Source organism: Lentzea kristufekii (assembly GCF_033949925.1).
In the GTDB taxonomy this organism is placed as follows: Bacteria; Actinomycetota; Actinomycetes; order Mycobacteriales; family Pseudonocardiaceae; genus Lentzea; species Lentzea kristufekii.
Genome location: NZ_JAXAVV010000002.1, coordinates 227,047 through 281,521 on the forward strand (window position 1 = coordinate 227,047; position 54,475 = coordinate 281,521).

Annotated in this window: 64 protein-coding genes and 1 pseudogene (2 of these 65 running past the window's edge); 26 read left to right on the forward strand and 39 right to left on the reverse strand. The window is 70.7% G+C overall.

What is annotated here, in order from left to right; all coding sequences use genetic code 11:
• Positions 1-638 carry the 3' portion of a putative glycoside hydrolase family 15 protein gene (locus SK571_RS04545; protein WP_319982755.1) on the forward strand. It extends 490 nt beyond the left edge of the window, so the window shows 638 of its 1,128 coding nt (coding positions 491-1,128); its start codon lies off the left edge, out of view; the stop codon is at positions 636-638.
• Here the strand turns inward: SK571_RS04545 and SK571_RS04550 are convergent.
• Genes SK571_RS04550 through SK571_RS04595 form a run of 10 tightly spaced genes read right to left on the reverse strand, consistent with a single transcriptional unit; the run spans position 619 to position 10,365 of the window.
• Positions 619-1,716, reverse strand: a complete 1,098-nt coding sequence (locus tag SK571_RS04550) for a glycosyltransferase family 4 protein (RefSeq protein ID WP_319982756.1) — start codon at positions 1,714-1,716, stop codon at positions 619-621. The two genes, SK571_RS04545 and SK571_RS04550, sit on opposite strands and share 20 nt — an antisense overlap.
• Complete coding sequence (locus tag SK571_RS04555) at positions 1,713-2,780, reverse strand: glycosyltransferase (RefSeq protein ID WP_319982757.1); 1,068 nt, start codon at positions 2,778-2,780, stop codon at positions 1,713-1,715. Before SK571_RS04555 ends, SK571_RS04550 begins: the two co-directional genes overlap by 4 nt.
• The gene (locus tag SK571_RS04560; protein ID WP_319982758.1) at positions 2,777-4,177 is read right to left on the reverse strand and encodes an oligosaccharide flippase family protein; all 1,401 of its coding nucleotides are present in this window, start codon (positions 4,175-4,177) and stop codon (positions 2,777-2,779) included. The genes SK571_RS04555 and SK571_RS04560 overlap by 4 nt, the downstream gene beginning before the upstream one ends.
• A complete protein-coding gene (locus SK571_RS04565; RefSeq protein WP_319982759.1) occupies positions 4,174-5,424 on the reverse strand; it encodes a glycosyltransferase 87 family protein in 1,251 nt (416 codons plus the stop codon). The genes SK571_RS04560 and SK571_RS04565 overlap by 4 nt, the downstream gene beginning before the upstream one ends.
• Complete coding sequence (locus tag SK571_RS04570) at positions 5,421-5,570, reverse strand: hypothetical protein (RefSeq protein ID WP_319982760.1); 150 nt, start codon at positions 5,568-5,570, stop codon at positions 5,421-5,423. Before SK571_RS04570 ends, SK571_RS04565 begins: the two co-directional genes overlap by 4 nt.
• Positions 5,567-6,421, reverse strand: a complete 855-nt coding sequence (locus tag SK571_RS04575; RefSeq protein ID WP_319982761.1) for a hypothetical protein — start codon at positions 6,419-6,421, stop codon at positions 5,567-5,569. Before SK571_RS04575 ends, SK571_RS04570 begins: the two co-directional genes overlap by 4 nt.
• A complete protein-coding gene (locus SK571_RS04580) occupies positions 6,418-7,452 on the reverse strand; it encodes a glycosyltransferase (RefSeq protein WP_319982762.1) in 1,035 nt (344 codons plus the stop codon). The genes SK571_RS04575 and SK571_RS04580 overlap by 4 nt, the downstream gene beginning before the upstream one ends.
• Positions 7,434-8,606: an O-antigen ligase family protein gene (locus tag SK571_RS04585; RefSeq protein WP_319982763.1), complete on the reverse strand. Its 1,173-nt coding sequence runs from the start codon at positions 8,604-8,606 to the stop codon at positions 7,434-7,436. The genes SK571_RS04580 and SK571_RS04585 overlap by 19 nt, the downstream gene beginning before the upstream one ends.
• Positions 8,597-9,541, reverse strand: coding sequence for a polysaccharide deacetylase family protein (locus tag SK571_RS04590; protein ID WP_319982764.1), 945 nt, complete (start codon positions 9,539-9,541; stop codon positions 8,597-8,599). The genes SK571_RS04585 and SK571_RS04590 overlap by 10 nt, the downstream gene beginning before the upstream one ends.
• The gene (locus SK571_RS04595) at positions 9,538-10,365 is read right to left on the reverse strand and encodes a hypothetical protein (protein WP_319982765.1); all 828 of its coding nucleotides are present in this window, start codon (positions 10,363-10,365) and stop codon (positions 9,538-9,540) included. The genes SK571_RS04590 and SK571_RS04595 overlap by 4 nt, the downstream gene beginning before the upstream one ends.
• A gap of 106 nt (positions 10,366-10,471) precedes the next feature.
• Here SK571_RS04595 and wecB point away from each other — a divergent pair, with 106 nt between their 5' ends.
• From wecB to SK571_RS04620, 5 genes are all read left to right on the forward strand, one after another.
• Entirely contained in the window at positions 10,472-11,587 is a 1,116-nt protein-coding gene (gene wecB, locus SK571_RS04600) for a non-hydrolyzing UDP-N-acetylglucosamine 2-epimerase (protein ID WP_319982766.1), read from the forward strand.
• 102 nt (positions 11,588-11,689) lie between these two features.
• Positions 11,690-11,851 carry a hypothetical protein gene (locus tag SK571_RS04605; protein WP_319982767.1) on the forward strand — a complete coding sequence of 54 codons (162 nt, stop codon included), beginning with the start codon at positions 11,690-11,692 and terminating at the stop codon, positions 11,849-11,851.
• 58 nt (positions 11,852-11,909) lie between these two features.
• A complete protein-coding gene (locus SK571_RS04610) occupies positions 11,910-12,845 on the forward strand; it encodes a MauE/DoxX family redox-associated membrane protein (protein WP_319982768.1) in 936 nt (311 codons plus the stop codon).
• Entirely contained in the window at positions 12,842-14,623 is a 1,782-nt protein-coding gene (locus SK571_RS04615; protein WP_319982769.1) for an ABC transporter ATP-binding protein, read from the forward strand. Before SK571_RS04610 ends, SK571_RS04615 begins: the two co-directional genes overlap by 4 nt.
• A complete protein-coding gene (locus SK571_RS04620; RefSeq protein WP_319982770.1) occupies positions 14,623-14,955 on the forward strand; it encodes a S26 family signal peptidase in 333 nt (110 codons plus the stop codon). The genes SK571_RS04615 and SK571_RS04620 overlap by 1 nt, the downstream gene beginning before the upstream one ends.
• Here SK571_RS04620 and SK571_RS04625 read toward each other — a convergent pair.
• Together SK571_RS04625 and map are read right to left on the reverse strand one after the other, a co-directional pair.
• Positions 14,901-15,188: a helix-turn-helix domain-containing protein gene (locus SK571_RS04625; protein ID WP_319982771.1), complete on the reverse strand. Its 288-nt coding sequence runs from the start codon at positions 15,186-15,188 to the stop codon at positions 14,901-14,903. The genes SK571_RS04620 and SK571_RS04625 overlap by 55 nt on opposite strands.
• 92 nt (positions 15,189-15,280) lie before the next feature.
• The gene (map, locus tag SK571_RS04630) at positions 15,281-16,099 is read right to left on the reverse strand and encodes a type I methionyl aminopeptidase (protein ID WP_319982772.1); all 819 of its coding nucleotides are present in this window, start codon (positions 16,097-16,099) and stop codon (positions 15,281-15,283) included.
• Between the two features lie 216 nt (positions 16,100-16,315).
• Here map and SK571_RS04635 point away from each other — a divergent pair, with 216 nt between their 5' ends.
• From SK571_RS04635 to SK571_RS04655, 5 genes are all read left to right on the forward strand, one after another.
• Complete coding sequence (locus SK571_RS04635) at positions 16,316-16,870, forward strand: EF-hand domain-containing protein (protein ID WP_319982773.1); 555 nt, start codon at positions 16,316-16,318, stop codon at positions 16,868-16,870.
• A gap of 73 nt (positions 16,871-16,943) precedes the next feature.
• Positions 16,944-17,588, forward strand: a complete 645-nt coding sequence (locus SK571_RS04640) for a hypothetical protein (protein WP_319982774.1) — start codon at positions 16,944-16,946, stop codon at positions 17,586-17,588.
• Positions 17,589-17,597: 9 nt separating this feature from the next.
• Positions 17,598-18,068 carry a MarR family winged helix-turn-helix transcriptional regulator gene (locus SK571_RS04645; protein WP_319982775.1) on the forward strand — a complete coding sequence of 157 codons (471 nt, stop codon included), beginning with the start codon at positions 17,598-17,600 and terminating at the stop codon, positions 18,066-18,068.
• Between the two features lie 43 nt (positions 18,069-18,111).
• Positions 18,112-18,402: an antibiotic biosynthesis monooxygenase family protein gene (locus SK571_RS04650; RefSeq protein WP_319982776.1), complete on the forward strand. Its 291-nt coding sequence runs from the start codon at positions 18,112-18,114 to the stop codon at positions 18,400-18,402.
• A 34-nt stretch (positions 18,403-18,436) separates the two neighbouring features.
• A complete protein-coding gene (locus tag SK571_RS04655) occupies positions 18,437-19,351 on the forward strand; it encodes an LLM class flavin-dependent oxidoreductase (protein ID WP_406601938.1) in 915 nt (304 codons plus the stop codon).
• Here the strand turns inward: SK571_RS04655 and SK571_RS04660 are convergent.
• Positions 19,342-19,761 (reverse strand): annotated as a pseudogene (locus tag SK571_RS04660) (tannase/feruloyl esterase family alpha/beta hydrolase); the annotation flags it as partial. The gene SK571_RS04655 and the pseudogene SK571_RS04660 sit on opposite strands and share 10 nt — an antisense overlap.
• A 79-nt stretch (positions 19,762-19,840) precedes the next feature.
• On the opposite strand from SK571_RS04660, the gene SK571_RS04665 reads away from it, so the two are divergent.
• Positions 19,841-20,314, forward strand: a complete 474-nt coding sequence (locus SK571_RS04665) for a cupin domain-containing protein (protein WP_319982777.1) — start codon at positions 19,841-19,843, stop codon at positions 20,312-20,314.
• 2 nt (positions 20,315-20,316) lie between these two features.
• On the opposite strand, the gene SK571_RS04670 is transcribed toward SK571_RS04665, so the two are convergent.
• The gene (locus SK571_RS04670) at positions 20,317-20,511 is read right to left on the reverse strand and encodes a ferredoxin (protein ID WP_319982778.1); all 195 of its coding nucleotides are present in this window, start codon (positions 20,509-20,511) and stop codon (positions 20,317-20,319) included.
• Positions 20,508-21,722 (reverse strand): cytochrome P450, encoded by a 1,215-nt coding sequence (locus SK571_RS04675; RefSeq protein ID WP_319982779.1) that lies wholly within the window; start codon positions 21,720-21,722, stop codon positions 20,508-20,510. The genes SK571_RS04670 and SK571_RS04675 overlap by 4 nt, the downstream gene beginning before the upstream one ends.
• Positions 21,723-21,796: 74 nt before the next feature.
• On the opposite strand from SK571_RS04675, the gene SK571_RS04680 reads away from it, so the two are divergent.
• On the forward strand, positions 21,797-22,435 hold the full coding sequence (locus SK571_RS04680) for a TetR family transcriptional regulator (protein ID WP_319982780.1): 639 nt from the start codon (positions 21,797-21,799) through the stop codon (positions 22,433-22,435).
• On the opposite strand, the gene SK571_RS04685 is transcribed toward SK571_RS04680, so the two are convergent.
• Genes SK571_RS04685 through SK571_RS04720 form a run of 8 tightly spaced genes read right to left on the reverse strand, consistent with a single transcriptional unit; the run spans position 22,436 to position 29,642 of the window.
• The gene (locus SK571_RS04685; RefSeq protein WP_319982781.1) at positions 22,436-22,750 is read right to left on the reverse strand and encodes a hypothetical protein; all 315 of its coding nucleotides are present in this window, start codon (positions 22,748-22,750) and stop codon (positions 22,436-22,438) included.
• Between the two features lie 47 nt (positions 22,751-22,797).
• Positions 22,798-23,250, reverse strand: a complete 453-nt coding sequence (locus tag SK571_RS04690; RefSeq protein ID WP_319982782.1) for an SRPBCC domain-containing protein — start codon at positions 23,248-23,250, stop codon at positions 22,798-22,800.
• On the reverse strand, positions 23,247-24,026 hold the full coding sequence (locus SK571_RS04695) for an SDR family oxidoreductase (RefSeq protein ID WP_319982783.1): 780 nt from the start codon (positions 24,024-24,026) through the stop codon (positions 23,247-23,249). Before SK571_RS04695 ends, SK571_RS04690 begins: the two co-directional genes overlap by 4 nt.
• Positions 24,026-25,174 carry a sulfotransferase family protein gene (locus SK571_RS04700; protein ID WP_319982784.1) on the reverse strand — a complete coding sequence of 383 codons (1,149 nt, stop codon included), beginning with the start codon at positions 25,172-25,174 and terminating at the stop codon, positions 24,026-24,028. The genes SK571_RS04695 and SK571_RS04700 overlap by 1 nt, the downstream gene beginning before the upstream one ends.
• The gene (locus SK571_RS04705; RefSeq protein ID WP_319982785.1) at positions 25,171-26,226 is read right to left on the reverse strand and encodes a DUF1214 domain-containing protein; all 1,056 of its coding nucleotides are present in this window, start codon (positions 26,224-26,226) and stop codon (positions 25,171-25,173) included. Before SK571_RS04705 ends, SK571_RS04700 begins: the two co-directional genes overlap by 4 nt.
• A 58-nt stretch (positions 26,227-26,284) precedes the next feature.
• Complete coding sequence (cysC, locus tag SK571_RS04710; RefSeq protein ID WP_319982786.1) at positions 26,285-28,093, reverse strand: adenylyl-sulfate kinase; 1,809 nt, start codon at positions 28,091-28,093, stop codon at positions 26,285-26,287.
• The gene (gene cysD / locus SK571_RS04715; RefSeq protein WP_319982787.1) at positions 28,093-28,980 is read right to left on the reverse strand and encodes a sulfate adenylyltransferase subunit CysD; all 888 of its coding nucleotides are present in this window, start codon (positions 28,978-28,980) and stop codon (positions 28,093-28,095) included. The genes cysC and cysD overlap by 1 nt, the downstream gene beginning before the upstream one ends.
• A complete protein-coding gene (locus SK571_RS04720; RefSeq protein ID WP_319982788.1) occupies positions 28,977-29,642 on the reverse strand; it encodes a 3'(2'),5'-bisphosphate nucleotidase CysQ in 666 nt (221 codons plus the stop codon). The genes cysD and SK571_RS04720 overlap by 4 nt, the downstream gene beginning before the upstream one ends.
• Positions 29,643-29,716: 74 nt before the next feature.
• Here SK571_RS04720 and SK571_RS04725 point away from each other — a divergent pair, with 74 nt between their 5' ends.
• Positions 29,717-30,331, forward strand: coding sequence for a TetR/AcrR family transcriptional regulator (locus SK571_RS04725; protein ID WP_319982789.1), 615 nt, complete (start codon positions 29,717-29,719; stop codon positions 30,329-30,331).
• On the opposite strand, the gene SK571_RS04730 is transcribed toward SK571_RS04725, so the two are convergent.
• From SK571_RS04730 to SK571_RS04755, 6 genes are all read right to left on the reverse strand, one after another.
• Positions 30,318-30,851 carry a cysteine dioxygenase family protein gene (locus SK571_RS04730; RefSeq protein WP_319982790.1) on the reverse strand — a complete coding sequence of 178 codons (534 nt, stop codon included), beginning with the start codon at positions 30,849-30,851 and terminating at the stop codon, positions 30,318-30,320. The genes SK571_RS04725 and SK571_RS04730 overlap by 14 nt on opposite strands.
• A gap of 30 nt (positions 30,852-30,881) precedes the next feature.
• Positions 30,882-31,877 carry a YeiH family protein gene (locus tag SK571_RS04735; RefSeq protein ID WP_319982791.1) on the reverse strand — a complete coding sequence of 332 codons (996 nt, stop codon included), beginning with the start codon at positions 31,875-31,877 and terminating at the stop codon, positions 30,882-30,884.
• Between the two features lie 69 nt (positions 31,878-31,946).
• Positions 31,947-32,849 (reverse strand): LysR family transcriptional regulator, encoded by a 903-nt coding sequence (locus SK571_RS04740; RefSeq protein WP_319982792.1) that lies wholly within the window; start codon positions 32,847-32,849, stop codon positions 31,947-31,949.
• 16 nt (positions 32,850-32,865) lie between these two features.
• The gene (locus tag SK571_RS04745; protein WP_319982793.1) at positions 32,866-33,507 is read right to left on the reverse strand and encodes a hypothetical protein; all 642 of its coding nucleotides are present in this window, start codon (positions 33,505-33,507) and stop codon (positions 32,866-32,868) included.
• A 68-nt stretch (positions 33,508-33,575) separates the two neighbouring features.
• Positions 33,576-35,309: a S8 family peptidase gene (locus tag SK571_RS04750; RefSeq protein WP_319982794.1), complete on the reverse strand. Its 1,734-nt coding sequence runs from the start codon at positions 35,307-35,309 to the stop codon at positions 33,576-33,578.
• A gap of 186 nt (positions 35,310-35,495) precedes the next feature.
• On the reverse strand, positions 35,496-36,857 hold the full coding sequence (locus SK571_RS04755) for a cytochrome P450 (protein WP_406601950.1): 1,362 nt from the start codon (positions 36,855-36,857) through the stop codon (positions 35,496-35,498).
• A gap of 49 nt (positions 36,858-36,906) precedes the next feature.
• Here SK571_RS04755 and SK571_RS04760 point away from each other — a divergent pair, with 49 nt between their 5' ends.
• Positions 36,907-38,049 (forward strand): HEAT repeat domain-containing protein, encoded by a 1,143-nt coding sequence (locus SK571_RS04760; RefSeq protein WP_319982796.1) that lies wholly within the window; start codon positions 36,907-36,909, stop codon positions 38,047-38,049.
• Positions 38,050-38,051: 2 nt separating this feature from the next.
• Here SK571_RS04760 and SK571_RS04765 read toward each other — a convergent pair whose 3' ends face one another.
• Complete coding sequence (locus SK571_RS04765; RefSeq protein WP_319982797.1) at positions 38,052-38,792, reverse strand: DeoR/GlpR family DNA-binding transcription regulator; 741 nt, start codon at positions 38,790-38,792, stop codon at positions 38,052-38,054.
• A 49-nt stretch (positions 38,793-38,841) separates the two neighbouring features.
• Between SK571_RS04765 and SK571_RS04770 the strand changes: the two genes are divergently transcribed.
• Positions 38,842-39,204 carry a DUF4406 domain-containing protein gene (locus SK571_RS04770; RefSeq protein ID WP_319982798.1) on the forward strand — a complete coding sequence of 121 codons (363 nt, stop codon included), beginning with the start codon at positions 38,842-38,844 and terminating at the stop codon, positions 39,202-39,204.
• Between the two features lie 15 nt (positions 39,205-39,219).
• Here the strand turns inward: SK571_RS04770 and SK571_RS04775 are convergent, their stop codons facing one another.
• The gene (locus tag SK571_RS04775; RefSeq protein WP_319982799.1) at positions 39,220-39,816 is read right to left on the reverse strand and encodes a phosphoribosylanthranilate isomerase; all 597 of its coding nucleotides are present in this window, start codon (positions 39,814-39,816) and stop codon (positions 39,220-39,222) included.
• A 111-nt stretch (positions 39,817-39,927) separates the two neighbouring features.
• Here SK571_RS04775 and SK571_RS04780 point away from each other — a divergent pair, with 111 nt between their 5' ends.
• Positions 39,928-41,652, forward strand: coding sequence for an L-aspartate oxidase (locus SK571_RS04780; protein WP_319982800.1), 1,725 nt, complete (start codon positions 39,928-39,930; stop codon positions 41,650-41,652).
• Positions 41,653-41,700: 48 nt separating this feature from the next.
• On the opposite strand, the gene SK571_RS04785 is transcribed toward SK571_RS04780, so the two are convergent.
• Complete coding sequence (locus SK571_RS04785) at positions 41,701-42,033, reverse strand: cupin domain-containing protein (RefSeq protein ID WP_319982801.1); 333 nt, start codon at positions 42,031-42,033, stop codon at positions 41,701-41,703.
• Positions 42,030-42,464 (reverse strand): cupin domain-containing protein, encoded by a 435-nt coding sequence (locus tag SK571_RS04790; RefSeq protein ID WP_319982802.1) that lies wholly within the window; start codon positions 42,462-42,464, stop codon positions 42,030-42,032. Before SK571_RS04790 ends, SK571_RS04785 begins: the two co-directional genes overlap by 4 nt.
• 194 nt (positions 42,465-42,658) lie before the next feature.
• Between SK571_RS04790 and SK571_RS04795 the strand changes: the two genes are divergently transcribed.
• Positions 42,659-43,324 carry a hypothetical protein gene (locus tag SK571_RS04795; protein WP_319982803.1) on the forward strand — a complete coding sequence of 222 codons (666 nt, stop codon included), beginning with the start codon at positions 42,659-42,661 and terminating at the stop codon, positions 43,322-43,324.
• 14 nt (positions 43,325-43,338) lie between these two features.
• Here SK571_RS04795 and SK571_RS04800 read toward each other — a convergent pair whose 3' ends face one another.
• Both SK571_RS04800 and SK571_RS04805 read right to left on the reverse strand, forming a co-directional pair.
• Entirely contained in the window at positions 43,339-43,917 is a 579-nt protein-coding gene (locus tag SK571_RS04800) for a DUF4360 domain-containing protein (RefSeq protein ID WP_319982804.1), read from the reverse strand.
• Positions 43,918-43,994: 77 nt separating this feature from the next.
• Entirely contained in the window at positions 43,995-44,819 is an 825-nt protein-coding gene (locus SK571_RS04805) for a class II glutamine amidotransferase (protein WP_319982805.1), read from the reverse strand.
• Positions 44,820-44,915: 96 nt separating this feature from the next.
• Between SK571_RS04805 and SK571_RS04810 the strand changes: the two genes are divergently transcribed.
• On the forward strand, positions 44,916-45,302 hold the full coding sequence (locus SK571_RS04810) for a hypothetical protein (protein ID WP_319982806.1): 387 nt from the start codon (positions 44,916-44,918) through the stop codon (positions 45,300-45,302).
• Positions 45,303-45,326: 24 nt separating this feature from the next.
• Here SK571_RS04810 and SK571_RS04815 read toward each other — a convergent pair whose 3' ends face one another.
• A complete protein-coding gene (locus SK571_RS04815) occupies positions 45,327-45,815 on the reverse strand; it encodes a GlcG/HbpS family heme-binding protein (RefSeq protein ID WP_319982807.1) in 489 nt (162 codons plus the stop codon).
• 111 nt (positions 45,816-45,926) lie between these two features.
• Here SK571_RS04815 and SK571_RS04820 point away from each other — a divergent pair, with 111 nt between their 5' ends.
• Together SK571_RS04820 and SK571_RS04825 are read left to right on the forward strand one after the other, a co-directional pair.
• On the forward strand, positions 45,927-46,889 hold the full coding sequence (locus tag SK571_RS04820) for a sensor histidine kinase (RefSeq protein ID WP_319982808.1): 963 nt from the start codon (positions 45,927-45,929) through the stop codon (positions 46,887-46,889).
• Positions 46,886-47,491, forward strand: coding sequence for a response regulator transcription factor (locus tag SK571_RS04825; protein WP_319982809.1), 606 nt, complete (start codon positions 46,886-46,888; stop codon positions 47,489-47,491). Before SK571_RS04820 ends, SK571_RS04825 begins: the two co-directional genes overlap by 4 nt.
• Here SK571_RS04825 and SK571_RS04830 read toward each other — a convergent pair.
• On the reverse strand, positions 47,488-48,048 hold the full coding sequence (locus SK571_RS04830) for an ester cyclase (protein WP_319982810.1): 561 nt from the start codon (positions 48,046-48,048) through the stop codon (positions 47,488-47,490). The two genes, SK571_RS04825 and SK571_RS04830, sit on opposite strands and share 4 nt — an antisense overlap.
• 9 nt (positions 48,049-48,057) lie before the next feature.
• Positions 48,058-49,074, reverse strand: coding sequence for an MBL fold metallo-hydrolase (locus SK571_RS04835; protein WP_319982811.1), 1,017 nt, complete (start codon positions 49,072-49,074; stop codon positions 48,058-48,060).
• Between the two features lie 80 nt (positions 49,075-49,154).
• Between SK571_RS04835 and SK571_RS04840 the strand changes: the two genes are divergently transcribed.
• Positions 49,155-49,826, forward strand: a complete 672-nt coding sequence (locus SK571_RS04840; RefSeq protein WP_319982812.1) for a TetR/AcrR family transcriptional regulator — start codon at positions 49,155-49,157, stop codon at positions 49,824-49,826.
• On the opposite strand, the gene SK571_RS04845 is transcribed toward SK571_RS04840, so the two are convergent.
• Entirely contained in the window at positions 49,799-50,128 is a 330-nt protein-coding gene (locus SK571_RS04845; protein ID WP_319982813.1) for a hypothetical protein, read from the reverse strand. The genes SK571_RS04840 and SK571_RS04845 overlap by 28 nt on opposite strands.
• 65 nt (positions 50,129-50,193) lie before the next feature.
• Here SK571_RS04845 and SK571_RS04850 point away from each other — a divergent pair, with 65 nt between their 5' ends.
• The 4 genes from SK571_RS04850 to SK571_RS04865 form a co-directional block, all read left to right on the forward strand.
• The gene (locus SK571_RS04850) at positions 50,194-51,024 is read left to right on the forward strand and encodes a phosphatase PAP2 family protein (protein WP_319982814.1); all 831 of its coding nucleotides are present in this window, start codon (positions 50,194-50,196) and stop codon (positions 51,022-51,024) included.
• A gap of 63 nt (positions 51,025-51,087) precedes the next feature.
• Entirely contained in the window at positions 51,088-51,969 is an 882-nt protein-coding gene (gene bla / locus SK571_RS04855) for a class A beta-lactamase (RefSeq protein ID WP_319982815.1), read from the forward strand.
• 157 nt (positions 51,970-52,126) lie between these two features.
• Positions 52,127-53,824 (forward strand): cellulase family glycosylhydrolase, encoded by a 1,698-nt coding sequence (locus tag SK571_RS04860; RefSeq protein WP_319982816.1) that lies wholly within the window; start codon positions 52,127-52,129, stop codon positions 53,822-53,824.
• Between the two features lies 1 nt (position 53,825).
• Positions 53,826-54,475: the 5' portion of an NAD-dependent protein deacetylase gene (locus SK571_RS04865; protein ID WP_319982817.1), read on the forward strand. The gene runs 220 nt beyond the window's last position; the window shows 650 of its 870 coding nt (coding positions 1-650); it begins with the start codon at positions 53,826-53,828; the stop codon falls past the right edge of the window.

Genomic DNA, 54,475 nt, shown 5'->3' on the forward strand with positions numbered 1-54,475 from the left:
CCGCCGACGCCGCGGGGTCCGACCGGCTGCTGCGCGACGGCCTCGACGCCATGCTCGCACTCACCGGTGACGCCCTGGAGAAGGCGGGGCGGATGCTGATCCCCAACGTGTCGGAGTCGCAGCTGACCCCCGGCCGCTGGTCGGCGCACTCCCGGTACGCGGGCGCGATGGAGGAGAACTTCGGCCTGCAGGGCGACGACGGCACCGGCGAGCTGATCACGTTCCAGGGCAACCAGTTCAAGGAGCAGCGCGCGCAGGCCGCGCTCGGCGAGTCCTGGTTGCTGCTGATCACGCACACGAAGTCGGACAAGGAGGAACGCGTCGGGTACGCCTCCGCCGCGCTCCTCGCGAGTCCCCACACGTGCTGGACGAGGGCGCAGCCCGACTACAAGAACCCGTACTGGTCGCTGTACCAGGACGCACGCCTCGGCGAGGCGGTCGAGACGGCCAACCGCCTGCCGAACGGCGTGTGGAACCGCCGCTACTCGGGCGGCTGGGTGGCCGTGAACCCGACGAAGACGTCCGTGCTGCTGACGCCCCCGCCGGGCCTCGTCACGCTGAAGGGCGAACCGGTGCCGGCCCAGCTCGACCTGCCGTCGGCCGACGCGGTGGTGCTGGTCAACGGCCCGAAGCGGTGAGCTTGCGGTAGAGGTCGAGGTGCCTGCGGGCGCAGACCTCCGCGGTGAACCGCTCCCGTGCCCTCGTGGCGAGCCGGTGTCCGGTGCTCGCGGGGTCGGGATCGTCGAACAGCGCGCGCAGTCGCGCGGCCAGCGCCGCCACGTCGCCGGGCTTCGGGCAGTCGTCACCGGAAACGCCCAGCATGTCCGCGACACCGCCGGTGTCCGTGGCGACCACGGGCTTGCCCGCGGCCATGGCCTCCGCGACGACGAGCGGCTGCTGCTCCATTGTGGACGGCAGCACCAGGGCGTCGTGCTCCAGCAGCAGTTCGGGGACGTCGCTGCGGAACCCCAGGAACTCCACCCGGTTCGCGAGGCCGCGGCGGGTGACCCGGCCCTCGGCCTGGAGCCGTTGCGGGCCGTCGCCGACGACGGTGAGCGTCGCGTCCTCCGGCATCGTGGTCTCCAGCGCGTCCAGCAGGTCCAGCAGACCTTTGCGTTCCACCAGGAGCCCGACGAACACCAGCTTGCGCACCGGGCCGGCAGGCGGGTTCGCGGCACCGACCTCGACGCAGTTGTCGATGTGGGTCATGCGGTGCGGGGGCACGTAGAGCCGTTCGCGCAGGAACCGGCCCATCTCCCTGGCCGGGACCACGGTGCGGTGCACGACACGGGCGACGGCGGCGTCGGCGGCCAGCACCGCCCTGGTGTAGGCCGGGGGAGGGGTGGCGCCGCGGACGTTGCGGAACCACGGCTCGGCCACCTCGTCGGGCACGCCGTGGTAGGTGTGCACGATCTTGGTGCCGGTCGTCGCGAGGGCCGCGCTGACCAGCCCGGACCGGCGGTCCTGGGCGTGCACGACGTCCGGGTGCCAGGCCTTGATCGCGGCCCGCGCCTGCCGTGCGGCGGCCATGTCCCCCTTGCGCGTCACCAGGGTCTCTTCGAAGTACGGGTCGATGAGCTCCGCGCCGCGCCGGGGCCGCGGGCCGAACACCCGCACCTCGGCCTCGCCCGACTTGGCCAGCGCGGCGGCCAGGCGCACCGTCACGTCCACCGGGCCACCGCTGTCCTGGGTGAGCAGGTAGGCGATCCGTGTCATCGTCGTCCTTCCTCGGTGACCAGTGCCGCGGTGAGCGTCGCGATCTGGTCGGTCATGCGGTCGCGGTCGAACAGGGTTTCGGCCCGCAGCCGGCCGCGCTTTCCTTCGGCGGCGGCGAGTTCCGGGTCGGCGAGCCGGAGCGCAATCGCTTGCGCCAGTGCTGTCGTGTCGCCTGCGGGGACCACTTCGCCTGCGTCACCGAGGCTTTGCCCGACGCCCTCGACGTCGAACGCGACGACGGAGCGTCCGCAGGCCATGGCTTCCAGCGGCACCAGCGCCATGCCTTCGGCGCGGGAGGGCAGGACCACGACGTCGGCCTCGGCGTAGAAGCGGTCGACCGCGTCGCTGTGGCCGTGCCAGCGGGTGTTCGGGTGTTCGGTGGCGCGAAGTTGCGCCGCCATCGGGCCGTCGCCGACGACCAGGAGTTCGGCGTCCGGGACCTTCGCGAGCACCTTCGGCCAGGCTTCGAGCAGCAGGTCCTGACCCTTCTGGTGAGCCAGCCGTCCGACGCACACCGCCGTGGGGGTGTCGTGCGCCTTGGTCTTCGGGCTCAGACGCCGGGTGTCGACGCCGTTGCAGACGACCTCGGCTCGTGCGGTCACCCCTGCCGTGCGACCGGCTTTCAGCTCGTCGTCGCTGACGCACAGGAGCAGGGGCGTCCAGCGGGAGGCTGCGGCCTCCCAGAACCGGCAGGCGCGGCTGAGCAGTCCGGTGGCGACGCGGAACGACCACAGGTGGGGCTGGAAGATCGTCGGCGTGCGGCCGCGCAGGACGAGCCTGGCCAGACCGGCCTTGGAGCTGTGCAGGTGGACGACATCGGGCTTGATGTCTCTGAGCGTGCTGCGGAGTGCCCGGAGTTCCAGCGCGGTGCGTGGACCTGGGCTCCGGGTGGCGTGCCAGGTGTGCAGCGGGATTCCGGCTTCGCGGGCCTGTGCGGGCAGCCAGCCGGTGGGCGGGCAGGCGATGCTGACGTCCCAGCCGCGCCGTCGCTGGGCCTTGGCCAGGTCCAGCACCACGACGGCGACCCCGGCCTCGACCGGCTGCGTCACGTGGACGATCTTCACGCGCGCTCCTTCAGTCCGATGAGGACGGTGCGGTTCAGGGGCAGGGCGATCGCGCAGTAGGTGGCGAGCAGCAGCAGGCCGGTGGTGATCAATCCGGCGATGGTGGTGCTGTCCGGCAGGACGGTGCTGAGAGCGACACACGCGGCCGCGGCCCCGGCGACGCCGGCGACGGCGCGCAGCGGGACGGGGAACGCGAGGCCGTTGCGGGCGAGGACCAGCCAGGTCAGCGGTACCAGCAGCCACACCACGGTCACCTGGGTGAGGGCGACCGCCGCCGGGCCTTCTCCGGTGGTGAAGACCAGCGCGGTCAGCAGGGCGACGAGGTGGGTGGCTTCGAGGGCGAGGTACTGGCGGGCGTGCCCGGCGGCCCTGATCACCTGATACCAGACGTGCAGCAGGCTCAGGCCGAGTCCGTAGCCGCACAGCAGCACCAGCAGCCCGGCCGCGTCGGCCCACTGCTCGCCGAGGACCACGATCCCGTGCGCGGACAGCGCGACCACGACGTACAGGCCGCCGGTGACCACCAGGGTGGCGACGGTGAACCGCTGCAGGGTGGCGGGCAGCCGGTCGGTCCGTCCACTCCGGACCAGCTCGGCGCAGATCGGGAACAGCACGCCGCCCAGCACGACGGCGATCATGATGTACGGCACCCAGGCGATGCGGAACGCGAGCGAGTACCCGCCCACCGCCTCGGGGCCGAGGACGTGCCCGATCGCCAGGTAGTCGACGTTGATCAGCAGTACGGCGATCAACGCGCCAGGCCCCACGACCACGAGCCACTTCGCGGCCTCCGCCGCGGCTTCGTGGTCCCAGACCGGGCGGATCCGCGCTCCGGCCACGGCGGCGAGCACGGGTTGTGCGACCGCGGTGCAGAGCAGGCCCAGGACCAGCGCCGTGGGCCCGGTTCCGTTCGCCGCCAGCGTGACCGTGACCGCCGCGCCGGCGAGCATGCCACCCGCGTCGGGGAGCATGCGGCGCCGGAAGTCGAGCTCGCGGTGCATCAACGCCATCTGCACCCCGCCCGCCGCGGTGAACGGCAGGGTCAGCGCCGCGAGCCGCAGCATCCCGGCGGCCTCCGGCGCCCCGAGCGCGGTGGCGATCGGGTGCGCGGCGGCGATGACGACCGCCGTCAGCACCACTCCGGTCGCGACGCTCATCGTGAGCACGGTTCCCGCGGTCCTGAGCGGGTCCAGGGCGGTGCGGCTGACGATGTCGTAGACGCCCATCGCCTGGACGACCTGGCCGATGTTGACGACCGACACGACCAGTGCCACCGCGCCGAGGTCGGCCTCGGTGAGGAACAGGGCGAGCGCGAGGGTCACCACGATCTGGCTGCTCTTGCTCACCAGGTTGACCGCGAAGAGCCACAGCGACCCCCGCACCGCCACATCGGTCATGCGGCGCGCCGGACGTGCCGTGCCGCGAACACCGCGAGCACCAGCCAGGCCGCCACGACCGCGACCCCGTCCAGCGTGACGGCGGCCCGCGCTCCGAGAACGCTCTTGATGGCCGTGTCGACGAAGTACAGGTGCGCGAACGGAACCCCGAGCAGCAGGGTGGCCATGCCGGCCCACCGCCAGTGGCTGTCCTTGCGCCGACGCCAGCACACGACGGCCAGCGCCGTCATCGCCGGCACCGCGATCAGCACGTCGCCCGGCTGGTGCACGAGCGCGACCACGATGCCCAGACAGGTCAGCAGGTCCGCCGCCTCCGACCCGTTCGCCGTCCGGTCGAGCCTGCGGGCCAGCAGGGCGGTGACTGCGAGAACCCCGCACAGCGCCAGCAGTTCCGCCGCGGGCGGCAGCCACCCGGTCGTGCGGAAGAACACCGCCGGCAGGTCGACCCGTTGCGCCGTCATGGAGTCGACCGCGCCGTACCCGGTGCTGCTCGCCCACTCCAGGTTCCGCGAGATCACGTCGAGGAACGCACCGACTCCGCCGCCTCTGACGACGAGGAGCGCGGCCACGGGCAGACTGGCCGCCGCCGCGATCACCGTGCCCAGGAGCGCGACCTTCCGGTCACCGCGCACGAACAGCAGCAGCGCCAGCGGAAGCCCGAACTGCGGCTTCAACCAGGCCAGCGCGAGCGCCGCCGACGCCCACGCCGGGCTCTTCGTGCGCAGCAGCAACGCCCCGGCCGCGCCGACCGCGATCAGCGGGTTGACCTGCCCGACGTACATCTGGGCCTTGCCGACCTGGCTCGTCACCAGCAGCGTGCTGATCACGACGGTGCCCGCGACCACGGGCAGCTTCGCGCGTCCCGCGGCCATGACGGCGAGACCGACCAGCAACACCAGGCACGCCAGCGCGAACGCGACCGCGCCCACCCGGTACTCCGGCAGCGCGAACGGCAGGTGCAGCACCAGGTGGTAGGGCTGGTAGAGGTTGAAGTTCTGGCGCACCGGCCAGTGCTCGAACATCACCGCCGGGTCGTACGGGTTGCCGCCGTTCAGGAACTCGCGGATCGGGAAGTAGAGCGCGTCCCGGAAGTCCTGCATGCGTTCTTCCGGCAGGTTGCCCTCGGTGGGGAGCGGCACCTCCCACGCCGGCTTGAGCGCGCGGAACGCGCTGAGGACGCCGGCCAGGGCGACGAGGGCGAGGCCGATCTTCTTGGCGAGACCGGCCCGGCTGGTCGTGGTGATCATTCCGGCACCACCGCCAGCACGACGGAGGTCGCGGCCACCGCGGCGACCGCGGCCAGCGCCGCGAGGGAGGCGAGGCCGGCGATCGTGAGCACGACCGGGAGGTCGACCTGGCGCACGAGGGCGGCCCAGCGGGAGGGGATCGTCACGCCAGCACCACCGCCACCAGCACCGACGAGGCCGGGAGCACCGCGAGGGCCGTCGCGAGGTCGTTGCGGTGCGCGCGGTCGTTCGACGCGACGGCGATCACGGCCGTGCCGTCCGCGGGCTCGGAAGCCTTGTCCGGCAACGCACGCGCGAGTTCCTCCGCGCGTTCCGCCAGTGTCGGGCTCACCGGCAACACCCGCACCGGGCGGGCCGCCGCCACGCACAACGCCGTGAGGCGCTCGGTGAGAGCGGGGTCGTCGTCGTGGGCGACGACGACCGGGTGCCTGATGCCCGCGGCCGACAAGGCCGCACCCACCGCGTTGGCGCGCAGGCGGCGCACCGCCACCACGGCCACACCCGCGATCACCGCGGCCACCAGGGCGAGGCCCGAGGCGAGACGCCAGTCCGGCGTCACCTGCGTGGTCTCGGGGCGCGGGTCGACGAGGCGGAACTTGGCGGCGGGCGCCAGCAGGTCGGCCTCGATCACTGCCCGGGCCACCGCGGTGACGGCCGAGGCGGCGTGGGCGGCCGAGTCGGCGCGGACCGAGATGCGGGCGACGCCGGACGCGGGGACCAGTTCGACGGCGATGGCGTCGGCCAGGCGGTCCGGCGTCGTGCCCGCCGCGCCGGCCGCCGCGTCCAGCACGGACGGGCTGCGGACCAGTTGCACCACCGCCGGCGCGGCCAGCGAGGTGACCTCGCCGAACTGGGCGCTGTCGGGTGCGGACGGGGTGGCGAGCAGGGTCAGCCTGCCCTCGGTCACGCCGTCGCGCAGTGCGACGGCCAGCAGCACGGCCGCACCGACCAGCACGGCGGCCAGCACGCCTTCCACCACAGCTCTGCGAGCTTTCATCGTCCCTCCAGGACGGTACGAAGCAGTTCGTCGTAGGACTTCATCAGGGTGTGCGCGTCGGCCGAGCCGTCGTGGGACGCGGCCACCGAACGCGCGGTGGGGGAGAAGAGCAGGCCGCGCAACGCTTTCGCGGTCTGCCCGGGGCTGCGGCGGGGGACCAGTACGCCACCACCGCCGGACAGCACCTCCCGCACACCGTCCACATCGGACGCGACGACGGGGCGGCCCGCCGCCAGGGATTCGAGCAGCGCGATCGGCATGCCCTCCCAGTCGCTGGTGAGCACGGTGACGTCCGCCGCTTCGAGCAGGTCGCGCACGTCGGTGCGGGTGCCGAGGAACCGGATCCGGCCGGGGGCACGCGCCTCCAGCTCCGCCCTCAGGCTGCCGTCGCCGGCCAGCCACAGTTCGCAGTCGCCGGGGATCTGGGCCCACGCGTCGAGCAGCACGTCGTGCCGCTTCTGCGGTTCCAGCCGGGCCGGGCAGAGAGCGACGGGCACGTCCAGCGGCGTCCCGAGCCGGGCCCGCACGGTCGCCCGGTCCGCCGTCGGCGCGGAGGGGAAGACGGCGTTCGGGATGACGACCACGGAGCCGAGCCCGGCGTCGCGCAGCCGTTTCGACGCGGCTGAGGCAACGGTGACGACGACGGTCGACACCCGGCGCAGGACCTTCACGGCACCGGGCACGTCCGCCTCGGCGACGCCGTGGAACACCGTCACCACAGGCCGTCGCGGCGTGGCGATGCGCGCGACGAGCGACGCGGAGACGTTGTGCGCCACCACGACATCGGGCCGGAACCCGCGCACGGCCGTCCGCACCGCCCAGGCCGCGCGCACCACTCCCAGCGGCGAACGCCGTGCCACTGGTACGTCGAAGACAGGGACACCACCGGCGCGCAGAACATCGACGCGGAACCCGCCGCCGCTCGCCACCGCGGACTCCCAGCCGACGTCGCCGCCCGCCAGGGCCATCCCCGCCACGAGCGCCTCGGCACCACCAGCGCCCATCTCGCTGATCACGTGGAGAACGCGCATCGGGACTCCTTCTGAGAACGCCGCTCGAGCGCGGCCGCGAGGGCGACGAGAGACCACAGGGGCAGGTAGTACTGCTCGGACAGGAAGATCGAGGCGACCAGCACGGCGATCAGCGCCGCCTGCACGGCCACGGCCTCACGCCGGTCCGCCACGCGCCGCAACGCCCGTTCGCTCGCCACGAACCCGACCGCGACGAACGCGATCAGCAGCGCGAACCCCGGAATCCCGAGTTCGGCGGCCACTTCGAGGAACAGGTTGTGCGCCACCGGGGTCTGCTCGTCGATCTCCGCGTTGTGCCCGGCGGACGCGTACTCCTGGCGGAACCCGCCGGGCCCGACGCCGAGCACCGGGTTGTCGGCCAGCATCCGCGAGGCCGCCTGCCAGCGCAGCATCCGGGTGTCGGCGTTGGTGCCCGCGATGTGGCTCTTCTCCTGGAGCGCCCGGGACAGCTCGGCCTGCGCCGTCGAGGCGAACACCAGCGCCGCCACACCGGCGACGGCGGCCGTCACGACCACCGCCCGGACCGGCAGGGCCCGGCGCACGATGAGCCACACCAGCGCACAGGCCAGCGCGATTCCGCCGCCACGCGAGAACGTCGCCGCGGCACCGGCCACCAGCACCGCGCCCAGCAACAACAAGACGACCCGAGACCGGCCCCTGGCCGGCAGCGCGACCAGCAACGGCAGCGCCGCCACGAGGAAGAACGCCAGGTCGTTGGGATCTTCCAGGGGCCCGGTGGCGCGCAACGAACCACCGGCCACGCTGAGCAGCCCGCCCGCCGCCGCCACGACCGCACCGGCGACCGTCGCCGCGAGCAACGCGCGGACCGGCACCTCCCGCGCGGCCACGTCGGCGAGCACCACCGTGATCACCAGGAACGGCACCCACCGCACCAGGTACTCGAGCGTGAACGGCTCGGCCTCGTGCACCGCGGAGGTCGCGAGCAGCACGACCGCCAGCAACGCGACGACCAGGTGCAACGGGTGCGGCGCGGGCAGGCGTCGATTGCTGTACAGGGAGAACAGCCAGACACCGATCAGCAGCGCGGGCACGATCTTGGCCAACTGCCCGTGCACCTGCAGCAGGTAGCCTTCCAGGGGCGCCAGCGCCACCGTCCCGCAGGCGAAGACGCGCAGCAGGACCGTCAGCCACATGCGACCGGATCCCGTTCGCGCAGAGGAGATCCCGCGATCCGCTCGACGTGCGCGCCGGTGCCGACCACGTCGAAGTGCTCGCGCAGCAACGACAGCACCCAGCCCAGCAGCTCGACCTTCTGCGCGCCCGGCACGGCCATGCCGGGGAAGAACTCCATCCCGGGCGCCTCGGCACCCGAGAGCACGTCGGTCGGATGCAGCAGCAACGACGGGGAGACCTTGCGCGCCAGGCACAGGCGCAACGCCGTGCGGAAGTACCCGCGAGCCAGCCGGGGCGAGATCTGGTGCAGCTGCAACAGGTACGCGCCGTGGATCGGCACCCGCAGCAGCGGCATCGTCGTCACCGGGAGCTCGACCAGTCCGTTGTCCCGCCAGCGGTACGCGGTGTTGGGAGCGCGGACCTTGCCGAACCCGCCGAACAGGTCCTCGCCGCCGTCCGTCGATCCCGCCGAGCGGTTGTGGTACGCGCGGGCCAGCGGTCCGATCCACGTCGGCAGCACGCTCGCGTCGTAGCGATAACCGCGCCGCTGCAACACGTCGAGCAACGCGGACGTGACGCTGTAGCCGGGTCCGCGGAACCCGACGGGCCGTGGCGCCCCGGCGGCCATGATCGCCTCCTCCGCGCGCATGACCTCCTTCTCGACCTCCTCGTCGGAGAAGCGGTGCAGCCACGGCTGGTGCCAGAACGAGTGGTTCGCGATCTCGTGCCCGGCCGCGGTGATCGACGCGACCGCCTCGGCGCCGTCGTCGCGTTCCGCGTCCGCGCCGACCACGAAGACCGTGGTGGTCAACCGCTGTTCACCGAAGACGTCCAGCAGGCGCGGCACCGCGGACGGCAGGAAGCTCGGCCTGCTCTCCCACCGGGGATCGCCGTGCGTGCGCAGGTACGCCCACAGGTTGTCGAGGTCCAGCGACACACTGGCGACGGGCTTCACCGCTCACCTCTGGCCGTGACCAGCTCCCGGGCGGGCTTCGCGACGGACCCGAGCACCAGCACGCCGGACACCACCAGCAGCACGCCCAGCACGACCCACCACTCACGCCCGGCCGCGATCTGGTCGCCCATCACCGCGAGCCCGGCCGCCGAGCCGATCACCACCGTGGTCGCGTCCATCGACGCCACCGCGGACGTGGCCGAACCACGCTGCAACGCCGTCGCGAGGCACGCCTGCCCGACGAACGCGGCGACCACCATCACCCAGGTCAGCGGGTGCAGCACCAGGTCGAGCACCGGCTTGCCGGCGACGTTGCGCGCCGCCACCGCGACCACCGCGAACGCGATGCCGGCGAGCACCGGCGTCGCGGCCTTGAACACCCGTGCCAGCGGCAGCACCGTGACCGTCAGCAGCCCCAGCACCACCAGGGCGGGCACCAGCGGGAGCTCACGGGCGGTGGACGGCGCCGCCGCACCCGTCAGCAACAGCAGTCCGCACGCCATCACCACCAGCACCGCGATCTCGACGCGCCGGATCCGCCAGCCGAGCAGCAGCACGCCGATCACGGTGGCGAGGCCGACCGCGCACGACGAACCGGCCTGCACCAGGTAGAGGGGCAGGTCCTCGCGAGCCAGGAACGCGAACAGGAATCCGCCGACCTGCCCGGTGAACCCCAGCAGGTACAACCGGTCCGCGGCGAGGCGGGCGAGCAATCCCACCCCGGTGCCGGGACGTTCCTCGGCCCTCCGCGCGGCGACGGTCTGCGCGACTATCCCCAGGCCGTAGAGCACAGTGGACACCGCAAGTGCCAGATGACCGGACATGAGCGCGGACACTACGACACGCTTGTGCGGCAACACTTTCGAGCGATATCGGAGGCAACTCTTTCGAGTGAACGTGAGCGGGATGTGCCCGGTTTCGTCAAGATCGATGCAGTACCTTGCCGCGGTGCGGGAAACGAACATCGTCACGATCGTCTGCGGCACCAGGCCGGAACTGATCAAACTCGCGCCGCTGGTCGACCACTTCGGCAGCGCGTGCACCATGATCTACACCGGTCAGCACTACGACCGCTCGATGTACTCGCTCATCCGCCGCGAGGTGCCGGAACCGGGCGCGTTCCACGAACTGCGGCTGGGCGGCCTGCGCCGGGGCGACCAGCTCGGTCGTGCCGTCTCGGCGGTGGACGAGGTGCTGGCCGCGCACCGGCCGGGCGCCGTGATCGTGCAGGGCGACACGACCTCCGCGCTCGCGGGAGCGTTGGCCGCCAACGCCTGCGACGTGCCGCTGGTGCACGTGGAGGCGGGCCTGCGCAGCTACGACCGCGCGATGCCGGAAGAGCACAACCGCGTGCTCATCGACCACCTCTCCGACCTCTGCTGCGCGCCGACGTCGTTGAACCGCCGCAATCTTCTCGGCGAGGGCGTCGCGGAGAGCCGCATCGCCGTCACCGGCAACACCGTCGTGGAAGCGCTGGCGCACGCGTTGCCCTCCGCGGACGAGCAGGACGTGGTCCTGGGCGACCTGGGCCTGAAGCCCGACCGCTACGTCCTGGCCACCATCCACCGCCCCGAGAACGTGGACGACGCGGCCAACCTGGAGATCGTCCTGCGCGAGCTCGGCGGACTGCCCCTGCCCGTCGTGCTGCCGCTGCACCCGCGGACCGCCGCACGCATCACCGAGTTCGGCCTGGAAGCGCTGCTGCACGGCCTCCAGGTGATCGAGCCGCAGCCGTACCGGTCGTTCCTGGCCCTGGCGCACGGGTCCGCGGTGGTCGTGTCGGACTCGGGCGGCATCCAGGAGGAGGTGAGCGTGCTGAAGCGGCCCGTCGTGGTCGTGCGGCGCAGCACCGAACGGCCGGAGATCGAGGGCACGTTCGGCACGCTCGTCCCGCCCGGTCCGCTGGTGGGCGGCGCGGTGCTGGCGTGGCTGGACGACGTGGAGGGGCATCGGGCCGCGCTGCGGGAGATCCCGTCGCCCTACGGCACCGGCTCGCCGTCCGAGCTGATCGCCTCCGCCGTCCGCCGGATGCTCGACAGGCCCTGAAGTCCGAGCCCGTCCGACTTCGTCCGACCCGTCTTCCGCTCACCGCCGCCGCAGACCAGCGTGAGTGGCGTTGATGTTGGTCGAACTGGGAGGAGCGGACCCGTGAAGCGATTCGCCAAGCTGGCCGGTGAGCGGCTCGTCGGACTCGTGCTGCCGAAGATCGATGCCGGTGCGTGCGTGCCGGAGCACGGGCAGTGTTGCAAGAGGGGCTACCGCTTCAACTGCAACGGCATCTGCTCGTCGGTGAGCAGCAGCTGCAAGTGACACGACGGGGTGCCGGCGACCCGTCGCCGGCACCCCGCACTCGTTGCCGGAGGCCGACGTGCTCGATCTGTTCGCTCGTGTGCTGCTCGCCGTGGTGTTCCTGGCGGCCTTCGCCGGCAAGGTGCGGTCGCGGCAGGGGTTCGCCGAGTTCCGCGACTCGATCGCCGCCCTGGTGCCGTTGCCCGCCCGGCCTCTCGCCGTCGTGGTGCTCGCGGGGGAGGCGCTGGCGGTCGTCCTGCTCGCCGTTCCCGGTACGCGGCTCGGGTACGGCGTCGCCGTGACGTTGCTCGTGGCGTTCTGCGGCGCGGTCGTTCTGGCCGTCACCGGCCGGAAAGCGGTGCGCTGCAAGTGTTTTGGTGCGGGCGGAGACGTGCTGGGGTCCAAGCACCTCGTGCGCAACGGCCTGCTGATCGCGGTGGCCGTTCTGGGCGCGTTCGTGCCGGCGCCTGTTTCCTGGGAGGAACCGTTGACCCTGCTCACGATTGCCGTCGTGCTGCTCGCCGTGGTGGTGGCGCTGCACGTGCTGTTCACGTACGGGCTGGTGGCCAGGGTCCGGGAGCTGCAGGAGAGCTCGCAGCCGAAGCGCGAGTCGACCCTGCCGCGGCCGGGTCTGGTGATCAAGCCGTTCTCGGTCGTGGACACGGGCGGCATCCCGTTCACCGAGGCCGACCTCGACGGGCCGGTGCAGGTCGGCTTCTTCTCGGTCGGCTGCGGGCCGTGCCGGACGCTGACCGACGCTCTGCTGGACGATCCGCCCGCGGCACGCTTCGTGTCCGTTGTGGATGGAGACCCGAGTGATCCCGAGGCCACGGCACGGCTGGTCGAGAAGGTCGGTGCGCTTGGTCGGGTGGCCGTGGTCGGTACCGATGATCCCGTGCTGTCCGCGTTCGAGGTCATGGCTTATCCGACGTTGCTGTACACGCACGAAGGAGTGGTGACGGCGTCCGGGACCAAGCTCGCCGACTTCGCCGGGGTTCCGGCGCCGGTGGCATGATCCGCAACGCCCTGGCGGCGCTGGCGTTGCCGTTCAAGGCCGCGCCGGTGCTCGCCGGTGGGACGCTCGCGCTCACGGTGATCGCCGGTGCCGCACCCGCGAGCGGGGCCTGGCTGACGATGTTGCTGGTGGACGAGCTGACGTCGCGTCAGGCCGGTGCGGGGCGGGCGGCGTTCCTGGCGGTCGCGTCGGCGCTCGTCGGTGGTGTCGCCATCGCGTTGCTCTACCTCTGCGGGCACCTCGGGGAGGTCGTGCGGCAGCGGGTCGCGGTGACGGTCGAAAGCAGGCTGTTCCAGCGCGTCGCCACGCTGCCGGGGCTGGCGCGCATCGAGGATCCCGCGTTCCACGACCGGTTGCGGCTCGCCGAGCAGGCCGCGCAGGAGGCGCCCGGCACGATCTCGCAGTTCACCCAGGAGGTCGTGCGCTCGGTCGTGCTGCTGGCCAGTTTCACCGGCGCGTTGCTGGTGGTGTGGCCGCCCATGACGTTGCTGCTGCTGGCTTCCGTGGTGACGGCGGTGTTCGCCCGGCTGGCGACCGCGCGGCGTGAGGCGTCGACGGAGGAAGCGTGGGTGGCGACGGATCGGCGGCGGCTGTTCTACCGGGCGTTGCTCACGGACGTGCGCGCGGCCAAGGAGATCCGGCTGTTCGGCCTCGGCTCGCTCCTGCACACCAGGATGGTCGGTTCGCTGGTGACGGTCAGCGGTGCGCGGCTGGCGGCGCAGCGCAGGGGCACGGTGGTGCAGAGCGCGCTGGCGTTGCTCGGCGCGGTCGTCGCCGGGGCGGGCACGGTCGTGGTGGCGCTCAACGTCGTCGCGGGGCGGTCGTCGGTCGGTGATCTCGTGCTGTTCCTCGGGGCGGTGGCCGGGGTGCAGACCGGGCTGTCCGGGGTGGTGCTGCAACTCGGAGAGGCCGGGCGCGCGGTGCGGCTGTTCGGGCACTACCTCGACGTGATCGGCACCCAGGACGACCTGCCGGCGGGGACCGGCACGCCCGGCGAGGGGGCGATCGAGCTGCGGGACGTCTGGTTCCGGTACTCCGACGACGGTCCGTGGGTGCTGCGCGGGGTGAACCTGACCATCCCCGCCGGTGCGGCGGTCGGGCTGGTCGGCGTCAACGGCGCGGGCAAGAGCACCCTGGTGAAGCTGCTGTGCCGGTTCTACGACCCGCAGCGGGGGTCGATCACGTGGGGTGGCGTGGACCTGCGCGACCTCGACGTCGTGGCCCTGAGGGCCCGGATCGGCGTGGTGTTCCAGGAGTTCATGACCTACGACCTGACCGCGGCGGAGAACATCGGCATCGGCCAGGTGGGCGAGCTCGGTGACCGGGCGCGGATCGTCGCGGCCGCGGGCAGGGCTCGTGTCGCGGAGACGCTGGAAGCGTTGCCGGACGGGTACGACACGGTGCTGTCGAGGACCCACGCGGACGAGGAACGGACGGGCGTCACGTTGTCCGGCGGGCAGTGGCAACGGGTGGCGCTGGCGCGGTGCCTGATGCGCGCGGACGCCGATCTGATGATCCTCGACGAGCCGACGTCCGGGCTGGACGCCGAAGCGGAACACCGGGTGCACGAGACGGTGCGGCGGCACGCGGAAGGCCGCACGCGGCTGCTGATCTCGCACCGGCTGGCCGCGCTGCGCGGTGCCGGTCTCATCGTCACCCTGGCCGGCGGGCGGATCGCCGAGCAGGGTGACCACGACGCGCTGATGACCGCCGGCGGCGAGTACGCCCGCCTGTTCCGGCTCCAGGCCGACGGCTACCAGGACGCGAGGGTCAACTGATGTGGATCAGGGTCACCGTGCGGGGCAACAGCATGTCGCCGACCCTGCACGACGGTCAGGAACTGCTGGCGCGCAGGCTCTTCCGGCGGCCCCGCCGCCACGAGGTGATCGTGTTCCGGGTACCGGACCCCGAACTGCCGCACCGGGTCAAGAGGGTGGCGGCCACAGCAGGCGATCCGGTGCCACCGTGGCTGGCCGCCACGCTGCCCGGTCTGGCGCACGTGCCGGACGGCTTCGTCGCCGTGGTGGGGGACAACCCGCGTTCACAGGACTCCCGTCAGCTCGGATTGGTCGATTGCAAGGACATCGTCGGTGCGGTGCGAGGAAGATGAGAGCGCTTGCACGCCGCGACCCAGCGCAACCGCCAGCGCGTCGTGTCCCCGCCGCACACCCGCGCGATCGCCAGCACCGTGTCCAGCCGGGGAAACCGGCGGCCGGTCAAGGCGTCGTGCAACGTGCTGCGGGCACACCCGGTGCGGCGTGCCAGTTCGCGGTAGGACAATCCGACCAGCAGACGAAGCTCGTCCAGGTCGACGCCGAGCTCGGTCTTGCCCCCTGTGGCCATCCAGACTCCCGTGTTGTGGGTGCTCCGTTCCCTCTCCTTCAGCCCACTGCATGGTTACCCGAGGGGGCGGGAATTCGCCACTGGCCTCGCGACTAGGGCAGGCGCGCCTGCGATGCGCCAGAATCGGTCTGGGCCTTGAGCTCGCTCTTGCGGCGGGTCAGCACGAGCGGCCCGTCCTCGGTGATCGCGACGGTGTGCTCCGAGTGGGCCGTGCGCGAACCGTCCGCCGAGCGCAGCGTCCAGCCGTCCTCGTCGTAGATGATCTGGTCGGTCGTCGCGGCGAGCCACGGCTCGATGGCGATGGTCAGGCCGGGCTTGAGCTTCATGCCGTGCCGGCGCCTGCCGTTGTTCGACACGTGCGGCGCCTCGTGCATGGTGCGGCCGATGCCGTGCCCGCCGAACTCCAGGTTGGGCGTGTAGCCGAACTGACCGCAGACCTCGCCGATCGCCGCGGAGATGTCGCCGAGCTTGTTGCCCGCCTGCGCCACCTCGATCGCCGCCGCCAGTGCCACCTCGGTGGCGCGGACCAGGCGCTGGTCCTCCTCGCGGGGCGTGCCGACGATGACGGTCATGGCCGAGTCGGCCGCCCACCCGTCGATGGTGACGGCGATGTCCATGGTCAGCACGTCACCGTCCTGCAGCACGTAGCTCTTGGGCAGTCCGTGCAGCACCGCGTCGTTGACGGCCAGGCAGGTCACGTTGCGGAACGGTCCGCGGCCGAACGACGGCGAGTAGTCCCAGTAGCAGGACACCGCGCCGCGCTCCTCGAGCATGTGGCGCGCGTGGTGTTCGAGGTCGAGCAGGTTCACCCCGACCGCGGCCCTGGCGGAGAGCTCGTCGAGCACCTCCGCGATGAACTGGCCGGTGACGTGCATGCGCTCGATCTCGGCGGGTGACTTGAGCTCGATCAACGTGTTCCTCCATCAGCGGGTACCGGTATAACTATACCGGTGTTGGAGGTGTGCTGCTCAAGGGGCCTCGCCGTCGGTCCGCTGCTCCACCATGCGCGCTCGCGGGCCGGGGGTCAACGCCTTCTCGCGGGCCTCGGTACCGGGCGGCTGAAGAACACCACTCAGGAGGGGGACGCGCGTTGCGCGCGCGAGGCCGGGTCACCACAGTGCCTGGTCATGAAGCAGGTGTTGCAGCACAGGATCGACTCGACCTTCGCCCACTACGACGTCGACCGCAACGGCGTCATCGAACTGGCGGACGTCTACGCGCTGGCCGACCGGCTGCTGCGGGCGTTCGGCGAACCGGCGGCCTCGGAGCGCGGCCGTGAGCTCGTGGAGGCCTACGACCGGTTCTGGGAGATGCTGGCCGACCACTGCGACACGGACCGCGACGGCAAGATCGGCCCGGCTGAGTACCGCGACGCCATGAACGAGGCGTTCGTCGAGGGCGGCCCGATCAACATGGACTTCCTCGAGGTCGTCCAGTCCCTGCTCGACATCATGGACACGAACGGCGACGGCCGCGTGGACGCGTCCGAGTTCGGGGTCCTGCTGAAGGCGCGCGGGCTGTCGGAGGAGGAGTGCGGCCGCGCGTTCGCGCACCTCGACACCGATGGTGACGGCGCGATCAGCGTGCAGGAGTACGTGACGGCCGTGCGTGACTACTACACGAACCCGGCGGAGGACACGCCTGGCAGCTGGCTGTACCCGAGGGCGCTGCAGCGCATTTGATCTCCTGCGAAACGGGCGAAGGAGTGTGTGACTTCGATCCCGATATGGTCATGTATCCTGACTGTCAGGATACATGACTAGTTGGGAGAACGTCATGGCCACCACCACGCTCGATCACGAGGCGGTGTTCGAGCAGGCCTGGGCCGCACCCGGCGCGACGCGGGCGGACCTGCCGGCGGTGCGGGTCAACGAGGTGCTGCGCGAGCGCTACCTGGTGACCCCGCCGATCGAGTACACCGGCGCGCTGCTCTGGGACATGGAGGTGCGCAAGGCCAAGGCGCCGGACGTCTTCATCCCGACGGTCGTGGTGCCGGGCGCGGAGAGGTTCCCGAGCGTCTGGCACGGCCGGGTCGAGGAGTTCACGCGGGTGTCCGAGCAGCGGCTGTGGGCGGACCCCTCGCGCACCGCGCGGATCATCGAGCACGTGCGGCTGGACCACGAGAACCGCCGCGCGTTCTTCCTGGGCGACGCGCGGTGGGAGGCCCCGGACGGGCGCGTGTTCACGGCGGGGACGGGGCAGCCGATCTTCCACGTCGAGCACTCGGTGGGTGGTGCGGAGGCGGACCCGCTCAACCTGTGGCGGATCGTGAACCTCACCGGGGAGCCCGACCCCGTCCTCGCGGCCGCGTTCGACGGGCTGGCGAACGACCGTTACCTGCGGGTGTTCGTCGAGGTGCACCTGCGGGAGGTCCTCGGGCGCGATCTCGTGCGCCGCTAGGGTGGCCTGATGGTCACCCGCGCGGAACGCAACGCCTCGAACCCCGATCTGGGGGTCCTGTCGGGCCGCCTGCTGTTCGCGGTGCAGCGCGAGCTGTTCCAGACCCTCGCCGACATGGGGTTCGACGACCTGAAGCACCGGCACGGCGCGGTGCTCGCCTATCTCGACCCGGGCGGAGTGCGGGCGACGGATCTCGCGCACCTTTCCGGGCAGCACAAGCAGATCGTCGGCACGCTGATCGACGAGCTGGAGGCGCTCGGGTACGTCGAGCGCCGGCCGGACCCGAGCGACCGCAGGGCGAAGCTGATCTGCCCCACCGAACGCGGCCTCGCGCAGATGCGGGCAGCGGACCAGATCATGGCCGCGATGCAGGACCGGCACGCCGAGCGGGTCGGCAAGGGTGAGTACACGCGCTTCAAGCGCGTGCTGGTGGACATCACCGAGCACCAGCGCCTGGCCGTTGAGTCCTCAAAGGACTGAACGACGCCTGGATTTAGTAACAAATCTTGACTATCATGGTTCTATGGCTACGGCAGTGGAGCTGACCCGTTTCCGCGTGGCGCCCGAGAACGTCGAGGCGCTGCTCGCCGCCCGTCCGGGCATGATCGCCGACTTCGAGGCCGACCGCGAGGGATTCCTGGGCGCCCGGCTCGTGCGGCTGCCCGGCGGCGAATGGCTCGACATCGTCGAGTGGCGTTCCTCGGAGGACTACGCCGCTTCCAGCAGGAAGGGCCCGAACCTGCCCGGCATCAAGGGGTTCTTCGCCGCGATCGACTCGCTCGTCACCGCGGAGGAAGGCGTGCTCTCCGAGTAGGGAGCACGCCCAAGAGGAGACAGGGGAGACAGCGGTGCTGCAGGCACTCAGCTTCGGCGTCTCGGTCGTGCCGACCGTCGACGTCGACCAGAACAGGGCCGTCGTCGCGGCGGCCGAACAGGCGGGGCTCGACCTCGTCGGCGTCCAGGACCACCCGTACGTCGCGGACCACCTCGACGCGTTCGCCCTCATCGGCGACTTCATCGCGCGCACCGGGAAGATCTCGTTCTTCCCCGACGTGGCGAACCTGCCGTTGCGGCCCGCGCCGATGCTGGCGCGCCAGGCGAGTGCGCTCAGCCGCCTGTCCGGCGGCCGGTTCCATCTGGGACTCGGTGCGGGCGGGTACTGGGACGCGATCACCAAGCTCGGCGTGCCGCGGCGCAGCCCCAAGGAGGCGCTGGACGCACAGGCAGAGGCGATCTCGTTGCTGCGCGGGCTCTGGCAGCCACGCGGCCACCACGTGACCGCGTCCGGGGAGTACTACTCGGTCGATCACATGGCCTCGCAGGAGCCCGGCCCCGGTGGCGTCGAGATCTGGGTCGGCGCGCAGGGTCCGCGCAGCCTGGCGCTGACCGGGCGGGTGGCGGACGGCTGGGCCGCACCGATCCCGTCGTACCTGCCGTACGAGAAGTGGGCGGAGAGCAACGCGCTGATCGACCGGGTGGCCGCCGACGCCGGTCGCAAGCCGGGGGAGGTGCGCCGGATCGCGCAGCTCGTCGGCACCATCACGGACACGCCCGGCCCGGTCGGGCTCCAGGGGGCCGAGCCGATCCGCACGGACGCACAGGGCTGGGCGGACGTGCTGACCGAGCTCGCCGCCCAGTCGTTCACCGGTTTCGTGCTGTGGCCGGAGGAGAACGCCGCCGACCAGGCGCGCCGCTTCGGTGAAGAGGTCGCGCCCGTCGTGCGCGTGCGGTTGGGCCAGAAACCCGGCTGGACGCAGCGGTAGCTGGAGGCCGCCTTCGGGTCGCCGTGGACGTACCGGGAGGTCCGCGGGTACGGGCAGAGGTCGCGGGCCGAGTCGGCCGTCGCGGCGGCGAGGGTGGCGGGTGCCTTGCCTCGCTCGACCCAGTCGACGAGCTGCCCCAGGGCGTTGGTGGGCTGCGGTCCGGTGCCGCCGGAGCAGTGGTCGACGCCGGGAGCGGTGAACAGGCGGTAGAAGTCGTTCACGTACCCCATGCGCCGCTCGACCTGGTCGCGGTACCGCAGCGTGCCGCCGGGCGGGATCAGCTGGTCGTTGGTGCCGACGAACGTGATCAGCTTGCCGCCTGCGCGCCGGAACGCCGACAGGTCGGGGTCGGAGGTGCCGATGACGCCGTCGAACTCGCGGACCGACTGCCGGAACAGGTCGCGGTACTGGGCATGAGGACTAGCTGTCACATCTGCGCGGGCAATCGGGTCTTTCCTGGTGGACACCCACGCGAAAAGGATGAACACCATGTCCTATCCCAAGAAGGTCTACCTCGGCGACACCGGCGAGGTGAGCGCGCGCTACCGGCCCGCGAGCACCCCGATCGACCACGGTGAGCCCGGTAACGGCATCCAGTACCTCGCGACCACCGAGACCACGCGCGGCGAGTTCGGCCTCTACCGGGTCGTCATGAAACCGAAGGCCGGCGGTCCGGCGACGCACTTCCACCGGACGATCTCCGAGTCGTTCTTCATCCTCGATGGCACCGTGCGCCTCTACAACGGCGACAAGTGGATCGAGGCGGGAGAGGGCGACTTCCTGCACGTGCCGCAGGGCGGGTTGCACGCCTTCCGCAACGACGCCGACGCACCGGCCGAGTTGTTGTTGCTGTTCACGCCCGGTGCGCCGCGCGAGGAGTACTTCGAGCGGCTCGGCGAGGTCGCGGCGGCCGACCGCGCCGCGTTCCTCGACGAGCACGACTCGTACTTCGTGGAGGGCTGAGGTCAGTCCTCGACCTCGATCGCCGAGGCCGGGCACACGGCCGCCGCGTGCCGGACGTCGGCCAGCCGCTCCGGCGGCGGGCTGGCGTCCAGCAGGTCGACCAGACCGTCGTCGTCGCGCTGGTCGAACACGTCGTCCGCGGCCAGCACGCACTGCCCGGCGCCGACGCACTTGCCCTGGTCCACCACGATGTTCACGCCGACCTCCAGGTGACGGGCAGCTCCGCCACGCCGCCGGTGAGCGTCGCGCGGACCTGCAGCTGGTCGATTTCCTTGGCCAGCCGCATCGACGGCAGGCGCTTGGCGAGCGCGGCGAACACCACGCGCAGTTCCGTGCGGGCGAGCGAAGCGCCGATGCAGAAGTGCGCGCCGTGGCCGAAACCGAGGTGCGTCCTTTCCGGACGGTCCGGGTCGAACTCCTCGGCGCGGGAGTACACGGACACGTCGCGGTTGGCCGCGTTGATCGACAGGACCAGCGCGTCACCGGCCTTGATCGTCACGCCCGCGATGTCGACGTCCTCACGCGCGTACCGCAGCAGGCCGAGGTCGCCGGGCGCGCCGAGGCGCATGACCTCCTCGACCACCGCGTCGACGCGGCCGTCCGGGTCGGCGACGAGGGCGTCCCAGCGCGACCGTTCGGTGAGCAGGAACAGCACGCCCAGGCCGATGCGGTTGACCGTGGTCTCGTGGCCCGCGAACAACAGCCCGACGCACAGCCGGACCATCTCCACGTAGTCGAACGACGGGTCCTCGGCCTGTGCGCGCACGAGGTCGGAGATCACGTCCTCGCCGAGGGCACCGCGCTTGGTCTCGACGAGCCCGACCATGTACCGGAAGAACTCCTCGCGCGCCTTGTGCGCCTCCTCGCCGATCTCGGTGCCCGCCATCCGCTCGGACAGCGACGCGAACAGCTCGTTGTCCTCCTCGGGAACGCCGAGCAGGCGGCAGATCATGGCCACCGGCAACGGGAACGCGAGCCCGCGGTGCAGGTCGACCACGCCGGTCTTCTCGTGCTCGGCGATCAGCGCGTCCAGGCAGCTGTCGACCAGCTGCTCCATGTTCTCGCCCAGCATCCGCATCCGCTTGGCGGAGAACGCGGGCGTGAGCAGGCGGCGCATGCGCGTGTGGTCGGCCTCCTCCGTCGCGTACTCGCCGGTCGGGCCGTCCTGCACGGCGGCGGTCGAGATGCGGGAGGCCTTCTCCGGCTCAGGGTGGGAACGGCCGAAGCGCTTGTCGCCCAGCAGGAGGCGGACCTCCTCGTACCGCGTCACGAGCCAGGCAGGGTCACCCGCCGGTGTCGTCACGGGGGCGATCGGTGCCTCGCGTCGCAGCACCTCGTAGAGCGGAGCGAGATCGAGGACGTTCGGCCTGGCCAGCGGCAGCTTCAGGCGCTCTGCGTCAATGCTCATGCACTGACCGTAGCGCTTAATGGCAGATGCTGCCAATAAATGTTTGCGGTCGGGTGACGTGGTTGAATCGCCCGATGACGGACGTTGCGACAGAAAAGCCTCGCCGAGGCCGGCCGCCGGTCAGCGACGAGCAACGTCAGCGTCAGCGCCTCGACCTCTCCCGGCACGCGGTCCGGTTGTTCGCCGAGCAGGGGGTCGCCGCCACGTCGGGTGAGCAGATCGCCCAGGCCGCGGGTGTCTCCGAACGCACGTTCTGGCGCTACTTCCCGCACAAGGAGAGCTGCGTCGAACCGTTGCTGACCAAGATGGTCGACGCGTTCTGCGTGGTGGTGCGCGCCTGGCCGCGCGAACTCGAACTGGTCGACCACCTGCGCGAGGCGTACAGCCCGTTGCTGGACGCGGCGTCCGACGAGGACATCGAAGCGGTCCTCGCCGTCGTGCGGCTGACCCACGGCGAACGGGCGTTGCGCGCCGCCTACCTGATGTTGCGCGAACGGGCGGAGGACGCCCTCGCGGACGTGCTCGCGGAGCGCGCAGGGCTGTCGCGCAACGCCATCGAGGTGAGGGTGCAGGCCGCCACCATGAGCGCGGTGCTCAAGGTCGCCACCGACGACGTGGCCAGGGCCGCGGCGGACGGCATCACGACGGGGACGCTGGACGGGCATCGCGAGCAGATCGCCGCCGCGCTGCGCGGACTGTCGCAGATGCTGTAGCTACGCCGTGAGGTTCGAAAGCGCCCACATGAACACGATGACCAGCGTGATCACGACGACCACGCCGACCGTGCCGGCCAGCGCCATTCCCGTTCCGGCGGAACGCCACGGCGCGGGAGCCGCCACCTTCACCACGAGGCCGGCGATGGCCGAGCCGAGCGCGATCCAGATGAACGAGTAGGCGTATTCGCCGCCCTGCCAGCCGAACGACTCCAGGGCGTCGTTCAGGAACGCGACGACGGTCAGGACGAGCAGCACGGTCGTGGTGGCGAACCCGGCCAGTGCGGCGAGGCGGCCACGGTCGATTTCGGTCACACGTCGAGAGTGCCGCCGCTGGTCCGCAACGGCATCGGTACAACTACTCACACTCTGAGCAGGGCGGCGACTCGTTCCTTCAGTGCGTGCGCCACCGAGTCGAAGCCCTGCTTGACGTAAGCGCCCTGTGCCTCGAACACGGCGTCGGCGTACTTGCCGGTGAACGTCTCGAACGTGCGGTAGCTGCACCGCTGCGGCCCGAGCGGTGTGATCAACTGGTCGCGCGTGCCGAGCAGGCCCGGGAATGTGTCGCCGGTGTCGTAACGCAGCAATCGAGGTGGCTCGACCTCGCGGATGTACTCGCGGCTGACGAACGTCCCCTCGCCGCCGTCCGGACGGGGCAGTGTGAGGTCGATCGGCGAGTCGATCTCCAACGTCGTGGCGACCGCCAGCGTGTAGGGATTCCACTGTGGATAGTGCGGGTAGTCGAGCAGCACGTCCCACACGAACGATGCGGGCGCGTCGATCTCCACAACCACGGACTCGATGAGATGCGTCATGCCGGCATGTACTCCCCGCCGTTGACGTCGAGCACGGCACCGGTGACCTCGGAAGCGTGCCGGGACAACAGGAACAGCACGGCTCCTGCGCACGCGTCATCGGTCGGGATGCGGCCCAGCGGGTTGCGGGCGGCGATCTCATCGTAGACGTCCTGCTCGCTCATCCCGCGCGCCTCGGCGGTGAACTTGAGGTAGAAGCGCACGCCCGGTCCGTCCAGCCAGCCCATCACGGCCTGGTTCGCGCGGATGCCGTGCTCGCCCAGCTCCAGCGCCAGGAACTGGGTCGCGGTCGCCATCGCGGCCTTCGCCACGGCGTACCCGCCCTCGCCGCGCATAGGTTTGCGGGTCGTCATCGTGCCCACGTTGACGATCGAACCGCGCCCGGCGGCCTTCATGTGCGGCACCACCGCGCGGGTCACGTTCAGCGCGCCGAACAGGATGATGTCCATCGACCGGCGGACCGCCTTCTCCGGCGTGTCCAGCAGGTCGAACCAGCCGGGGTGCCCGAACGCCGAGTTGACCAGCCCGGTGATCGTGCCGAACCGTTCGACGGCGGTCTCGGCCAGCACCGCCACCTCCTCGGGCCGCCGCACGTCGCACTGCACGCCGACGGCCTCGCCACCGGCCGCGGCGACGTCCTTCTCCACCTGCTTCATCACGTCGGCGGACCGGGCGGCCATCACGACCTTCGCGCCCTCGGAGGCGGCGCGGACGGCGAGCCTCGAACCCAGGCCGGGGCCGACGCCGGTGATCACCACGACCTCGTCTTGCAGCATCACAGGTAGACCTCCGAGTAGAAGGCGAAGTCACGGCGCAGCTGGTCCTCGGACAGCCCGAAGTCCGATGGTGCGTAAGAGTGCGAGCCGTGCCGCTCGGTGCGGTTCTGCGTCAGATAGGCCTCGAACGCCGCGTCGTCGGCGGGACCGGCGGGCAGCCCCAGCGTCTCCAGCACCTGACGGGCGACCTCCAGCGGTTTGCTGACGGTGTCGGCGAACCGCACGTCCACGAACCGCTCGGGGCGCGCGGACCGGGCCGAGGCGAAACCCTCCAGCGTCGTGGCGAACCTGCGCGACCAGTACCGTCCAATTCGGACCGGATCGACGTTCTCGCTGTACTGCGAGGACATCGCGCGCACCATCGACGCGTACGACGGCACGGCGTTGACGGGGGACCGGTGCGTCATCACGATCTTGCAGTCGGCGAACTCGTCCAGCACGGTGTCGACCGCGGTCAGGTGGTGCGGCGACTTGAGCACCCACGGCATCGAGCGCGAGGTGTTCTGCCACTGCAACACCTGCAGCCACTCGCGCAGCTCGCGGTAGGCGGGCCGCTGGTCGGCCGAGCGCAACCAGTCGCCGTAGGCGGGCACCCAGTAGAACGAGTCGAAGCTCATCGACACGAACGTCCGGTCCAGCAGGATCACGTCCTCCTCCGGCCCGTCCCACACCACGGTGTGCAGGTCGCCGAAGTCGGGGGAGAGCTGCGAGAACATCTGCATGCGTTCCTGCGCACGGTGTTTGCGCTGCTCGGCATCGGGGCCTTCACCGGGGAACGGCAGCGGGTACGCGACCTCCCACGACAGCGTGGACGTCACCTGGGGCGACGCGGCGAGAAGCCGGTGCAGCAACGTCGAACCGGTGCGCGGCAGGCCGCAGATCTCGGCGGCCACCCGGACCTCGACGTCGAGCACCTCGGGGTTCGAGCGTTGGAGCTCCCGCAGCCGCAGGCGGTCGGCCAGCAGCGCGGTCAGCCGGTGCCGGGTCAGCTCGAAGCCCAGCGGTGACAGCGCGGCCTCGGTGTTGAGGCTGCGCACGAGCACGTCCAGCGGCTCGCGGAACCAGTCGTCGCCGAAGTCCGAGAGCCCCGTCTTGGCGCACGCCCCGTCCAGCAGCTCCGGCACGTTCAGCGCGGTCGTGACCGTCATCGAACCTCCTCCAGGGGGACCACGCGGCACTTCGGGATCGGGTGCTCGGACGCGCCGAGCCAGCGCAGCAACGCGGTGCCCGAACTGTGGCCGCAGGTGTCGATCCAGTTGCCCACTCCGGGGTCCTCGGAGGCCACCACGATCGTCAGCCGGCCGCCGGACAACGCCGCCGTGTGCTTGTTGACCGTGATCTTGCGGTGGTGGTCCAGCGACTCCATCCACCAGTTGCCGAGCTGGAAGTTCCAGTACGGGCAGTCCGGCACGTCGGTCTCGATCACCCACGCCTCGCCCGGCTCCAGCGTCCAGTACCCGTGCAGGTAGAAGATCTCAGGATCGCCGCCGGCGCGCTGGAACATCTCCTGGCCGAAGTCGGGCAGTTCGTTGGGACGCGTCATGAACGTGCGCGTCCAGTGCGCGAACGTGGCCGCGGTGCCGTGTACCGACAAAGCCGTGCGCTGCAACGCCTTGGCGAGGAACTCGGGGGTCAGGGGAGCGGGTTCCGCGGGCCCGCCGATCTGTTCGACGTGCCACCGGCCGGGTGTCTCGGTGGTGCGGTCGAGATAGGTCTGGCGCACCACCAGGCCGGTGGAGTCGGGCGCGAGCGGCAACCAGTTCCCGGCCTGGGGTTCGGCACTGGCGATGATCTCCACGGTGCCGTCCGGCGCGAGCGTGAGGTCGGCGTCGGACAGCTCACCGGTCGACGCCATCGTGCCGTCCTTGGCGTACCGGTTGGCCTTCGACCCGATGCTGAAGTACGCGATGGTGCCGCGGGTCCCGGTGATCCGGTACGTCCGGTCGCCGCGGATGTTCGCGGACAGGTAGACGTTGTCCGGGTTGTCCGCGCCGATCTTCACGAGGTCGAGCTCGTGGAACCGCGGGAAGTCGGGATCGGCGTTGTCCAGGCAGGAGTACAGCATCTCGCGGGTGAGCCGGGAGAGGTACCGGTAGCCCTCCGCGCGGTCGAGCGGGGTGTCCGGCGCCTGGTCGGATCCAATCACCTCACCGGCCTTCTCCAACGCCTGGCAGAACTGCGACCACGCCTGATCCGGCACAGGATGCCTCCCGAACTTAGAACGTGTTCTAGCTGAACGTACACGTTTTGGACAACGTTCAACAGACGCCGAGCGCGCGCAGTCGTGCCACCACGGCGTCAGCGGCGGCCTGCGGGCTCAACGTCGTCGTGTCGAGCCGCACCTCGGGTTCCAGGGGTGGTTCGTAGGGCGAGTCGATGCCGGTGAAGTTCGCCAGCTCGCCCCTGCGGGCCTTGCGGTACAGGCCTTTCGGATCACGTGCTTCGGCCACGGCCAGCGGCGTGTCCACGAAGACCTCGCAGAACTCGTTCTCGCCGACCAGATCGCGTGCCAGCGCCCGCTCGGCCCGGAACGGCGAGATGAACGAGACCAGCACGATCAGCCCGGCGTCGACCATCAGCGCGGCGACCTCGGCGATGCGCCGGATGTTCTCGACGCGGTCGGCGTCGGTGAACCCGAGGTCGGAGTTGAGCCCGTGCCGCACGTTGTCGCCGTCGAGCAGGAACGTGTGCCTGCCCTCGGCGTGCAGCACCTTCTCGACCAGGTCGGCGATCGTGGACTTGCCCGCGCCGGACAACCCGGTCAGCCACACCACACACGGACGATGCCCGTTGCGCGCGATCCGGGCCTGCTTGTCGACGGTGAGCGTCTGCCAGCGCACGTTCGCCGGGCGCAGCGCGAAGTCGATCATCCCGGCGCCGACCGTGGCGTTGGACAGCCGGTCGAGCACCACGAACGAGCCGAGGTCGCGGTTCGTGCGGTAGCTCTCGAACGGCACGGGTGCGTCGAAGTGCACGTTGTCGACGCCGATCTCGTTGAGCCCCAACGCCTTGGTCGCGGTGAAGCCGACTGTCCGCGCGCCGATCTTCGCCAGGTACTGCCGGCCGGGCAGCAGCCCGTTCTCGTGCAGCCAGACCAGCTTCGCCTGGAACGAGTCGGCGAGGCTTGGGGGGTCGGAAGCGGCGCCCAGCACGTCGCCGCGGCTCGCGTCCACGTCGTCCGCCAGCACGACGGTGACCGACGATCCGGTGGGCGCCTCGTCCAGGTCGCCGTCCATCGTGACGATCCGGGCGACGCTGGTGGTCCGGTTGCCGAGACGGACCGTCTCGTCTCGTCGGAGTGTCCCGCCCAGCACGCGACCGGACAGGCCGCGGAACGTCGCGTCCGGCCTGTTCACCCACTGCACCAGGAAACGAGACGGACCGTCTCGTCTCGCGTCGCTGGAACGAGACGAGACGGTCCGTCTCGTGGATGGTGTGACCGACTCCAGCCACTGCAGCAGGGTCGGGCCGTCGTACCAGGGCGTCAGCTCGCTGCGCCCGACCACGTTGACACCCTCGGTCGCCGACATCGGCACACAGGTGATCTCCGCGAACTCCAGGTCGGCGGCGAACTGCGCGAACGACGCGCTGACCTCGTCGAACAGCTCCCGCGAATAGCCTGCGAGGTCGAGCTTGTTCACGGCCAGGGCTACGTGCCGGATGCCCAGCAACGACACGATGCGCGCGTGCCGGCGTGTCTGGCTGAGCACGCCCTTGCGCGCGTCGAGGAGCAGAACCGCCGCATCGGCGGTGGACGCGCCGGTGACCATGTTGCGCGTGTACTGCTCGTGCCCAGGGGTGTCCGCGACGATGAACCGCCGCGCCTCGGTGGCGAAGAACCGGTAGGCGACGTCGATCGTGATGCCCTGCTCGCGTTCGGCGGCCAGCCCGTCCACGAGCAACGCGAAGTCCAGCTCACCGCCGCGCGTGCCGACCCGGCGCGAGTCCGCCTCCAGGGCCGCGAGGTGGTCGGCGTACAGCAGCTTCGACTCGTACAGCAGCCGCCCGATCAGCGTGCTCTTCCCGTCGTCCACGCTGCCGCAGGTGATGAACCGCAGAAGCTCCATCAGAAGTACCCCTCCCGCTTCTTGCGTTCCATCGACCCGCTCTGGTCGTGGTCGATCACCCGTCCCTGCCGCTCCGACGTCGTCGCGGCGCGCATCTCCTCGATGACCTCCGCGACCGTGCGCGCCTCGCTGCGCACCGCACCCGTCAGCGGGTAGCAGCCGAGCGTCCGGAACCGGACCAGCTCGTGGCGCGGCTCCTCGTGCAGCGGCATCCGGTCGTCGTCGACCATGATCAGCGTCCCGTCGCGCTCGACCACCGGTCGCACGGCCGCGAAGTACAGCGGCACAACGGGAATCCGTTCGCGTTCGACGTAGCGCCACACGTCGAGCTCGGTCCAGTTCGACAGCGGGAACACCCTGATGCTCTCGCCGGGCGCGACCCTCGTGTTGTAGAGCCGCCACAGTTCGGGCCGCTGGTTCTTCGGGTCCCACTGGTGCTGCGCGGTCCGGAACGAGAACACCCTCTCCTTGGCGCGCGAGGCCTCCTCGTCGCGCCGCGCGCCACCGAACGCCACGTCGAACCGGTGCTCGTCCAGCGCCTGCCGCAGACCCTGCGTCTTCCACAGGTCGGTGTGCCGCGCGGAACCGTGGTCGAACGGGTTGATGCCCGCGGCCACGCAGTCCGGGTTGCGGTGCACGATCAGCTCCAGCCCGAGCGAGGCGGCCGTCGCGTCCCGGAACGCGATCATCTCCCGGAACTTCCACGTGGTGTCGACGTGCAGCAACGGGAACGGCGGCTTTGACGGGTAGAAGGCCTTGCGCGCCAGGTGGAGCAGCACCGAGCTGTCCTTGCCGATCGAGTACAGCAGCACCGGTCGTTCGCTCTCCGCCGCGGCCTCGCGGAAGATGTCGATGCTGTCGGCCTCCAGCTGGTCGAGGTGGTTCACGTCAGCACCCCCGCGAGTTCCGGGCGGCAGATCAGCAGGTCGGGCAGCCAGGGATCGGGCTGGTTGTAGACGAGCGGCCGTCCGTCGGCGCGGGAGGCGTGCAACCCGGCCGCGCGGGCCACGTGGACGGGTGCGGCGGAGTCCCACTCGTACATGCCGCCCGCGTGCAGGTAGGCGTCCGCCTCGCCGCGCACGACGGCCATCGTCTTCGCGCCCGCGCTGCCCATGGGCACCAGCACGGCGTTGATCGTCTCGGCGATCCGCCGCGCGTGCGCGGGCGGCCGGGTGCGGCTGACCACGATCCGGATCCGGCGGTGTGAAGGCCTTGGCACAGGGCGGAAGGCGGGCACCGCCACGGCTCCCGCGACGAGATCACCGCGTTCCCAGAGCGCCACGTGCACGGCCCAGTCGGTGCGGCCGGGCTCGGCGTACTCGCGGCTGCCGTCCAGCGGGTCGATGATCCACACCCGGTCGGCGGCCAGCCTGCGGGGGTCGTCGGGTGCCTCCTCGGACAGCACCGAGTCGGCCGGGCGGTGCTCGGCGAGTTGCGCGGCCAGGAAGAGCTGCGCGACGTGGTCGCCGTCGCCCGGTCTCACGCTGAGCAGCAACCGGCCCGTCTCGGTGACCAGTCGTCTCGCCAGTTCCGCATCGGTCTCCGCCATGCACCCGAGCGTAGCGAGCAAACCGAACAACGTTCAATATGCTTTTGAACGTTGTTCAAAGTAGGCTGAACGCCGTGAGCACCGAGCAAACGGCCTGGGGGGACGCGGAGGGCAGGCGGCGCGACATCCTGTCGTCCGCCGAGCTGATCCTCGAACAGCAGGGCTACGCGGGCCTGACCATGCGCGCGATCGCGGTCGGCGCGGGTGTCAGTTCCGGCACCGTGTACCAGTACTTCTCCGGCAAGGAGGACGTCTTCGCGGCGTTGATGGAACGGCGCCTGGACGAGCTGCAGCGCACTCTCGCCACCGTCGACCGCGGGCTCGGCATCGCGGGCGTGCTCAAGGAGGTCGAGCCGCAGATCACCGACCTGTGGCGGCGGTTCGGGCGGTCGGCCGCGCAGTGGGAGGCCAAGGTGCTCTCCGGCGGCCGCAGGGGCAAGGAGGTCGCCGGATCGGCCCAGGACTACCGCAAGACGCTCAAAGCGCTCGCGAAGGCGTTGAAGGAGACCGCCGAGGCGTGCGGTCAGGAGCTGATCGACGATCCCGCGCTGCCGCACTGGGTGTGGGACTCGCTGATCGGCCTGGCGGACGACCTGCTGCTGCAGGGCGCCCACATCAACCGGGTCAAGCCGGCTCAGCTCGTCGAGTTCGCCACCGGTGCGATCGAACGGGGGATCATCGCCCGCTGACTGGTTGGTCGTAGCGCCGCCGGATGCTCGTGCCGAGGATGCTGACGTCGGCCCCGTAGACGTGGATCGAGATCGCCACGGAGCTGGAGTTGTTGCACACCTTGTGGATGTCACCCGGCGGCACGAGGTAGGACGCCACGCCTTCCGGGGTCTTGTTGACGCGCAACGGGATCAGCCGATCGCCGCGCAACCGGTAGGTGGTCTCTTCCTCCTCGCCGACGTACGTGCCGACGACGCACCACGAGACGTGGTCGTGGATGCAGGTCTCCTGGCCCGGCAACCACACCAGCGCGACGACCGAGAAGCTCCCGTCCGGTTCGACGTGCAGGACGTGCTGGCGGTAGGCGTTCGGGTCGGGTTCCCGCTGCGCCGCGCTCAGCAGGAACGGGTCGGTGAGGTGGCCCTCCAGGGTCCGCGCCACCCGAGCGGCGACGGCCTCGTCGTCGCCACCGCCGGCGATCGCGGCCCGGAGCGAGCCCACCAGGAGCGTGGCCGTGGGGGAGAGCAGGCTGTGCGTCATGAGCGGGTCCTCCTCTGAGGAAAGCGGAGATCAGCCGATCAACACCGTGCCGGTCAGCACCAGGACGACGATCACCGTGGTCGAGAGCAGGCCCAGCAGCAGCACCGCCGGGCCGGAGCGGATCAGGGAACGCAGGCGCACCGCCGTGCCGAGCGCGAACATGCCCGCCGCCAGCAGCACGTTGTCCACGAACGTCGCCGCCGACAGCACGACGTCGGGCAGCAGGCCGGTCGCCCGCACAGCCGCCATCGCGAGGAAACCGAGCACGAACAACGGCACGATCGGCGGGCGCTGCCCGGACGTCGGGTACTTGAGGCGCTCGGCGAAGCTCACGGCGGCGAGCATCGGTGCCAGCAGCACGACCCGCGTCAGCTTCACCGCGACGGCGATGGCCAGAGCGCCGGTGACAGGTCCGGCGGCGGCCACGACCTGCGCGACCTCGTGCACGCTGCCACCCGCCCACACCCCGTACTGCGCGGGCGTGAGGCCCGTCAGCGGGAACAACGCGGGCAGGCCGAACATCGCGACGGTGCCGAAGAGCGTGACCAGGCCGAGCGCCTTGGCCACGTCCTCCTCGTCCTGCCGGCGGACGCTGTTCATCGCGGCCACCGCGGAGGCGCCGCAGATCGAGAACCCGGTCGCGATGAGCAGCGACAGGCCCTCGCTGACTCCGAGCACCCGCCCGAGCCAGCGCGTCACGACGAACGTGACGACCACGGCGATCACCGCGAGCAGCAGGATCTCGTAGCCGAGCTTCAGCACGTCCTGGAACACGAGCTTCAACCCGAGCAGCACCACACCCAGGCGCAGCAGGCGGCGTCCGGCGAGCTTGATCCCCGGGGTGACCGACGGCGGCAGCGTCACGACGTTGGCCACGACGGCGCCGAGCAGCACCGCGACGGTGAGCGCGCTGACCGAGGGCTGCAGCCAGGACACGACCATCGCGACCGCGACACCGGCCGCGACCAGCGCGAGACCGGGCAACACCGAGTCGGCCGTGCGCGGAGTCGTCCTGACGATGCCCATACCGGTAACGATGACCAGCACGGGCTATGCGCAGTAGATGACCATTTCTTGGAGGCCCATAAGGCGCGCTTATGCCTTGGCCGACGCGGAGATCAACGCGTCCACGGTCGCGCGCATGATCGGCAGCTGGATGAGGTCCGGCCAGGTGTAGAGCGAGGTGAGCCGTTGCGCCGCCGACTCCACCTCGACCGCGGTCAGACCGGGGTGCTGCAGGAACGACAGCAGCAGCCTGGGTACCAGCGCGACGCCCAGACCAGCGGTGACGAGGCTCTGGATGGCCAGGTTGTCGTCGGTCGAGCAGGTGATGTCCGGGACGAACCCAGCGGCCGCACACGCCTGGTGCAGCGCGCGTTGGCAGCGCACACAACCGGCGATCCAGCGTTCCTCCGCCGCCTCGGCCAGCGACACCCGCTCGCGGCCGGCGAGCCGATGACCGGCGGGCACGAGCAACGCCAGCGGCTCCCGCAGCAACGGCACGCTCAGCATGCCGTTCACGGTGGCCTCGTCCTGCGGTTCGTCGAGGTAGCTGAAGCTCAGCACCAGGTCGACCTCACCGCGCCGGAGCAGCGCGAACGAGTCCGGCGGCTCCTCCTCGACCAGCTCGAGCCGCAGCTGAGGCCGTTCCTCGGCCAGGATCGCCGCCGCCGCGGGCACGAGTGACACGTTGGCGCTCGGGAACGCGCAGATCCGGATCGTGCCGATGTCGTGCGTGGCTATCGCGCTGACCTGCTGGTGGGTCGTCGCCAGCCGGTCCAGCAGGTCCGACCCGCGTTCCGCCAGGATCCGGCCGGCCTCGGTGAGGTGCAGTCCCCGGCCCGTCCGCACGAACAGCGGCCCGCCCACCTGCCGCTCCAGCGCGCGCATCTGCTGGCTCACGGCGGGCTGGGAGCAGTGCAGCAGCCGCGCGGCGGCGCTGAACGAGCCGGTCTTCGCTACCGTCGCGAAGACCTCGAGCTGGCGGGTGTCGAACACCCTCGCACTGTAGGGGTCATTTCCCGGTGACGAGCGAGTCGAGCGTCGCGCCGTTGTGCTCACCGCAGTGCCGCCGGGAGGCGTCGAGCGTCGTCGGCTTGTCCGCCTCGGCGGGCGTGCCGACCTGCCCGAAGAGCCGTCTGAGCAGCTCGACCTGTTCGTCGACGCCCGCACGGAGGAAGTCGCCGCAGCTGGACTTGACGGTGAGCCTGCCGTCCGACGGCATCAGGTCCACCGGCCCGAGGACGAACAGGAACGCGATGATGATCGCGAGCCCGAACCCGATGACCGCGCCGCTGGCCGAGCTCTTGCGCGGGGCCAGCCAGTTCTGGGCTTGCTCGACGAACGGCTCGGCGGGGGAGAGGTCGGTGTCGATCCAGAACTCGAGGCTGTCGCCGCCGGTCACGTCGAACTGGACGTGCCCGGCGGCGAGCATGATGCGCACGATCTGCTTGCGGTCGTACGAACCCGACCAGAACGGCTCCGGCCGCACGAGCACCAGCCGGTCGGGCAGCAGGAACACGACGTCGCGTTCGCCCCTGGCCAGGCGCTCGGTCTGGCCGGGGCCGACGATCGTGCCTGCCAGCCGGGCCATCACGAGGGCGTGTTCGTGCTCGTCGAGGGCCTCGGCGGCCGCCGACCACAGATCGGGTTCCACGTCACTGCTATCGCTGCAGGCAGGGACGTTAGTTAGCCGTGGCCGCCGAGGTTCGTCCGAATGCCGTTCTAGAAGGTCAGCTTCCAGGAGTCGACGTAGCCGACGTCCTGCGCCGCGACGTCCCTGACCTGCAGCTTCCAGGTCCCGTTCGCGACCTCGCTCGACGCGTTGACCGTGTAGGTCGCGACGAGGTTGTCGGCGGAATCACCGTTGGAGCCCTTGAGCCTGTACGCCGTGCCGTCCGGGGCGACCAGGTCGACGACCAGGTCACCTCGGTAGGTGTGCACGATGTTGACGTCGACCTTCAGCGTGGCCGGGGCGTTGCCGGTGATGCCGGAGACCGTGACGGGGCTGGTCACGGCCGCGCCGTTGTCCGGGATCTGCACGTCGGCGGTGTTCTCGAACTCCTTGCCGCCGGGCGGGGTGCCGCCGACCGCCGCCAGCGCGTCCACGCGGCCCTCACCGAAGAAGTTGTTCTTCGCCGTGGTGCCGCTGCACCGGCTGTCGGTGCAGTTCAGGTCGTCCGCCTGGGTTGCGAGCAGCGTGCGCAGCTGGGCCGGGGTGGCGGTGGGGTTGGTCGACTTGAGCAGCGCGGCGACGCCCGCGACGTGCGGGGAGGCCATCGACGTGCCGGACAGGTTGCCGTACTTGCCGCCGGGCAGGGTCGAGTAGACGTCGCTGCCGGGCGCCGCGATGTGGATCTTGTCGGTGCCGTAGTTGGAGAACGACGACTTGACGTTGGCCGAGGTGATCGACGCGACGCTGACTACGCCGGAGACCTCGGTCGGCACGCTCAGGCACGCGTTGGTGATGGTGCGCTGCACGGCGGTGGAGTCGTTGGGGCTGGTCGAGTCGCTGGTCTTGCTCGCGAGGTTGTAGTTCGAGTTGCCCGCCGCCGCGACGTTGAGCACGCCCTTGCCCTCGGCGTAGGCCACCGCGCGCTTCACGCCTTCGAGGATCGCGTCCTGGTCGGCGTTGTCCGGGCAGTTGAACAGCCACGGGTCGGTGTAGTAGCTGTTGTTGGTCACCTCGAAGCCGCGGTCACCGGAGAAGACCATGGCGCAGATGGTGTTCTCCGGGAAGAAGAAGTCCTTCGCCCCCTCGGAGACGCGCACCGAGGCGATCTTCACGCCAGGAGCGACGCCGACCATACCCAGGTTGTTCTTGGCCGCCGCGATCGTGCCGGCCACGTGCGTGCCGTGGGAGCTGATGGGGGTGGTGGCGGTGTTGGCACGCCATGAACCAGTACGGGTGTCGAGCTTGCCGTAGGCGCAGGAGGCGGAGTTGGCCGCGTCGAAGTTCGGCTTGAGGTCGGCGTGCAGGTCGTCGACTCCCGTGTCGAGCACACCGACCGTGACGCTGGACGACCCCGTGTTGATCGCCCACGCCTTGTCGGCACCGATCTGGGTCATGTCCGTGCGCAACGGCTCACCGGCCGCCGGAGTGCTCTGCGTCGGCGCGGCGGGAATCGGCGGATTCGCCGCCTCGGCCGGGATGTCGCTCGTGCGCGTGGCACCGACCTTCTGCACACCGCTGATGGCGCGCATCTTGGTGGCGAAGTCAGCGGCACCCGAGTGCGCGACGATGACGCCGATGGCGTCGTAGCTCGTCCACACGGTGCCACCGTTGCTGCCCACAGCCGTCGCGGCACCGGCCGTGGCACCGGGCGCTGTGATGACCAGGTAAGCACGCGTACCCGCGGCGGGTGCGGCAGCGGCAGGGGTAGCTGCCGCCAGCACACCGGCGCCCACGGCCGCGGCGATGACCGCGGCGCGCAGACGAGATCGTGAACCCAGGAACACGGATTCCTCCAACTCCTAAGCGGGCGATGCCCGCGCACTTCGCGCGGGTGCAGGGGCCCGTCAGAGTCCTTAGAGGAGGTTGAAGGGCGTTCGGGACGCGGCATTTCGAAGATGCCCCGTTCGGCTCACTACGAACGTCGCACGTCAGGCGTGTGTCGTCGAGGACGCGCCCGGCCGGGTCCGTCCTCACCCGCCGATCGTGGTGAGGCTGGTGGGCAGGCGTTCGAAGCCGCGCAGGATGCGGGTCGGACGGCGGCGTGCGCCGGGAAGGGGTGCCAGGTCCGGGAAGCGCTCGAAGATGGTGCGCAGCCCGATCTCGCCCTCCATGCGCGCGAGCTGGGCGCCGAGGCAGTAGTGGCGGCCGGCGCCGAACGACACGTGGTCGCGCGCGTTGGCGCGGCTGACGTCGAACGCCGACGGGTCCTCGAACACGGACGGGTCGCGGTTGGCTCCGGCGAGCACGGTGGTGACGAGCTGGCCTCGGCGCACGGGGACGCCGGCGACCGTTGTGTCGCGGGCGCACATGCGGCCGGTCAGCAGGACCGGCGGGTCGTGGCGCAGCACCTCGTCGACGGCGTTGGCCCACGACGAAGGTTGCGCGCGAAGGGCTTCCAGTTGCGCGGGATGCCTGGTGAGCAACGAGATGCCGTTGCCGAGGAGGTTGACGGTGGTCTCGAAGCCGGCGGCCAGCACCAGGCCCGCGGTGGCCTTCAGCTCGCGTTCGGACAGACCCACGCCGTCCTCGCGAGCCGTGATCAGGCGGCTCAGCAGGTTGTCGCCCGGGTTGGCGCGCAGGGCGTCGAGGTGACGGGAGAGCCAGGCGTCGAACGAGCTGAGCGTCGTCTCGACGGTGCGGAACACGCGCCAGGACAGGCCGAGGTCGAGGCTGGGCGCGGCGGCCGCGCCGAGGGCCAGGACGGTCGCGCGTTCCTGTGGTGGCACGCCGAGGATCTCGCTGATCACGGTGACCGGCAGCAGGCCGCAGTAGGTCTCGATCAGGTCGACCGGGCTGGTGGGGTCGAGACCGTCGAGCAGGTCGTCGGCGATCTGCTGGGTGCGGACACGAAGTTGTTCGACGGCGCGGGCGGTGAAGACGCGGGTGACGAGCTTGCGGTAGCGGGTGTGCGCCGGGGGCTCGACGGCCAGCAGCGACGGTGGCTGGACCGGGTGCATGACCTCGGTGGCGGACCACGCGGCGAGCTTGCCGAGGATGCCGGCGCCGAAGCGCGGGCGGGCCGTCACGAACGCGTCGTCGGACAGGACCGCCTTGACGACCTCGTGCCGCGTGGTGGTGTGGCCGATCTTCGTGGCGGCGAGCGGGCCTCGGGCGCGGATCTCGTCGAACAGGCCCGTCAGGTCGGCGCCGGTGGAGGCCTCGACGGTGATGCGGCCCTGCAGGTCGCCGCGGCGGGCGGCCAGGCGCAGGACGGCACGCGGCAGCGCGTGGCCGATGCTCCAGCGCACCGCCGGTTTGACGTGCTCCTCAGCCAGGCTCGTCACGGTTCGCAGCGTGCCCAGTAGGCCGCTGTGAGTCAAGGTCTCGCCCATCCGGCCGAACGGGGAGTCCACTTGGGATCACCGAGTAGCCTGCCGCGCCATGGAGATCCGGGCGCTGCTCGACCGCATGGACCACGACGGCTGGAGGAGCGAGGTCGAGGACTTCGCGCGCGAGCAGGGGATCTCGACGTTCGGCGGGCTGGTGGACGTGATCACCACGTCGGACGACAGCCAGGTCGTGAGCCGGGGATACCGGGTGTTCTCCCTGGCGAAGGCGGACGACGAGGTCTACCTCGGCCTGCTGCGGCACCCGCACCACGGCATCCGCCGGGCGGCGGCGAGCATGTTCCGCGGCGAGATTGCGCTCCGGCACGCCACCGCGCTCCTGCCCCTTCTCGCCGACGAGGACCATTACGCGCAGCGGGAAGCGCTGTGGGCGTTCGGGACCATGGGCGCGGATGTGCTGCCGTTGTTGCAGGAAACGCGCCGCACGGCCAAAGGCGCGCTGCGCAGGGGCGCACTGATCGGCATCGCCGAGGTCGCCGGCCCGGACGCGTTCCTGCCGCAGGACCGCAGGGTGGTCGACCGGTTCATCGGCTACAAGCTCCAGGACGACGTGGACAGCGTCGACGAGATGCACCTCTGCGGCGGCTGGTACGCGATCAGGACCGACGACCAGGCGGCCGTTCTCGGCGTCTGCGGCCTGCGGGACCCGGTGCCGGTGACGAAGGTGCTGGGCGCCCAGGCCTGGAACAACGACCACCACGCGTGGGAGAAGGACGGCGAGCACGTCCGATGCGCCAGGGTCTACGTCACGGGCGCGTGGGACGGCTGGACGCTGGTGTTCGGCGAGCCGTTCGAGCACGGAACCCGTCCGGTGACCGAGATCTGCGCGGTGCTGAGCGCCGTCTTCGGCGAGGCGCACCACTACGGCGAGAGCTGTGGCGACGGCTGGACGGTGTGGTGCGTCGCACGGCAGGGCGAGATCGTCCGCTACTACGACGCGTTCAAGGAAGAGGAGCAGATCGGCGAACTGGACGTCGAGGACGGCTGGTGCCTGCCGCACGACACCAGCGACGAGAACGACGACCTCGAGGACATCTGGGCGACCGACGTGGCCGAGGAGCTGTCGGTCAACCCGCGCTACTTCGAAGGTGACGTCGAGGGCCACGGCGTGCTCGCGCTGACCCGGTGCGGCCGCACCTACGGCTCTCCCAAGGGCTATCTGCAGATCGTCCTCTGACGTCAGGCCTGGACGACGGGTACCTCCAGTGCGCGCACCGTCTCGTTGTCCGCGTCCGTGATCACACCGGCGACCTCGGCGAACGGCAGCACGGAGAACCTTGACGCCGTGCCGATCTTCTCCGAGCTGGCCAGCACGTAGGTGTCCGCCGCCTGGTGGGCGAGCGCGCGTTTCATCGCGGCCTCATCTGCGTCACCGGTCGTGAGGCCCGCTTCCGGATGCACGCCTGTGACGCCGAGGAAGAAGAGGTCCGCGTGCACGTTCCGTGCGGCTTCCACAGCAGCGGCGCCGCACGCGACCATCGAGTGCTTGAAGAGCCGCCCTCCGATGACGTAGACCTCCACGTCCCGGTGCTCCTCCAACGCGCTCGCGATCGTCGGACTGTGCGTGACGACCGTGGCGTGCAGATCGAGCGGTAGAGCGCGCACGACGGCAAGGGTGGTCGTGCCGCCGTCGAGAATCACGGTGCTGCCCGGTTCGATCAACGCTGCCACAGCCCGTGCAACTCGTTGCTTGCCATCGACCTGCACGCCCTGACGCGTTGCGTAGTCAGCGATAGCGGGGGAGACGGGCAGTGCGCCGCCGTACACGCGTTGGCAGAGGCCGGCCGCCGCGAGATCACGCAGGTCGCGGCGGATGGTGTCCTCGGAGATGCCGACTTCGGCGGCGAGGTCCTTGGCGACGATCCGGCCGTCGGTGCGCAGTCGTTCGAGCAGCAGGTCACGACGCTGGGCAGCCAACATGCACGTTTCTCCTTGTTTTTGCCGAGTGTTGCACATTATGGTCGGATGCATGCTGATTCTGATCGCCGGGCCCTACCGCTCCGGCACCGGGGACGACCCCGAGTTGATGGCGCGCAACCTCGAACGGCTGGAGGAGGCCGCGTGGCCGTTGTTCCGCAGCGGGCACGTCCCGATGATCGGCGAGTGGGTGGCGCTGCCCGTGCTGCGCGGCGCCGGCGGCAGCTCGCCGACCGACCTGATCGCGTCGGAGATCATGTACCCGACCGCGGAACGCCTGCTGCGGCACTGCGAGGCGGTGCTGCGACTGCCCGGTGAGTCGACCGGCGCGGACGAGGACGTGCGGATCGCACGAGAGCGCGGACTGCCGGTCTACCACCGGGTCGAGGACGTCCCCGGCTACCGCGCCGCCTAGGACCTGGCCATGCCGCTAGCCGCGTGCGGCCAGCACGAACTCGCGCATCCGGCCGTGATCCTTCACGCCGCGGCTCGACTCGATGCCGCTGGACACGTCCACGCCCCACGGCCGCGCGACGCTGATAGCCCCGGCGACCGTCTCCGGTGACAACCCGCCCGCCAGCACCCACTTGCCGGTGGGCGGGTTCCCGGCGAGCCGCGTGATGTCCCACTGCTCGCCCGACCCCGCGACGGGGGAGTCGATCAGCAGCAGTTCCTCGCCGAACGCTCCGGTGCGCACGTCGGTCTCCGGCCCGAGCGCTGTGGCCCTCACCAGTCCGAACGGCAACTCGGCCAGTTCGTCGAACGCTTCCTTCGGGTAGTCGCCGTGCAGCTGCAACGCGCGCACGCCCGTCTTCAGCGCCATCTCGCCCGCCTCGGCGGCCGGGATCCCGCGCACCACGGCGACCGTGAGGACGTCCGCCGGCACCTCGGCGACGAGCCGCGCCGCCAGGTCGACGTCGATCTGGCGCGGGCTGGTCGTGAGCACGAACCCGACGGCGTCGGCCCCCGTCCCGACCGCGACGGTGACATCGGACTCGGTGCGCAGACCGCACAGCTTCACGAACACACCACCGATCCTACCGATGTGGCCACGAACGCACTGTCGCGCAGCTAACAGTCACAAGCCGATGCGCTGCCCGGTCCTACTTAATGGAAGAGACGGGCAACGGAGGCCGTGATGACTGAACATCAGCTAGCCACATCGGTTTTGGTGATCGGCAGCGGTGGCGCGGGACTGCGCGCCGCCATCGAACTCGCGGAGAGAGGCGTCGACGTCCTGGTCGTCGGCAAGCGCCCCAAGGCCGACGCGCACACCGCGCTCGCCGCCGGCGGCATCAACGCGGCGCTGGCCACGATGGACCCGTCCGACACGTGGCAGCAGCACGCGGCGGACACCATCAAGGAGAGCTACCTCCTCGCCAACCCGGAGATCGTGCGGGTCGTGGCCGAGCAGGCGCCGCGCGGCATCGAGGACCTCGAACGCTATGGCATGCCGTTCGCGCGGGAGGCCGACGGGCGCATCTCGCAGCGGTTCTTCGGCGCGCACACGTTCCGCCGCACGTCGTTCGCCGGCGACTACACCGGGCTGGAGATCCAGCGCACGCTCGTGAACCGGGCCACGCAGCTCGGCATCCCGATCCACGACACCTGCTACATCACGCGGATCCTGGTGCAGGACAACGTGGTGTTCGGCGCGTACGGGTTCGACCTGAACACCGGTACGCGGTACGTCTTCCACGCGGACGTCGTGATCCTCGCGGCCGGCGGGCACACCCGCATCTGGCGCCGCACGTCGAGCCGCCGCGATGAGAACACCGGCGACTCGTTCCGCCTGGCCGTGCTCGCGGGCGGCAGGATCCGCGACCCCGAGCTCGTGCAGTTCCACCCGTCCGGCCTGCTCGAACCGGAGAACGCGGCGGGCACCCTGGTCTCGGAGGCGGCCCGCGGTGAGGGCGGCGTCCTGACGAACGCCTCCGGCGAGCGGTTCATGGCCCGCTACGACCCGGAGCGGATGGAACTGTCCACACGCGACAGGGTGGCGCTCGCCGCGTACACGGAGATCAAGGAGGGCCGCGGCACCCCGAACGGCGGCGTGTGGCTGGACGTGTCGCACCTGCCGCGCGAGCAGATCATGCAACGGCTGCCCAGGGTGTACCAGACGCTGCTCGAACTGCAGATGAAGGACATCACCCGCGAGGCCGTCGAGATCGCGCCTACCGCGCACTACTCGATGGGCGGCGTGTGGGTGTCGCCTGAGGACCACTCGACGGGCGTGGCGGGCCTGTACGCGATCGGCGAGGCGTCCAGCGGCCTGCACGGCGCGAACCGGCTCGGCGGCAACTCGCTCATCGAACTGCTCGTCTACGGCCGGATCGTCGGCGAGGCGGCGGCCGAGTACTCCACTTCACTGGACGCGCAACGGCGTTCGCGCGCCGCGCTCGACGAGGCTCGGTCCGAAGTGGACGATCTGCTCGCCGCCGACGGCCCGGAGAACGTCCGTGCCCTGCAACGCGCGCTGCGCAACACCATGACCGAGCACGCGGGCGTCGTCCGCGACGAAGCCGGTCTGCGCAAGGGCCTCGCCGAGCTGGACGAGCTGGAGAACCGCATCCGCGACGTCGGCGTGCACCCCGACCTCGCCGGCTTCCAGGACCTCGCCCACGCCTTCGACCTCAAGGCCTCGGCGCTCTCCGCCCGCGCGACCCTGGAGTGCGCGCTCGAACGCCGCGAGACCCGCGGCTGCCACAACCGGTCCGACCACCCGGACCTCGATCCCGCGCAGCAGGTGAACCTCGTCTGGGCGGGCCCCGGCCAGGTCGTCCGGGAGGAGATCCCTCCGGTTCCGGACGAGATCGCGTCGCTGATGCGCGAGGTCGACACGGCCGGCAAGCTGGTCGAGTGACCACCGAGGGGCGGGGAGCAGTTCAGCCTTCCCCGCCCCTCGTGCTCGTCACGGCAGCCGCAACGCCGTGGTGAACAGGAAGGCGCTGTCCTCCAACGCCTCGACCCGGTGGCGGCGCTCCGGCATCGTCAGCAGGTCGCCGGGCGACGCCTCCCACGAGTCCGGCCCGGCCACCAGCCGGACGTGGCCGAGCAGCACCTGCACGGTCACCTCGCCGGGGTGCTCGTGCTCGTGCAGGTGCTCGCCCGCGCGCAACGCCATCACCGTCTGCCGCAACGCCGCCTCGTGTCCACCGTGGACGGTGGCGGCGCTGCGCCCGCTCGAAGCGTCGCGGGCGATGCCGAGATGATTGCGCGCCAACGCGTTCAGCGACGCCTTCACGGCCGGGGCGCCCTGAGGTGCTTGCGCGCCTCCAGCTCGTCCGGCTCCACGACGGTCAGCATCGGCTGGCCGGGCGCGCAGAACATCGTGACGACGAAAGCGGACTCCTCGTCCGTCAGGTGGTTGCCGTCCTGGTAGTGGATGACGTCGCCGCCCGGCTCCCAGAACGTCCCGCCCGCGCGGACGACCCGCTCCGGCTCGCCCTCCAGTTCGAAGACGATGGCGCCCTTCACGACGTAGCCGTACGCGGGCCCGGAATGCCGGTGTGGCGGCGCTCCTGGGCTTGACGGCGGCAGCGTCACCAGGATCGTCATGGCCTCGGCGCCGTCCGGGATCTGCGGCGCTCCCGGCACGGTGCCGATGACCTCGATCTTCGGCGGCGGGCCGCTCTTGTCGGGGTTGTCGAGCTGATGGGTGTGTTCGCGGCTCATGTCAGAACAGACCACACAGCCCACTGTTTTGTGACAACGTCGGAATTCCCCGTCGAGAGGAAGATCGTTGTCCGAGGAGGACTGGCCGGAGTCGGTCGCCGGCTGGGAGCTGTCCCGCCACGGCCACGAGGAGAACTACCGCAAGCGCATGGCCAACGGCATGACGGTCTTCGCGACGTGGGACGCGCAGCGGCGTGGTCGAGGCGCGGGTCGACCCCACCGGCATCGGCCGCACGATCGCGAGCAGCCGCAAGGAGTTCCGCGACAAGGACGCGTTCTTCACCGCCGCCCGGCTCGTCGTCGACATGGCCGCGAACCTGCCGTCGCTGCGGATGTGCCGGCAGAGTCCCGCCGACCCCCTGCCCGCGGGCGAGGTGGCCGGTCACGCCGAGGCGATCCCCGGTGCGGGCGACGTTCCCGAGGTCGAGCTGACCTTCACGCTGACCGACGGGCGCTCGATCACGCTGATCATGACCGAGGAGCAGACGGACGGCCTGATCTCCAGCATCCACTCGATCAGCAAGCACGTCTGGTCGGAGCACCACGCGGAGGAAGACCCCGAGGACGAGGAGGAGCCCTCGGAGGAGGTCGAGGTGCCGGACGTCAGCGAGGTCGACGCGGGCCCGAACACCGGCCACGAGTTGATGGTGGTGCTGGAGGAGAAGTTCGGCGTCTCCCAGGACCACCTGCTGGCCTGCGTGGACTGGTCGGCGGTGGTCGTCGTCGGTGAACCCGCGGTGACCACGTTGCTGGAGCGCTCGGACGAACTGGCCGACGCCATCGCGCCGGGGTGGTTCCCCGGCGCGCTCGAACGGCCCGGTGAGGTCTGGGTGGTCCTGCACCGGGCGTTCGCGTCCTGATCGTCAGGAGCGTCTCAGCAGCGCTTGGTCCGCACGACGCCCCGGCTCGACTCCACGATCACGAAGCTGAGCCGGTCGGGGTCCGCGGAACCGAGCGTGACGCGCACCTCGGCGTTGATGTTGATGTTGCGCTTCTCGCCGCACGGCACCCACTGGATCTCGGCCGCGTCCGGGCGGTAGCGGTTCTGCCAGTCGCCGCTGAACGGCCCGGTGAACGTCCGGGTCACCGTCGCGGTGGGCGAGGTGCCCTGCAGGTAGGTGCTGATCCGGCTCAGCCCGGTCGCGCCGTCCTGCAGGTGCGCGTAGCCCTCGTAGGTGGTCCGCGCCAGGCCGTAGGTGTAGCCCTGCGGCGCGTTCACCCGCAGGTTGACCTGGCAGTTCTTGCGCTGGTCGAGCGGGGACGAGCCGCTGCCCGCCCGCGCCAGGAAGGTGTGGTAACCGATCGTGAAGGTTCTGTCGTCCGTCTGGACGTCGGCGTCGCCGGCCGGGCAGCCCGAACCGTTGACGGTGACGACTTCGAGGAACGGCGCCGGCTGCTCGGCCGGTGCCAGAGCGGACAGGGCGACGAGTGCTGCCGCTGCCGTGGTGAGCATGGGAAACCTCTCCGAGGAGTCGTGGCGGCGGCTGCCTCAGACGGTAGCGGCGATGCGCCTGACGGTTCCCTGACGATTCACGGCTTGAAGGGCAGCAGTTCCTCCTCGACGCCGGTCCTGACCACCACGCACGTCGACTCCGGCACCTCCTGCCACGCCCCGACCAGGTCGCCCAGCGGCTCGGACACGATCAGCCGCGAGTCGTCGGTGAGGTGGTGCAGCGCGGGGTTGTCCGGGTACTGGCGGCGCAGCGTCGACACGTCGGTGCTGTGGAACAACGACCGCGACTTGCCCCGGCTCGAGTACCGGAACGCCCAGGTCGTCGAGCCGTCCGTGACCGCGACCGTCATCTGGACCGGGTACTCCACGCCCGCCCGCCGGCCGACGTCCTCGACGAACTCGACCATGCGCGCCATCCCGGCCGGCGGGTCCTGCTCCAGCCCGAAGCTGACGGCCAGGTAGAACATGATCTCCGAGTCCGTCGACCCCTCGATCAGCGGGAACAGCACGGGGTCGATCGCCAGCATCAGCTCGCGCCGCACCAGCGGGAACTTCGCGATCAGCCCGTTGTGCATCCACAACCAGCTGCCGTGCCGGAACGGGTGGCAGTTCGACCGCTGCACCGCCCCGCCCGTGGAGGCCCGCACGTGCGCGAACACCCGGTCGACGGTGATCTGCGCGGACAGTTCCCGCAGGTTGCGGTCGTTCCACGCCGGCTCGGTGCTCAGGAAGAGGCCGGGCGTGCTCGTGCTGCCGTACCAGCCGATGCCGAACCCGTCACCGTTCACGGCCGTCGCGCCCAGCCGGGCGTGCTTCGACTGCATGACGAGCGAGTTCTCGGGCGTGTAGAGCAGTTCCTCCAGCAAGACCGGCGAACCGGAATACGCGAGCCACCTGCACATGTCGAACCTCCTGAACACCCAGCGCTACATGGGAACACGTAGCAGACCGGAATGGGAGGTTTGCGGCGACGCGCCCCCTCGGGCAGCATGGCGGGGGTGACGGTCCCTCCCGGCTTACGGCCCCCGCCCTACGAACAGCCGCGCGGGAACTTCGAGACGATCGAGGTGTACGCGCCCGTCGCGCAGGTGCCGGTCCCGGCCGAGCCCGCCCCGGAACCCGAGGAACGCTCCGACCTCGCCGTCATCGGCCCGATCGCCGCGCTCGTGCTCGCCCTGACGATCAGCACCCTGATCCTCGAACACCCGGCCGCCCGCGCCGTCGCCGCCGGTCTCGCCACCATCGGCCTGATCGTGGCCGTCGCGCTCATGCTGATGGGCAAGAAGCCGAAGCCCGGCCGGCACGTGGCCCGGCACGCCATCGACCCCGAGGCGACCGAGCGGATCGCTCCTCCCGGCTGGGCCGCGACCGACCGGCGCCGCTGACCGGCGCCGATCGGTCCTCGCAGCTCACTTCAGGGTCGCGAGACCGGCCTTCGCGTACTTCTCGTCCAGGTCGCCGCTGGGCGCGCCGCCGACGCCGATGCCCGCGACGGACGTGCCGTCGACCGCCACCGGCACGCCGCCACCCAGGAACAACGTGCCGGGGATGTCCCGCAGCGTCGCGCCCTGGCCCGTGACGCGGCCGGCGAGTTCCGAGGTCGGGGCGTTGAACGACACCGCGGTGAACGCCTTGCGGCGTGCCGACTCCTCCGTCTGCGGGCCCGCGCCGTCGCCGGCGAGCAGCACCACGACGTCGCCGCTGCGGTCCACGACGGCGACCGTGACGCGCTGGTTCTCCTTCTCGGCGGCGTCGAGGGTGGCCTGGGCGGCCCTGATCGCCGCGTCGATGGTCAGCACCTTCTCCGTGCGGGTGGTGGTGCGCTGGTCGGCTGCCGCGTAGCCGCCGCCGATGCTCAGCACGACGAGGGTGGCGACTGCGATCTTCTTGAGGTCCATGGCCACCACGGTGCTCTGGTCCGGGCGGCTTTCCCTGGTGGTGACGGTTGAACTTCGGTTCAACCCATCGGTTGACCCGAGGCGGTGCGCCTCTCGCCTACAGTCGCCGACGTGTGGCTGCACAGGGCGATGCACGCGGGCTTCTACGTGCTGCTGACGGCGTCGGCGGCGCGGTACGTCGCGTACCACGGCGCCGATCTCCTCGTGCTCGGCCTCGCTCTCGCGCTGGGGCTCGTCTACCCCGCGAGCGTGCGGTGGACGCGGGCACTGCCGCTCGTGCTCGCCGTGTGGCTGGTGCTGGTGTGGCTGGCGCCGAGCTTCGGCTGGTGCGCGATCCCGCTGTTCTTCCAGTGCCTGCGCCAGCTCAGGCCACGCGTGGCGCTGCCGATCGCGGCCGTGCTGACCGCGGCCGTCGTGCTGGCCCAGATCAGGCTGGCGGCGACGTTCGACTGGTCGCTGGTGCTCGGCCCCGTCGGCGTCGCGGTGCTGACGGCGGCGGTGTTCTTCGACCGCGCCCGGCTGCTGCACGAGGCAGGGGTGCTGGAGGAACGCCAGCGCCTCGCGCGCGAGATCCACGACACCCTGGCTCAGGGCTTCTCCAGCATCAACCTGCTGCTGTCGCTCGGGGAGACGGACAAGGCCGCCGAGGTCGCGCGGGAGAACCTGGGCGAGGCGCGGCGGTTCGTCCGCGACCTGTCGCCGATCCACGGCACGCTCGTCGACGCGCTGCATCGGCTCTGCCCGCACGTGGAGGTGGACGGCGATCCGTACGCGCTGAGCGTGCAGACGGAGGTGGCGTTGCTGCGGGTCGCACAGGGCGCGGTCGCGAACGTCGCCGAGCACGCGGCAGCCAGCCGGGTGGCGATCACCCTGTCGTACCTGGGAGACGCGGTGACGCTGGACATCGTGGACGACGGCCGCGGCTTCGACCCGGCGGAGGTGAAGGCGGCGGACGGCCGCGGCTACGGGCTGGCGTCCATCCGCGGGCGCATCACCGAGCTGGGTGGCACGGTGTCCGTGGAGAGCGCGCCAGGAGAGGGGACCGCGGTGGCCGTGACGGTGCCGACGCCATGAGGGTGCTGGTGGTGGACGACCACCCGGTGGTCCGGTTCGGACTCGTCGGCTTGCTGTCGCGCGACTTCGAGGTGGTCGAGGCCGCAACTGGTGAGGAGTCGGTGGCCAGGGCGTCCACTGTGGACGTCGTGCTGATGGATCTCCAGCTGGGCAAGGGCATCGACGGCGTGGAGGCCACCCGCAGGATCCGCGCGCTGGAGAAGCCGCCGCAGGTCGTGGTGCTGACGACCTACGACTCGGACGCCGACATCGTGCGCGCGGTCGAGGCGGGCGCGATCGGCTACCTGCTCAAGGACTGCGCTCCGGAGGATTTGGCCGAGGCCGTGCGCACGGCGTCGACGGGCCAGACCGTGCTCTCGCCGGACATCGCGCAACGGCTGCTGCGCCAGGTGCGCGGCCCCGCGCCGAAGCTCAGCAAGCGCGAGGTGCAGATCCTGGAGCACCTCGCCCGCGGCCTGTCGAACCGGGAGATCGCGAAGGAGCTGTTCATCAGCGAGGCCACCGTGAAGACGCACCTGGTGCGGATCTTCGTGAAGCTCGGCGTGGAGACCAGGACGGCGGCCGTGACGACCGCCGTCGAACGCAAGCTGATCCGGCTCTAGCCGATGTCCGGAGGCGTTGTCCTCGTGAGCCGCTGATCCGGCCGGCTGCCGGACATGGCGAGCATCCCGCGCAACACCTGCAGCAGCTTGCGCAGCCCGCTCGGCTTCTTCCGGTCGATCCCGCTGATCACCTGCTTCAGCACGCTCAGCTGGTCGAAGTAGATCCGCTCGGTGACGAGGTTCTCGTTCTCGTCGAAGATGAAGTACGCGTTCATCCGGGTGCGGTGCTTGCCACCGGTCGCGGGGATCTTGCCCAACGGCCCGAGGTGCGTGCCGATCAGCCAGAACTCCACGATCACGGCGTCGACGCTGTGCCGGAACGAGATCAGCTCGTGGTGCTGGTCGGGGAACGCCACGCGCGTGTCGGTGTAGTACTGCCGGACGGCGCTGTCGCCGTCGTGGACGACCATCTGGGCGATGATCTCGTAGTGCGGGTGCGGGAACGTCGAGAGCGTGGCGTCCCAGTCGTGCGCCACCTCGTCGCGGAAGTGGTCGAGCACGAGCTTTTCGCGGGCCCGCAGGACTTCCTCGGCCGGCAGGACGAAACGGGATGACATCGGCACTCCTCAGTGGACGATCTGGCCGTGGCTGAACGTGGGGGTGGTGCCGGGGTTCGTCCAGGCGCCGGTGAGCTCGCTGGACGGGAAGAACTGCAGGAACCGCGGGTCGGCCTGGCTGCGGTCGGCGAGCGTCTTCTCCAGGATGATCGAGTTGTACTGGTCGGCGGTGGTCTCGACGGTGTTCGCGTTGAGCACGACCTCCTGCTGCCACCGTCGTGTCCACGACGCGAGGCCGGGCAGCTTCGAGTGCTCGGGCGTCAGCGCCTCGGCGGCGATCACGTTCTCGCTGCTCACCCAGATGCCGGTCGAGGTGTTGACCACGAGACTTTGGTTGCCGAACACGTGCCCCGGCGTCTTGATCACCGCGACGCCGGGGCCCAGCACGACCGAGCCGTCGATCGGCAGGAACGCCTCCTCCGGCAGGTCGCGGTAGGTCGCGGGCTGGTACCACGGCTTCTGCAACGGGTGCAGTTCGCTCAGGGCCGCCAGTTCGTCGCGTTGCACGATCACCTTGGCGTTCGGGAAGTACGGCGTCGCGCCGATCCAGCGCCGCAGGTCCTGGGTGTGCAGGTGGTCGAACATCAGGTAGTCGACGTCCTCGGGCGCGATGCCGAGCCGTTCGAGGTGGCCGGGCACGGTGCCGTGCACCTTGACCATGCGCCGTTCGACCACGTCCGGCGTCCGCCCGGACAGGTCCTCGAAGTACGGCGTGTACCGCCCGTACTCGTGGTCGCTCGGCTCGAACAGCAGGATGCGCTCGCGGCCGTCGTCGTGCCAGCGGATCACCAGCATCCGGTTCGTGATCGACAGGAACGGCGCGATCGCCCTTGAGGCCCTGAACAGGCCGAACCGCGTCGGGTAAGGCAGCGTCACCAGGTCGCGCGTGACGATGCTGTCCGGGGTGCCGGTCGTGGCGAACTCCCGCCGGAACGCCTCGCCCCGTTCGCGGGCGACGCGCAGCCGTGCGCCGGGCCCGCCCTCGACGTCCATGCCCTCGAGCGTGTCGATCCTGGTGAAGCTCATCATCCCCTCCAATACCCACACTGTGGGTTATTTCGGAGGTTAAACCCACACCGTGGACATCCGCAAGGCACAATGACCGCGTGACTGAACCGCGCCGAGGCCGTCCGCGCACGCCGCTGCTGTCCCGCGACTCGATCGTCGCGGCGACGCTGCAGGTCATCGATGCGGAAGGCGTGGCGGGCGTGGGCATGCGGTCGGTCGCGCGGGCGCTCGGGGTCGACGCCAAGAGCCTCTACAACCACGTGGACGGCAAGGACGGGCTGCTCGACGCCGTGGCCGAGCACTTGCTGGGCGGCCTGGTCCTGCCGGAGCCCACCGGTGACGCGCACCGCGACCTGCGCGCGATCGCACAGGCGTTCCGGGCCCGCGCGCTGGCCCATCCGGGAGCCGCGCCGCTCGTGCTCACCCGCCAGCTGTCCTCGCTGGAGGGCCTCGCTCCGGTGGACGCGGTGCTGGAGGTCCTGCTCGCCGCGGGCGCCGGCGCCGAGGAGGCCGTGCACCTGCTGCGGATGCTGCTCGCCACGCTGATCGGCACGTTGCTGCGCGAGGTGTCGGCGGCGCCGACGTTCGGCGGCGACGACGGCGAACGTCGTGAAGCACTCCAGGCCTCGGGGTTGCCCGCGGTGGTGCGGACGGCACCGCACCTCGCGGCGTTCGACCGCGACGCCGAGTTCGAGTACACAGTGGACCTCGCGGTCACGGCCGTGCTCGATCGGATCGGAGGTCAGCGGTCGGGGCCGAGGTCCTCGTAGAGGCCCTGCACCCGCCGCCCGGTCGGCTCGCCGCCGGACGTCTCCACCAGGGCCCAGCCGGGCTCGCCGGGACCGGGGTCGTCGAGCAGGTGGAGAGCGGCGAACAGCGACTCGAAGGCGACCACGCGGCCGAACGCCCGCAGGTCCTCGGGAACCGCTCCCTGCGACAACAGCCGCTCCTTCGCGGCCTCACCGACCTGGTGGGTCTGGCCGTTCGGCGGGCCGTGCTGGTCGACGATCTCCCACATGCCGCGAAGGAACCGCTGCCGCGCGAGTGCCGGGGTGGTGTCGCGAGGATCCATGCCGGACAGCATGCCGGTTGATCTTCGCGCTGCGCGCTGGTCCGAACGGCGGCAGACTCCTCCGCGTGAACTGTCGACGGTGGCCCGTGGTCGCGGTGGCGGGGTTCGTCTTCGCGGCGGTCGTGTACGTCCTCGCGGTGCTGACGAAGGCCGGTCAGACGATCGAGAACGCGGCCCTGCGCGGCGCCGACCAGGACGACGTCTCCGAGTCGGACGCCGCCTGGGCGGCGCTCGGCCAGATCACCGTCTACTCGCTGGCCGCGGCGGTGGTGGCGGTCGCCCTGGTCGGCGTGCTCAGGAAGCGCTGGGACCTCACGGTCGCGGCGGTCGGCGTGATCGTCGCGGGCCAGGTCGTCGTGCAGGCGCTCAAGCGGTTCGTCCTGCCGCGTCCGGCACTCGTCGAGGTCACCGGCGACTACGCGCACAACAGCCTCCCCAGTGGACACACGACGATCGCGATGACGGTGCTGTTCGCGGCGATCATCGTGGTGCCGTGGAAGTGGCGTGGCGTCATGCTCTTCTTCGTGCTGCCGTGGGCCACCGCGATCGGTCAGTACACGCTGACCGCGAAGTGGCATCGCCTCAGCGACACCCTCGCCGCCGACGGCATCGCGCTCGCCGTCGGGGCCCTCGCCGCGTGGTGGTTGCAGCGCAAGGGTTCTCTGCGGCCCTACACCGGACCTCGCCGGGTCGGGCGGGTGGTCCTGGTGGTGTTCTGGTCGGTCATCGCCGCCACGACACTGGCCCTGGGCGGGATCCTGTGGGGATTCTCGCTGGCCGGCGAGGGTCTGAACGCCGACGAGTGGGTGATCTACCTGGGGGCGGGCGCGTTCGCGTCGGCCGGGTCGCTGCTCGCCGCGCTCACGTACCTCGCCTGCTGGCGCCGGATCGAGTGACAACCAGTTGATCTCCTGCGCGTCCTGTCTGGTGGAGAGGTTTCCGGAGAAGGGGACAGGACGTTGAGTTTCAACCGACGTGCCGTGCTGACATTGGGCGCCGGGGCGGCGCTGGCCGTGGCCGTGCCCGCCGCGGCGCAGGCCTCGACGGTCACCGGCAGGCTGCGTGACCTGGAGAAGCTGCACAACGCGCGCCTGGGCGTGTTCGCCACGGACACCGGCACCGGTCGCACGGTGCTGCACCGCGCGGACGAGCTCTTCCCGATGTGCTCGACCTTCAAGACGATCGCGGCGGCGGCGATCCTGCGCAAGGACCGCGACGGGACGCTGCTCGGCAAGGTGATCACCTACACGCAGTCCGATGTGGACAAGTCCGGCTACGGCCCGATCACCGGCAAGCCCGAGAACCTCGCGAACGGGATGACCATCTCGGCCCTGTGCGAGGCGACCATCACCTACAGCGACAACTGCGCGGCGAACCTGCTGCTCAAGGAGCTCGGCGGCCCCACGGCGATCAGTCGCTTCAGCCGTTCGATCGGTGACCCGGTCACGCGCCTCGACCGCTGGGAGCCGGAGCTGAACTCGGCGGAACCGGGCCGCATCACCGACACGACGTCACCGCGCGCCATCGGCCAGAGCTACGCGCGCCTGACACTGGGCCACGCCCTCAACTCGAACGACTCCGACCAGCTCGCGAAGTGGTTGCTGGCCAACACGACCGGCGGCAACCGCATCCGCGCCGGGCTGCCGTCGGCGTGGCGCTGGGGCGACAAGACCGGCACCGGCAGCTACGGCACGACCAACGACGTCGGTATCGCGTTCCCGGCCGGCCGCGCGCCGATCGTGATCGCCGTCCTGTCGACCAGGAAGGACGAGCCGACCGGCGCCGCCGACGAACCGCTGCTCGCCAAGACGGCGGAGCTCGTGGCGGCGACGTTCAGCTGACCGGCGCCTACAGCTCGCTGAACGGCCTGGAACAGGTGTTCCAGGCCGTTCTGATTTCGTCGAACGACGAGGGCTGATCGTCGAATCGCTGGTCGAACGCGCATTCACCCGCTACGGTCGCAATGCGAATCTCGTTCACGTTCCAAAGGCGGCGGCGATGCGGCGAGCGGTTCTCCTGGTGGTCCTGTTCCTCTTCGCCCTGGTGGTCACACCCGTGCAGGCGGAGTCGTTCGACGGCTCCGAGCTCCGGGTGTCCGGCGGGGTCTTCCGCGACGAACACGGTCGCGAGGTGGTGTTGCGCGGCTTCAACGTCTCCGGCACGGCGAAGCTCGCCGAGTACCGCGGGCTTCCGTTCGCGAACACGGCGGACGCACGCAGGTCGGCGCAGGCCATGAAGCAGCTGACCGGCGCGAACGCCGTGCGGTTCCTGCTGACGTGGGCGTGGATCGAACCGCAGCGCGGCCAGATCGACCACGCCTACCTCGGCGGCGTGACGGCGCAGCTCCGCGCCTTCACCGACCTCGGCATCCGCGTCTACCTCGACTTCCACCAGGACCTCTACTCGCGTCACCTGTTCAACAAGGACAGCTGGTACACCGGCGACGGCGCACCGGCGTGGGCGGCGAGCGGGTACCCCAAGGAGTCGTGCGGCCTCTGCTTCCACTGGGGCCAGAACATGAAGAACAACAACGCCGTCACCGCGGCCACCTACGACTTCTGGCACAACCGCAACGGTGTGCAGGACTCGTTCGTCAACGCGGCCGGCGAAGCACTGAAGCACGTCAAGGAAGCGTTGCCCGCCAACGAGTTCAAGCTCGTCGTCGGCGTCGACCCGTTGAACGAGCCGTACGCCGGCAAGTACGACGCCGGCCAGACCTCGCAGACGTGGGAGCGCGACCTGCTGATGCCGTTCTACCACCGGTTCCGCGCGGAGATGGACGAGGCGGGCTGGGCCGCGAAGCCCGCGTTCGTGGAACCGCTGGTGTTCTGGAACCAGAACGTGGACTTCTTCGCCGAACCCGGCGGCCTCGCGCTCGTGCCCACCCTCGGCGAACGGTTCGTGTTCAACGCGCACTTCTACGACGGCAAGGCGCAGTCGGGAGTCCTCATGCCGGGCAAGGCTGCGGACGGCGAGTACACCCCGGCGTTCGGCACGATCCGCGACCGTGCGAGGGCGCTCGGCACCACCGCGATCGTCTCCGAGTTCGGCCACCCCGTCTCGGGCTTCACCTCCGACAAGACGCCGTCCGTGCTCAAGGCGATCTACCAGGGCCTCGACTCGACGGCGCCGGGCGCGCGCTGGTGGTCGGCGCCGCGCGGCAGCGTGATCTCGGGCAGCCAGTGGCACTGGGACACCAACTACGGCCGCCACCGCGAGCTGATGAACGACAACCCCGACAAGGTCAAGACCGACGGCGACGCCATGAACGACGAGCACTTCTCGGCGGTCAAGCTCGACGCGGCCGGCAACGCGGTGCTCACCGTCGACCGGGCGATCGTCGACCGCGTCTACCCGCGGGCCGTCGCGGGCACCACGCTCGCCTTCACCTACGAGGACCGCGCGTACCAGACCTGGCAGCAGATCCCGCTGCCCGCCGTCCGCGCGCTCGTCGGCTCCGCGCCGTTCGCCGTGCTCGTCTGGGACTCGAACGGAGGCTCCGCGCCGACCGAGCTCCACCTCCCCGAGTCGTTGCGCTCGCCGTTGGTGGTCAGCTCGGCGTCCTCGACGGTCGAGGGCGGCAAGCTGCTGCTCCGAAGCGGCCAGGGAAGGCAGTTCGCGCTGGTCACAGCCCCGTCGGCAGGAAACGTCGCGGCGGCGGAGGCCGAGATTCGACAGTGGTACGTAAGCTGGTGAAGTGCGAACTAGGCCCACTCTGAGCTGGTCGAACCCGGGCCCGGCGCTGCCGCGCACCACCACCCTCACCGACGTCGTGCCGATCGTCGCGGAGGGTGGGGTGCTGGTGCTCAGCGGCGCGGGCCTCTCCACCGAGTCCGGCATCCCCGACTACCGCGGCGAGGGCGGGTCCCTGCGCAAGCACACCCCGATGACCCACGAGGAGTTCACCACCAGCCAGGCGGGCCGGCAGCGCTACTGGGCGCGCAGCCACGTCGGCTGGCGCACCATCGCCCGCGCGCACCCGAACGCGGGCCACCACGCCGTCACCCGCCTGAGCCCCAAGCTCGCCGGCGTCATCACCCAGAACGTCGACGGCCTGCACCAGGCCGCGGGCTCGCCGGACGTCGTGGAACTGCACGGCGGCCTCGACCGCGTGATCTGCCTGGACTGCAAGCGGCTGTCCCCGCGCATCGACCTCGACCGCCGCCTGCGCGAGGCGAACCCGGACTTCCACGCGACGACCGACGAGATCAACCCGGACGGCGACGTCTTCCTGCCCGAGGAGACCGTGAAGGACTTCGTGGTCGTCCCGTGCGCGGAGTGCGGCGGCGTCCTCAAGCCGGACGTCGTGTTCTTCGGCGAGAACGTGCCTCGTCCCCGCGTCGAACA

Coding starts and splice junctions, on each gene's coding strand:
- SK571_RS04550 (WP_319982756.1), bottom strand. CDS start 1,716: ATGACACGGATCGCCTACCTGCTCACCCAGGACAGCGGTGGCCCGGTG.
- SK571_RS04560 (WP_319982758.1), bottom strand. CDS start 4,177: ATGACCGATGTGGCGGTGCGGGGGTCGCTGTGGCTCTTCGCGGTCAAC.
- SK571_RS04565 (WP_319982759.1), bottom strand. CDS start 5,424: ATGATCACCACGACCAGCCGGGCCGGTCTCGCCAAGAAGATCGGCCTC.
- SK571_RS04575 (WP_319982761.1), bottom strand. CDS start 6,421: ATGAAAGCTCGCAGAGCTGTGGTGGAAGGCGTGCTGGCCGCCGTGCTG.
- SK571_RS04580 (WP_319982762.1), bottom strand. CDS start 7,452: ATGCGCGTTCTCCACGTGATCAGCGAGATGGGCGCTGGTGGTGCCGAG.
- SK571_RS04585 (WP_319982763.1), bottom strand. CDS start 8,606: ATGTGGCTGACGGTCCTGCTGCGCGTCTTCGCCTGCGGGACGGTGGCG.
- SK571_RS04595 (WP_319982765.1), bottom strand. CDS start 10,365: ATGTCCGGTCATCTGGCACTTGCGGTGTCCACTGTGCTCTACGGCCTG.
- wecB (WP_319982766.1), top strand. CDS start 10,472: ATGCAGTACCTTGCCGCGGTGCGGGAAACGAACATCGTCACGATCGTC.
- SK571_RS04615 (WP_319982769.1), top strand. CDS start 12,842: ATGATCCGCAACGCCCTGGCGGCGCTGGCGTTGCCGTTCAAGGCCGCG.
- SK571_RS04620 (WP_319982770.1), top strand. CDS start 14,623: ATGTGGATCAGGGTCACCGTGCGGGGCAACAGCATGTCGCCGACCCTG.
- SK571_RS04625 (WP_319982771.1), bottom strand. CDS start 15,188: ATGGCCACAGGGGGCAAGACCGAGCTCGGCGTCGACCTGGACGAGCTT.
- SK571_RS04635 (WP_319982773.1), top strand. CDS start 16,316: ATGAAGCAGGTGTTGCAGCACAGGATCGACTCGACCTTCGCCCACTAC.
- SK571_RS04640 (WP_319982774.1), top strand. CDS start 16,944: ATGACTAGTTGGGAGAACGTCATGGCCACCACCACGCTCGATCACGAG.
- SK571_RS04645 (WP_319982775.1), top strand. CDS start 17,598: ATGGTCACCCGCGCGGAACGCAACGCCTCGAACCCCGATCTGGGGGTC.
- SK571_RS04650 (WP_319982776.1), top strand. CDS start 18,112: ATGGCTACGGCAGTGGAGCTGACCCGTTTCCGCGTGGCGCCCGAGAAC.
- SK571_RS04665 (WP_319982777.1), top strand. CDS start 19,841: ATGTCCTATCCCAAGAAGGTCTACCTCGGCGACACCGGCGAGGTGAGC.
- SK571_RS04675 (WP_319982779.1), bottom strand. CDS start 21,722: ATGAGCATTGACGCAGAGCGCCTGAAGCTGCCGCTGGCCAGGCCGAAC.
- SK571_RS04680 (WP_319982780.1), top strand. CDS start 21,797: ATGACGGACGTTGCGACAGAAAAGCCTCGCCGAGGCCGGCCGCCGGTC.
- SK571_RS04690 (WP_319982782.1), bottom strand. CDS start 23,250: ATGACGCATCTCATCGAGTCCGTGGTTGTGGAGATCGACGCGCCCGCA.
- SK571_RS04695 (WP_319982783.1), bottom strand. CDS start 24,026: ATGCTGCAAGACGAGGTCGTGGTGATCACCGGCGTCGGCCCCGGCCTG.
- SK571_RS04700 (WP_319982784.1), bottom strand. CDS start 25,174: ATGACGGTCACGACCGCGCTGAACGTGCCGGAGCTGCTGGACGGGGCG.
- cysC (WP_319982786.1), bottom strand. CDS start 28,093: ATGGAGCTTCTGCGGTTCATCACCTGCGGCAGCGTGGACGACGGGAAG.
- SK571_RS04720 (WP_319982788.1), bottom strand. CDS start 29,642: ATGGCGGAGACCGATGCGGAACTGGCGAGACGACTGGTCACCGAGACG.
- SK571_RS04730 (WP_319982790.1), bottom strand. CDS start 30,851: ATGACGCACAGCCTGCTCTCCCCCACGGCCACGCTCCTGGTGGGCTCG.
- SK571_RS04735 (WP_319982791.1), bottom strand. CDS start 31,877: ATGGGCATCGTCAGGACGACTCCGCGCACGGCCGACTCGGTGTTGCCC.
- SK571_RS04755 (WP_406601950.1), bottom strand. CDS start 36,857: ATGGGCGAGACCTTGACTCACAGCGGCCTACTGGGCACGCTGCGAACC.
- SK571_RS04760 (WP_319982796.1), top strand. CDS start 36,907: ATGGAGATCCGGGCGCTGCTCGACCGCATGGACCACGACGGCTGGAGG.
- SK571_RS04765 (WP_319982797.1), bottom strand. CDS start 38,792: ATGTTGGCTGCCCAGCGTCGTGACCTGCTGCTCGAACGACTGCGCACC.
- SK571_RS04770 (WP_319982798.1), top strand. CDS start 38,842: ATGCTGATTCTGATCGCCGGGCCCTACCGCTCCGGCACCGGGGACGAC.
- SK571_RS04780 (WP_319982800.1), top strand. CDS start 39,928: ATGACTGAACATCAGCTAGCCACATCGGTTTTGGTGATCGGCAGCGGT.
- SK571_RS04790 (WP_319982802.1), bottom strand. CDS start 42,464: ATGAGCCGCGAACACACCCATCAGCTCGACAACCCCGACAAGAGCGGC.
- SK571_RS04800 (WP_319982804.1), bottom strand. CDS start 43,917: ATGCTCACCACGGCAGCGGCAGCACTCGTCGCCCTGTCCGCTCTGGCA.
- SK571_RS04805 (WP_319982805.1), bottom strand. CDS start 44,819: ATGTGCAGGTGGCTCGCGTATTCCGGTTCGCCGGTCTTGCTGGAGGAA.
- SK571_RS04815 (WP_319982807.1), bottom strand. CDS start 45,815: ATGGACCTCAAGAAGATCGCAGTCGCCACCCTCGTCGTGCTGAGCATC.
- SK571_RS04825 (WP_319982809.1), top strand. CDS start 46,886: ATGAGGGTGCTGGTGGTGGACGACCACCCGGTGGTCCGGTTCGGACTC.
- SK571_RS04830 (WP_319982810.1), bottom strand. CDS start 48,048: ATGTCATCCCGTTTCGTCCTGCCGGCCGAGGAAGTCCTGCGGGCCCGC.
- SK571_RS04835 (WP_319982811.1), bottom strand. CDS start 49,074: ATGAGCTTCACCAGGATCGACACGCTCGAGGGCATGGACGTCGAGGGC.
- SK571_RS04845 (WP_319982813.1), bottom strand. CDS start 50,128: ATGGATCCTCGCGACACCACCCCGGCACTCGCGCGGCAGCGGTTCCTT.
- SK571_RS04860 (WP_319982816.1), top strand. CDS start 52,127: ATGCGGCGAGCGGTTCTCCTGGTGGTCCTGTTCCTCTTCGCCCTGGTG.